Raw genomic sequence first — 55,684 nt, forward strand, 5'->3', positions numbered from 1 at the left:
GAGACTTACGCCTCAATATCCAGACTTACAAGATCTCTTAAAAACCCCGTAAATCCTTCTGTTTTTGTGCCTCCAGAACCGCGCCTCAGTGGCCCGCCCCGGTGGCGTGAAGCGGGTTATAGGGATATGAGCTGGCCCTGTCAACGAGCCTTGAGAGAAAACTTCAAAATTTTCACAGGACTGGGGAAACTATTTCAATAATCACAAACCCTGTATTTATATGGTGCTTAAAATCGTGGTTTGCCAGCCAAATTCATAATTTTCTCGCCAAATCCATTTTTCTATAATTTTTCATAGTATCAGCGACAAATTCCAGCCGTATTTGTCTTTCATCAGTTGTTCCCATCTTCAGCATTGTCTATCAATCGTAAACACGTAATGCAGAACTCTGCTGCAGATGGCATCTCTGCCGATTTGGGGAAAGATAAGTAGCTCGATGAATTCTGGTAGGTTCCATACTAATGGAAGGCCTTCCGTCAATCTTGGCAATGAACCTGCTTTGATGGTGGACAGCCTTGCAAGTTCGTCTGACCAGCCTGCACGGCTTAATGGCCGTTGGTTGATCGGAACGATCCTGACCGGCATGACCTCCATCGTATTAATGGGTGGTGCGTTGATGGCTGCGCTTGATGGCCAGTACACCTATAAGACAGCGAAAGCCCCCGTGAGCAATTCAGCAGACCTGACACCACATCGTAATTCCAGCGGAAAAGGCGACCGCCTGAGCTCCGCAACTGATGGCTTCTCCAATAGGCAGATCATTGAAGTAAATACAGTGACCCGCAGCGATGGCCGTGACCACGTAAAAGCCAAACCATATGCGCTCGTCAGCGCAAGCCTTGAGAACATCAAGAAACAGGAAACAGCTGCAGACATTCCGCCATTCGACCCGATCACCATGTATCAGGGAGAACAAGTTGCTCCGTTACAGGTCGCCAGTGATGCGATCTACGGTGCCGACATCGAAGGCGAAGTCTCCATTTCTCAGCGCGACTTCCCACTGGAAGCTATGAGTATGGTCGCTCTTCCGAATCAAAAAGAAGAAGCCGTTCAGGAGCAGGTCAAAAAAGCAGCGATGTTCATGCTGGACAATTCCACCGACATTGCGGCCACCCCGAGCCTCGAAGACTTCAATGCAGGCTTTGCTCCACTTTCAGAACAGTCATTTGAAAACATCGAAGTCCGCATCACAGAAGAAAACGTTTCCTTCCAGCCCAAGTCCCGTAAAATCACCCAGGCCAATCAGATCGAAGAACGCATTGTTCCGATCCTGACCCAGACTGACTTTATTGACATTCTGCTGGATGGGGAGGCTTCTGAGAAAGAAGCGGAAGGCTACATCAAAGCATTTACCGAAAACTTTGGCATCGACAAAATCAAAGCTGGCCAGATCTTCCGCCTGTCCCTCAACACGGACCAGATTGAAGAAGATGACGGAATCCTTGTCCGCGTCAGCATCTATGAAGATCAGCGTCATGTGGGAACCATCGCTCCAAACGATGAAGGCGAATTTGTTGTAGCACCAGAGCCATCCACGCAGATGGCCGCAGATGCATTCACATCGCAGCAACAGAATTCCGTTGGCCCTCGTGCCACCTATTATGATTCGATCTACCAGACTGGTCTTGATAACGACGTCCCAACATCTCTCATAAAAGAACTCGTTCGCATCTATTCTTATAGCGTTGACTTCAATGCCTCCGTAAAAAGCGCTGATGAGATGAGCATCTTCTATGGCCTTGATGCAGACCAGACCACTGGCGCTTCCGAAATTCTTTATACATCCATCACCGTGAATGGTCGCTCTCACCGTTTCTACCGTTTCCGCACACCAGACGATGGTGTCGTCGACTATTATGATGAGAACGGTCAGAGCGCAAAGCAGTTCTTGCTCCGTAAACCGATTGCAGCGGGCCGCTTTACTTCTGGCTTCGGCATGCGCCGCCATCCGGTTTTGAAAACCCGCCGTTTGCACACTGGCACGGATTGGGCCGCTCCTCGCGGCACCGCAATCTTTGCAGCTGGCGATGGTGTAATCCAAAAAGCAGCGTGGGCTGGCGGATACGGCAAACGCGTCGAAATCAAACACGCCAACGGCTATGTCACTACATATAACCACATGACCCGCTTTGGCTCTGGCATTCAAAAAGGCCAAAAAATCAGACAGGGCTCCGTTATTGGCTATGTGGGAACCACTGGTCTTTCAACGGGTAACCACCTCCATTACGAAGTGAAAGTGAATGGTCGCTTTGTGAACTCACTGAAGATCAAAGTACCGCAAGGACGCATCCTTGAAGCTAAGGTTCTTGAGAACTTCAAGCGCGAACGCGACCGAATAAATGCTCTAATGGAAACAGGCCGTCCAAGCCAACGCGTCGCTTCACTGCGGAACTGACCTCAGCTCCTCAAAAGGACCTCACAATCAAAGAGCAGGTAGCGTCAAACTACTTGCTTCTTTATGATGGCGCTTGCGCATCAGGATCACGAAAAACCAGAGATAGATACCAGTCTCCAACGCACGTTGCACGAGACCACTGAAAGCGGCTTCCATAGATAGACTGAAGAGCATCACCAGCAAGATTAGCCCAGGCACCACCCAATACGATCTTTCAGCTTTGGCATAAGACAACAAACACAATCCCACAACAGCGCAGAAATAGGCCAAAAAGCCAGCAGCCGTGTGTATGAGTTGGCTGCGTGTTGGATCATCCATGCTGCATTCAAAATCACACGGAAAGAACGCGGCAACAGCGATAAGCAGCGAGTAACCTGCAAAAACCATCAAGCCAACACGCTCTGCACGACTGCGCATCAGATAAGCAAAGCAGATCACGAGGCATGGCAGCAGCAGCAGCTCCACAACCGCAAAGCCCCAATAGCTCACGGCAGGCCCAAACGGGGCACCGGTCGCTCCAAGAGCGCTCATGAACTGTGAGATATGGTTGTAATCTGGATAAAACTGCCCGCCAATGACAACAGTTGCGGCAAGCCAGAGATAACTGACAACCACAAGGGATATTGCAATATCAACGTGTCTCATGCCCGATGCCCTGCCCCCTAACGAACACTCAAGTTTTGGTCTGCATGACTAGACACTAAAAGCACACCTTCGAACAGTCACTTTATGTTTCAGGGAATGTCCACAAAGCACAAAAAGGGCCGGAAAATCCGGCCCTCTTCTTCAACTCATGATCCAACCTGTCAGATCGTTTCAAAAAGAAGTCTGTCCGTTCCAGCAGAGACTCGGATGGCCTGACCGTCAGAGATCGATCCAGCCAGCAACATTTCAGCGAGTGGATCCTGTACCTGTTTCTGAATAACGCGCTTCAACGGTCGTGCACCATAAGCCGGGTCATACCCTTTTTCGGCAAGCCAACCCATAGCGCCATCATCAAGCTCAAGCTCCATCTTCCTGTCATCCAGCAGTTTTTGCAAACGAGCCAACTGAATTTCAACGATCCGAGACATCTGAGCTCTTTGCAAGCGATGGAACAGAATAATCTCATCCAGACGGTTCACAAACTCAGGACGGAAGTGCGCTTTTACCGCATCCATCACCGGCCCACGAACAGCATCAGCATCTTCACCTTCGCCCTGGGACGCCAAAAACTCTGAACCAAGGTTCGATGTCATGATGATTAGCGTATTGCGGAAGTCCACGGTACGACCCTGTCCATCCGTCAGACGGCCATCATCCAGCACCTGAAGCAGAACGTTGAACACATCGCCATGTGCTTTTTCAACTTCATCAAACAGCACCACCTGATAAGGCCGACGGCGCACTGCCTCTGTCAAAACGCCGCCTTCCTCATAACCAACATAACCCGGAGGGGCACCGATCAGACGAGCAACACTGTGCTTTTCCATGAATTCAGACATGTCCACGCGCACCATGGCTGTCTCATCATCAAAGAGATAGCTGGCAAGCGCTTTGGTCAACTCGGTTTTACCAACACCAGTTGGACCGAGGAACATGAAAGAGCCAATTGGCCTGTGCGGGTCCTGCAAACCGGCACGAGACCGGCGCACAGCCGTGGAAACAGCATGAACGGCTTCCTGCTGTCCAACAACACGTTTGGCCAGCTCATCTTCCATACGAAGCAGCTTCTCACGTTCGCCTTCCAGCATCTTATCGACGGGAATCCCAGTCCAGCGAGACACGATCTGGGCGATGCTTTCACTGCTTACGGTCTCGTTGAGCATGGTGTTATCGACATCTTCAGCTGTCTGGGCATTCAAAAGCTTCTTTTCCAGATCAGGAATAACGCCGTAAGCAAGCTCGCCCGCTTTAGCCAGATTGCCAACACGCTGCGCCTGCTCCAGCTCCGTGCGCGCTTCATCTAGCTGCTCTTTGATTTTCTGCTCACCGCTCAGCTTATCTTTTTCAGATTGCCAGCGTTGTGTCAGTGCATTGGATTCCTCTTCCAGATCAACCAGCTCTTTTTCAAGACGCTGAAGCCGATCCTTCGTGGCATTATCATCTTCTTTCTTGAGTGCTTCCCGCTCGATTTTCAGCTGAATGATCCGGCGATCCAACTCATCCAGTTCTTCCGGCTTGGAATCCACCTGCATGCGCAAGCGACTGGCAGCTTCGTCAACAAGGTCAATTGCCTTATCCGGCAGGAAGCGGTCCGTGATGTAACGGTTAGACAGCGTCGCCGCAGAAACAATCGCGCTATCTGAAATACGAACACCATGGTGAAGCTCATACTTCTCCTTGATGCCACGCAGAATAGAGATCGTATCTTCAACCGTTGGCTCACTTACAAACACAGGTTGGAAACGACGGGCCAGCGCTGCATCTTTCTCAACGTGCTTGCGGTATTCATCAAGCGTGGTCGCACCGACGCAGTGCAACTCACCGCGCGCAAGAGCAGGTTTGAGAAGATTGGAAGCGTCCATCGCTCCATCTGTCTTCCCCGCCCCAACCAGCGTGTGCATTTCATCAATAAAGAGGATCACGCCACCAGCAGCGGCTTGCACCTCATTCAAAACACCCTTCAGGCGTTCTTCAAATTCACCACGATATTTCGCGCCAGCGATCAGTGCGCCCATATCCAGCGCAAGCAGTTCCTTGTCTTTCAGGCTCTCCGGCACATCACCATTGACGATGCGCAGCGCAAGGCCCTCAGCAATTGCGGTTTTACCAACGCCTGGCTCACCAATCAGAACAGGGTTGTTCTTGGTACGGCGAGAGAGAACCTGAATGGCACGGCGAATTTCCTCATCACGACCAATCACAGGATCAAGCTTACCTTCACGGGCAGCTTCAGTCAGATCCTGAGCAAACTTCTTCAGAGCGTCATACTGGTTTTCAGCGGATGCGGAATCCGCAGTACGGCCCTTGCGCACTTCATTGATAGCTTCGTTCAGCGCGTTTGGCGTAACACCACCCTGTGCAAGTGCCTTACCTGCCTTGCTGTCTTTATCCATAGCAAGCGCAAGCAGCAGCCGCTCAACAGTGACATAACTGTCGCCTGCTTTCTCTGCAATTTTCTGGGCTTGTTCAAAAAGGCGAGCGGTTTCAGGCGCTAGGTACAGCTGTCCGTTACCACCAGTCACTTTAGGAAGCGCGGCCAGATCGGTCTCAATCTGTAGACGGACATCCTGTACACGTCCTCCGGCCCGTTCAATAAGGCCAGCAGACATCCCCTCGCTGTCATCCAGCAAGATCTTTAAAATATGTGCGGGAGTAAACTGTTGATGCCCTTGTCCCAGAGCATATGTTTGCGCAGACTGAATGAACCCACGCGCACGGTCGGTGTATTTCTCAAAGTCCATATATAACTCCTATGTGCCGTGTCACCCGAAGCATGACGAAGCATTTTGGGAGGATCCGAGCCTCATAAAGAGCACCCGAAGCAGGAGACATCCCCCTGCACTCTTCATATAGTAGTTCAAACTGCCGACAAAAGAGGGTCTTCGCAAGATCTTGCCACAATCCTTTGTTCCTCATAGTTTCGAATAGCTTAAACAACGGAATTTAATATGACTTTTTCGCCTGCGCATATCACCGCACTCGCAACACATCCAGTTAAAGGCTTAACGGCTCATCCACTTCAGACCACCACAGTAGAAGCCGGGACTGTCTTCCCGCTGGATCGTGCCTATGCGATTGAAAATGGTCCATGCGGTTTCGATCCAGCAGCTCCTCAGCACATCTCAAAAAGCAAATTTCTGGTGCTGGTTCGTTATGAAGACGTGGCGCAGGTCAAATGCACATACGATCTGGAAAACAAAAGCATCACTCTGTCCAAGCCTGAAGCCGATGACGTCACGCTCTCGCTGGAAACAGCTGAAGGTCAAGAAGCACTCGCAGCCTATTTCACTACACACATGGGAGAAAAAGCCATCGGCCCCCTCAAGGTCCGCCACGCAGACGACCATGCCTTCACTGATACGGCAGAAAACTTCGTGCATGTCGTGAATCTGGCCAGCGTGAAAGCTCTCTCCGAGACGATGGGCGTCGAAATCGATCCAAAACGCTTCCGCGCAAACATCTATGTTGAAGGCCTGCCAGCCTACGAGGAGTTCAATTGGGCCGACAAAAAGATCCGCTCCAGCTCAGGCGTAGAATTCAAGTTCGCAAAACGTACCCGCCGCTGCGCTGCCGTGGATGTAAATCCAGTCACAGCCGAGCGTGACACCAACATCAACAAGGCACTTCATGGCTCGTTGGGGCATATGGATGTCGGCATCTATCTGGAAGTGCTCAACAACGGCGCGCTCTCTGTCGGTGACACGCTCATCGTCGAGTAAGCCAGCGCCCACAACGAGCTATTCGTCCGTCAACAAAAAAAGAAAACCCCGCCTTTTGAGCGGGGTTTTTCATAGATCTCCGGCAAACCAGTGAACCAGCAAGCACATCGTCAAACGTGCTTAGCTTTCACCGTCTCCGGTTGTTTCCAAAGCCGCAGGTGCTGGTGCGTCCTCTGCAGGAACACGTGGTGCCCGAGTACGCTGTGAACGAGCTGCACGAGGAGTGCGAGCACGAGGTGTACGGCGTGGCTTAGAAGCTGCTTCGTCATCGCCACCTTCTGTTGCCTCAGCAGGTGCTGGTGCACTTGCAGAGGATGAAGATGGTGTACGACGAACACCGCGACCACGAGTACCACGAACACGACGACGTGCTTTGCCATCGTCTTCGTCAGCTGGTGCAGATGCATCTCCCGAAGCTTCTGCATTCTCGTCAGCCGCTGGAGCTGTTTCGATAAACGGCTGAGGCGTATCAAGACCGATTACAGGCTGAGGGGCTGCAACTGCAACCTCTTGTTCTTCGGTCGCTGCCACAGCGGTTGGAGTTTCGACAACAGCAGGTGCAGCTTCATCTTCTGTACGCGCAGAAGGAGCAGCAGTCTGTGTGCTTTGGGGTTGAGCAGCAGCGACGATGCGCTGGTAGTGCTCTGCATGCTGATAGTAGTTCTCGGAGGTTACACGGTCCCCGGAGGCCTGAGCATCACGCGCAAGTTGCTGGTACTTTTCAGCAACATGCAATGCGGTACCTCGGATCTTAACGTCCGGTCCATTTGACTCAAAAGTACGTGTCAATGGATTTGGAGCTTTACGCCCCCGTCCACGCATGCGCTTGTTATTCTGATTTCCTGGTCTCATTCTGCCGTTAACTTTCCGGAATAGCAATCGAACCTAACTGTGAGGTTCATGGGAGTAAGATCTCCCGGATTCCAAATGCCGTTAATAAGCCTGCGTGTTGATGAGCACAAAGGCTATCAACATCGAAATGCAATCGCATTCGATCGTATAACTGCTTCAATGCGATATCCGACATCTGATCGCAGCAATACAAATGCATTGCTCTCTCAGTTCAACGATACGAGGGGTTGCTCAACTATCTGCTTTGAAACTATCAACCGACGTCTCTGCCAGGCTCGTCTCACGGTCAGTGAGTGCCCATCCCCATCGTTTTCAGCTTTTAGCTGGTATCGCTTGTCGGCGAGATGAAACTATCTCGTTCCGACGTATTTTCCAAGGGCTTTTTTCCAGATAATTGAATTCTTCGCCAATCATGGAAAAACTACAACAATCACCCTTGGTTGACCGGCCAGATCATGTTCACAACAAGCCTCCAATCCTACGAGTTCCCTCGCAAGAGTTGAAAGTTCATCGGCTTGATCAAACCCGATCTCCATAAGAAGTCCACTATTTCTCTTAAGAACTCGTTTAGCGTTGCCTATCAATTCTTTATAGGCAGTAAGACCATCCACTCCACCATCAAGCGCCAACATAGGATCGTGCAGCTTAACTTCATGGCTCAGTCCTTCAATAACAGAGCTGCGAATGTACGGTGGGTTACTCACAATAAAATCAAAAGATCCGCTCAGTGTATCCAGATATGAACCGCGAACAGGGATAAATCGGTCAAGAACCTTGTTGTTTGCTGCGTTTTGTCGCGCAGTCTCCAAAGCCTCTTCACTGATATCAACAGCAAGACAAATTGCATTGGGCAATTCAGTCAGGAGCGCAATCGCAACCGCTCCTGTGCCAGTTCCAATATCTGCAAAAACCCATTCTTTTTCCAAGCCGCCATGGGCCTGACAAAACGCAATCGCAGTTTCAACCAGCGTTTCCGTGTCCGGCCGCGGCTCCAATGTTGCCGAAGACAACGAAAACTCCAGCCCCCAAAACTCCCGCTTTCCCAGAACGCGACCTACGGGCTTTCCGGCAAGACGTTCTTCCACATATCGGGAAACAACCGCCAGTGTCTCTGGCTTGGTCACCTTATCATATTCAAGGATCAAGTTTCTCGGTTCAATTTCAAGGGCTTCTGCAACAAGGACACGTGCATCCAAATCTGCCTCAGCCAGGTCTGCATCACGAAACAGGCTCCGCACCGCTAGGTACAAAGCCTGCACATTTTTGAGGTCAAAATTATCGAAGAGACCGGACATTAAAGTCCTTCATCGGCGAGCAAGTTCGCTTGATGGTCCATAATCAGAGCATCAATCACTTCACCCGTAGCTTCGCCTGCAATCATCTGGTCAAGCTTATACAACGTCAAACCAATACGGTGATCAGTCACACGGCCCTGAGGGAAGTTGTAGGTACGGATACGCTCAGAACGATCACCGGAACCAACCTGAACACGGCGGGCCTCGGTGCGCTCATTCGCAGCACGCTCACGCTCCACATCGTAGATCTTCGCCCGCAGCAACTTCATCGCGCGGTCTTTGTTCTTATGCTGAGAACGCTCATCCTGCACAGCAACCACAATCCCGGTCGGATTGTGCACAATACGAACAGCGGAATCAGTCGTGTTCACGTGCTGACCACCTGCACCTGATGCACGGTATGTATCGATGCGCAAATCAGCAGGATTGATCTCAACGTCCACTTCTTCAGCCTGCGGAAGAACAGCAACGGTCGCCGCAGACGTGTGAATACGGCCACCAGACTCAGTCTCAGGCACACGCTGTACACGGTGAACACCGGACTCAAACTTCAGCTTACCAAACACTTCCTGACCAGTCACAGCAGCAACGATTTCTTTGAAACCGCCCATGTCCCCCTCAGAAGAAGACATCACTTCAACTTTCCAGCCATTATTGTCTGCAAAGCGCTGATACATACGGAAAAGATCACCAGCAAACAGCGCAGCCTCGTCACCACCTGTACCGGCACGCACTTCAAGAATAACATCGTGAGTGTCAGCTTTGTCTTTTGGCAAAAGCCCAATGCGAACTTGTTGGGTCAGCTCTTCGACTACACCGGTCAACTCATCACGCTCAAGCTGCGCAAGTTCGTTCATCTCCGCATCGCTTTCAGGGTCTGCCAACAGTGCTTCCGCACCTTCCAGATCACCCTCGGCTTTGCGAAGTTCACGAATGGATTTCACAATTGGATCGAGTTCCGCATAATCCCTTGAAAGCTTGATATATACATCCGGCGCAGGACCAGATGCCATCTCGGCCTCAATACCTTCAAAGCGTGCTAGCAGTGTGTCTAGTTTTTCTGGTGCCAGCATTTCGCGGCAACTCCTCAAGCGTTAGGCAGCTAATCTAAAAGCGCGACAGCCTCTCGGGTCTGCGGCAATCGAAATATACGCTGCTTATACCGGAATATTATTTTCGGATGCAAAGTTCGCCAGGAACTCGCGAATGTCGTCCGTCCCTTTACCCGCTTCCAATTGTTTCAGCAACTCTTCTGAAAGTGCTGATAGATCCAAAGAGCGTAACATCGCCTTAACAGGACCAATAGAAGCCGGAGACATAGAGAGATTTCTATATCCGATCGCCAGCAAAGCCATTGCAGCAAGGGGTTGGCCGCCAAGCTCACCACAAAGGGTAACCGGCGTATCCATCTTATCACCAATAACAACGATCTTACGCAGTGCTCGTAGGAAGCTAGGAGACAGAGCATCAAATCGCTCCGCAACCAACGTGTTGCCTCGATCAACCGCATAAAAGAACTGGAACAGATCGTTGGAGCCAACAGAGACGAAATCCACTTCCTTGTAGATCTCTTCAAGCTGGTAAAGCAGCGCCGGAACTTCCAGCATGACACCAAGTTTCAGCTCTTTAGGTGTATCATGACCGTGCTGGCGCAGATGCTTTAGTTCGCGCTCAACATAATCCTTCGCCTGCTGAAATTCAGAAACATCTGCCACCATCGGGAACATGATGCGCAAGGAGCGCCCTGCCCCTGCATGCAACATTGCTCTGATCTGAGTACGCAGCAAACCCGGACGATCCAAGCCAAAGCGAATTGCACGCCAGCCCATGGCTGGGTTCTCTTCTTGTGCCAAACGCAAGTAAGGCAGAACTTTATCACCGCCAATATCCAGAGAGCGGAAGGTAACTGGCTTGTCACCAGCTGCATCCAGCACCTTGGAATACAGTGTGTGCTGTTCCTGCATTCTTGGGAAAGCAGAAGCCACCATAAATTGCAGTTCAGTACGGAAAAGCCCAACACCATCAGCGCCAGCATCTTCCATACTTGGCAAATCAACCAGCAGACCAGCATTCAGCTGAAGCTTAACATCCACACCGTCTTTAGTAACGGTCGGCTCATCACGAAGTTGGCGATAAATTTCCTGACGCTTGGAACGTAGACGAACCTTGTCTGCAAAAGCTTGTTCAACATCATTCGCTGGACGAAGGAAGATCTGACCGATCTCGCCATCCACAATGATGGCATCAGTCGCTTCCACCAGGGAAACAATGTCTTCAACCTGACCAACTGTCGGAATGCCAAGCGCACGTGCAACAATGGTCACGTGACTGGTTGGGCCGCTTTCTTCCAGAACGAGGCCGCGAATACGATCCCGGTCATAATCCAGCAGTTCAGCGGCGCCCATGTTACGCGCAATGATGATGGCGTCTTTCGGCAGATCATCTTCGCCGCTGTGGTTCTTGCCCATCAGCTCGCGAATGAGGCGGTGCGCCAGATCATCAAGATCATGCAGGCGCTCACGCAAATACGGATCTGTCTGCCGGAGCATCTGAGCACGTGTATCGCTTTGAACTTTCTCAACAGCAGCTTCAGCCGTCAAACCATTGCGGATCGCTTCATCAATCTTCCGGATCCATCCGCGATCATAGGCAAACATCCGGTAAGCTTCCAGAACTTCACGGTGTTCGCCGTGCTGGGAAAACTCACCGCTTGCCAGCATATGATCAAGCGACTGACGCAAGCGCGTGACAGATTCTTCGAGGCGCTTCTTTTCAGTGTCCGCATCCTCGGCAATCAGATTGGTGATAACCACACGCGGTTCATGCAGAACAACGTGGCCAAGACCAATACCATCAGCAAGGGCGACACCCTTCAGATGCATCGGACGGATCACATCAATCGTTGTGCCTTGCTGCGCAATTGCTTCCAGCTCACCAGCCGCGACCATCTCCGCGATAACCATCGCGGTGGTCTGCAGGGCTTCTACTTCGTCTTCAAAGTAGGTCCGGTGGTCTTTGTTCTGAACAACAAGCACGCCAAGCGTACGTCCCGCACGCAGGATCGGCACGCCAAGGAAGGAGTTGTAATTCTCTTCGCCCGTCTCAGGACGATAGGCAAACGCCGGGTGCGCCTGCGCATTTGGTAGGTTGAGCGGTCTGGCATCAGAGGAAATCAAGCCAACAAGACCCTCACCAACCTTCAGAGAAGTATGGTGAACCGCGTCCTTATGAAGGCCCTCTGTTGCATACAGCTCAAGAACCCCATCCGCGCGCAAAATGTACACGGAACACACTTCCGCAACCACGTTTGCCGCGATCAGACGTACAATCTTGTCGAGCCGTTCCTGCGCATTAATCGGCTCCGCCATCACTTCACGAAGCTTACGGAGGAGTACGCGCGGTCCGGCCAAGCTGCTGCGCATGCTCCGCCCTACCTATAATTCTGCTGGCCTTTTTAACAGGCCACGTTGTGCCTTGGAAGTTGACCAAGACACAACAATATTCTCGACAGTAGGAAACCTAGCCGTCAAGTCCGTATAGCGAATGGAGAGTACGAACCGCAAGTTCCGTATACGCGGAATCGATCAGAACAGAGATTTTAATCTCAGATGTCGTAATCGCGCGGATGTTAATCCCCTTCTCAGCCAGGCCTTCAAAACACTGGGCTGCAACACCGGCATGCGAACGCATACCCATGCCGATTACGGAAACTTTTACAACATCAGTAGCGCCTTCGATATTCTCGAAGCCAATTTCCTCGACGTTCTCCTCAATTACCTTGCGCGCACGCTCGTAATCGCTCTCTGGAACGGTAAAGGTGATGTCAGTCGTCTTCCCATCTGGTGAGATGTTCTGGACGATCATGTCTACGTTGATGTTGCCTTCAGCCAACGGGCCAAACACTCTGGACGCAATGCCAGGTTTGTCAGCAACGTTGCGGATAGAAATCTGTGCTTCGTCTTTTGAGTAAGCGATGCCAGTGACGACTTGTTGTTCCAAAATCTCGTCCTCGTCGCAAATAAGTGTACCTACAGGTGTTCCGTCAGCGCTAATCTGCGGGGCATCCGGATCATCAAAGCTGGAACGTACAAACGTACGAACGCCGTGAACCATCGCCATCTCAACAGAACGGACCTGCAAAACCTTTGCACCAAGAGAAGCCATTTCCAGCATCTCTTCAAACGCAACACGTTCCAAACGGGTTGCCTTGGCCACCACACGCGGGTCAGTGGTATAAACACCGTCCACATCCGTGTAGATATCACAGCGGTCTGCCTGAATTGCAGCTGCAATTGCCACTGCACTGGTATCAGATCCACCACGTCCAAGCGTCGCAAGCCTGTTGTCCGGGGCAACGCCCTGAAAACCTGCACACACAGCAACCTGTCCACGCTCCAGGCGTTCAATGAGAGTTTGACCTTCAATACTCTCAATACGCGCTGCGCCATGGGCTTCATTTGTACGGATAGGAATCTGCCATCCTTGCCAGGACCGCGCTTCCACACCCATATCTTGCAGCACAATCGCCAACAAGCCAGAAGTTACCTGCTCACCAGAGGCAACAACCGCATCATATTCACGCGCATCATGCAGCGCTGCAGCATCTCTTGTATAACCGACCAAGGTATTCGTCACGCCAGCCATAGCGGACACGACAACAGCAACCTGGTTGCCTGCTTCCACTTCACGCTTTACATGCCGAGCAACATTTCTAATACGCTCTAGGTCGGCAACGGAGGTGCCGCCAAACTTCATAACCAAACGGGCCATCGCTTCCCAAATTCCTCCGAGGGCCTTTGTGATGAACCGATCATCACTACAAACGGCGCTAATCCATACAACTAGCGCCCTTCTATCGCAACCAGCGGCTTGACAAAAACCGCGATTAGACCCACCAGTACCGGGATGAAAGTGGAGAGTTGAGCTATGAGCACCGCGCAAAAACCAAGCAACGCCGCCAAAAACCCGGCACAAACCACAATCGACCCGGCGGAAGTTGCGCATTTCTCATCAATTGCATCGGAATGGTGGGATCCCACTGGAAAGTTTCGCCCTCTCCACAAATTCAGCCCAGTTCGCATCTCCTATATCAAAGAGTACGCCTGTGACCACTTTGGTCGAGACGAAACATCCCCTAAGGCACTAGAAGGACTACGGATTTTGGACATCGGCTGCGGCGGTGGCCTACTCGCTGAGCCCATGGCTCGCATGGGTGCAACCGTTGTCGGAGCAGATGCATCTGAAACCAACATCAAAGTCGCCACACTTCATGCACAGCAATCTGGCCTCAACATCGACTATCGCGCACAAACCGCTGAATCTCTAGTTGAGGCAGGCGAACAATTCGACATCGTGCTCAACATGGAAGTCGTGGAGCATGTTGCAGACGTTCCACTGTTCATGAACTCCTGTGCAGATCTTGTGCGTCCCGGTGGAATGATGTTCGTTGCAACTATCAACAGAACTCTGAAAGCCTATGCCCTCGCGATTGTCGCGGCTGAACGCGTTCTCCGCTGGTTGCCAAAAGGCACCCACCAATATGAGAAGCTGGTTCGCCCGGAAGAGCTGGAAGCACCCCTCAATGAATCCGGCATGAACATTTACGAGCGCTGCGGAGTGAGCTTCAATCCGCTGACAGACAGCTGGTCCAGAACAACCGATCTGGATGTAAACTACATGGTAATAGCTCGGAAGCCAGAGTAACAGCTGGCATCCAATGACTAAGGAGAATGAAAATGCCAGAAACAGCACCTGCAGAAACTGTCGTTTTCATTCCCGGCCTTACCAGCACCGGCACTTTGTTCGGCCCTCAGATCAACTCTCTGAAAGAGCGCCCAATCATCATTGCCGAAACCTGCGCCATGGACTCCATAGGGGCCATGGCACAAAGGCTGCTGGATCACGCCCCAGAAAAATTCGCTCTCCTCGGCATGTCCATGGGTGGTTACGTCGCTCTGGAGGTGATTCGACTGGCGCCTGAACGTATCAGCCGTCTTGCGCTCATAAACACCAACGCCAGAGGCGACACCCCCGCCCAGACGCAACTTCGCCATACACAGATCGAGATTGCGAGGAAGGGAGGCTTCCACAAAATCGCCTCCATGCAATACCCTCAACTTGTCCACCCTGCCCGCCACGACGACACAGCGCTTCGGCAAGTGGTTTTCGATATGGCTGCTGATATTGGCGCTGATAACTTCCTGAAGCAGCAAAACGCAATCATCAACCGCCGAGACCAAAGACCGGACCTTCCGGCAATCCAGTGCCCGGCGATTATCGTTGCAGGCGAAGAAGACAGTTTGCTTCCGCTGGATAGATGCCGCGAAATGCATGACGCAATACCAAACAGCAAGCTACACATCATCCCGGATTGCGGTCATCTGTCTACACTGGAACACCCAGTCCATACCAGCGAACTCATTCAAGACTGGTTGGATGCGTAGCTACGCCTGCAAATTTAACTAGTTCTTCAGAAAAAAGCCGCTGAAATCCCTTAGAATCCAGAATATCATTTTGCCAATATTAGCGCCTATAAACAGGAGGGTGTACGCGGCGTAAGTTACCGGCAAACGAGCTTCTTCCAACTTCCCTGATCGCTCGAAAGATATTGTCTCAAGACCTAGATCGCCGCCCGAGAACTTGATCAAAGTCCGGAGGAGACACGATGTTAAACATCGACAAAGAAATGAAGGAAGCAATGGAGCGCTGGACCGTTGCGACAGATGGACTGCCTTGGCAAGGCTGGTTCTGGGCGCAGGGTGGAGACCAACTTTCCAACACAGCGTTGGAGCACGCAATTTCCAACAACAAGTCCATGCTTGAGAACTATCAGGCAATCATGCATGCAAACATGTCTTTCTTTAACAAGCGCATGAAAGCCAACACAGATTTCGTTCAGGAAATCTGGGATTGCCCAACTGGCATTGAGTTCTCAAAACTTGCCAGCGACTTCATGCAGGAAGCTTTTGAAGATTGTCGGCAGGAAGGTGCCCGCCAGATGAACCAGATGTCCTCCACAATGAAGGGCACGGTTTCCAAAACGCAGAAGGCAACATCAGAAGCTTTGACAAGCATTGATGATCTGAAAGCAATGGCACAGGCCGCTCCAACAAAAGTACCGGCTAAACCTCGCCGCAGAGTGCCTCGCAAATCAACAAGCACACGCAGCCGGACAAAGAGCGCGGATAAACCGTCCTCCCCCCGAGCCCCGGGTAGAAAAGACGTGTCAGCCTGATTGAGTGACAGAACAAAAAAGGCGCCCTGCTAAACGAGGCGCCTTTCGTTTTACCATCATAACAACATAAGAAATCAGTTGCGGTCTTCTGGCAGCACTGGCAGCGGCATCAGTTCAATACCCTCTTCCAAAAGCTCCTGAGCATCATCGGGAGTAGTTTCTCCATAGATACCGCGCTCTTCGGTTTCGCCGTAGTGGATCTTGCGTGCTTCCTCGGCAAACTTATCGCCAACATATTCTGAGTTGGTCACAACCTGCTTGCGAAACTCTCGCAGTGCCTCCACCAGTTCCTTGGCTTTCTCAGGAACTTTTTGCAGATCAACAGCTGGGGTTGCCGTAGCAATAGGCTGCTCAGAACTCGCTGGGACAGTTCCACCACCTACCTTCTGTTCACTCGCAGCCTTTTCTGTAGCTTTAGCCTGCGCGGCAGCAACGGCTTTTGAAACCTGATGTTCGACCTGCGCCTTCTTCCGACTTCTCGAAGTAGAAACATTCGGCGCCATCAAGCGTTTATGGATCGATGCACTATCACAAAACGGGCACGTGACCAGCCCCAATTCTTTTTGCTTATCGTAGTCGCCAGAATTCCGGAACCATCCGTCAAATTCATGCCCGTCGTCGCAGGCAAGTGAGTAGTTAATCAACTAACCATCTCCCCATTGAGGGAAACAGTCACAACGGAAAACTCACGTGCATTTTCGATGGCAGGAATACGTCGACGTGCTTCATCCACTTTTGCCATTTCAAGTTCACCCAGCAAAACGCCCGGTTCATCATGATCAAGCTCTGCAATCACTTTGCCCCAAGGGTCAACCATCAAGCTATGACCATAGGTCTGGCGATCATCTTCATGTGTTCCACCTTGTGCAGCTGTCACAACAAAGGCACCGTTTTCAATCGCCCGCGCGCGTTGCAATACATGCCAATGCGCTTCACCAGTTTGCTTGGTGAAAGCAGCCGGACCAGTCAAAACCTGCGCGCCAGCCTTGGATTGCTCGCGGAACAGCGCTGGCTGACGGATATCGTAGCAAATCGCCATGCCAAGCTTGGCCACACCAAGATCAATAACAGGAGACACATTGCCTGCGCTGTAGCTTTCAGACTCGCGCCAGCTTTCTCCGTTTGGCAGATCCACATCGAACATATGGATTTTGTCATAACGAGCGGAGATCTGCCCTTGAGGAGAAATCATAAAACCGCGGTTGGCCAGCTTGTCATCTTCAAGCCGGATTGCCAGAGATCCGATATGGACCCAGATATTCAACTCACCAGCAAGCAAACCCAGTTGCTTCAAAAATGGATCATCACTTTCAAAACTGGAGGCAGCAAGTTGCGCTTTGCGGCTACGTTCCAGCACATTAGTCATCTCAGGCGTTTGCACATAAACCGCGCCTTCAGCAGCAGCTTCTCTTATCAACGCCTCACAGACATCAAGATTTTCGAGCGGGTTTCGTCCCGTTCTCATCTGGACACATGCAGCCACAAAACTTGTCATCAATTCTCACTTTCAAAGCGTAGTTCGCAATACGCTTCCTAAGCTTCTTTAAAGACCAACGCTCAGCAGACCATCGAGGTGCCCGCGGCGCTCCAATGCAAACAGGTCATCACAACCACCAATATGCTCAGTTCCGATAAAGATCTGCGGGAATGTGTTTGCACCATTTGCTTTGGCAATCATTTCCTTACGGATCGTTGGATCTTCGCTGTAGTTAAATTCTTTATAATCAACACCCTTCTCATCAAGAAGTCTTTTTGCGCGAGCACAGAAACCGCACATATCACGGGTGTAGATAGTAACTTGAGCCATATTCTTGTCCTTTGGATACACAGCGAAGGCCAATAGAAATTCAGCCATCAAAACTGAAGTCTATATGGCCCACGACCAAGTAAACCGCAAGACCACCTCAACTCAAGTTGATCACTTCGTTATATCGCATAGGCTGAAACAGCCTTTCAACAACACTCAATCACTATCATCAGACATATTTTCAGGATCGACCAGAGCAAAAACAAGTACATCAACCTGTTGCGCACCTGCAGCTTTCAAAACCCGAGCACATTCTTCAACGGTTGCCCCAGTCGTCAATACATCATCAACCAGCACCACATGAGCACCAGATACCTTTGGCAGAAAATGATCGGCAATTGCAAAGGCACCTTTTACATTGGCTGTCCTTGCCCCTCGTTTGAGCCCAACTTGCTGGTTGGTGCGCCGTGTTCGAACTAAACCGTCAAGAAGCACCTGTCCCGACAAATGACGACCAACGTCCTTCACCAGCAAGGCAGATTGATTATAGGTACGCTCTCGCAATCGCGAACTATGGAGGGGAACCGGAACAAGAAAGCTCTCAGCTTCGACAAGTTCTGCTGCTACATTGAGCATGCATCTGGCAAGAAACTTCGATAACCGTATCTCTCCATAAAATTTGAACTGCTTCACCAATTCTCGTGCAGGCCCATTGTAAAGGGCTGCTGCCCGGGCTCGATCATAATCAGGCGGATTAACAAGAGCAGTGGCACTCCAGGCGTTCGGTCCCAACTCATAATGCAACGGAACACCAAGCCGCTCACAATAAGGAGCCGAAATCAATTCCAGTGTCTGCCAACAAGACAGACACAAACCACCTTCACCCTGAACCAAATCGATACAAATCGGGCAGCTATGAGGAAACAGAGCATCCAGAACAAAGTTTAACCCCCGCCGTAAGTGAGAGGCCACCTTTATATTGCTTAAGCTGGGTTTGAGAGGTTGCTCAGCTCTATCCACTGCATCAGGCAACCACTCCAGAGAAGAAAACTTGTCGCTCATCTGTGCTCACCGTATATATCTGCAGCAGAAGTAAGCTAACAAAGCCTCCGTCGAACATCACTCCATGTTCAATGGGGTTATAATTTCCAATAGTGCACACGCAGCACAGTCTGGCCAAAGGCGCCCTCATGAGCGAACACACTCTCTTTGATCGTAAACTCATCGCACAACGTCGCATGACAGCATTGAAGAGAGCGCAAGAAGGCGCTGATTTCTTGATGAAGGCAGCTGCTGCAGATTTACAAGATCGTCTGGAGTTCATCAGCAGAGAGTTTGATTGCGGAGTTGATCTCGGCGGTCACACCGGACACATTTTTGAAGCACTGAAAGCATCAGGAAAAATCAAACACCTGCTACGAGCTGATCTGTTCGATGCAGACCCAAATCTGTCTGAGCCTGATTTGATTTTGGATGATGCAGTCCTGCCTTTCGCACCGGCAAGCCTGGACCTGATTGTGTCTTCACTTAACTTGCAGATGCTTGACGACCTTCCAGGAACACTCGTCCAAATTAAACGCGCCTTGAAACCAGATGGTCTTTTCCTCGGCCTGTTATTAGGAACTGACACGCTCGCTGAACTACGTGACTGTCTGATGCGCGCCGAAATGGAAGTCAGTGAAGGCGTATCGCCACGCGTCATCCCATTTGCAGATACAAGAGATCTCGGCGGCCTTCTCCAACGCGCAGGTTTCGCACTCCCAGTAACCGACATAGATCGGTTAACCGTCAGATACGACACCATGTTTGACTTGATCAGAGATCTGCGCGCAATGGGTGCAACGAACCCTTTGAAAGAACGCTTGAAGTCACCGACAAGCAAGAAGGTCTTCATGAAAGCGGCAGAGATCTATGCGCAGGATTACTCAGATGCAGATGGACGCATCCGTGCAACCTTTACTTTCGCATCTCTGTCCGGCTGGGCACCACATGAATCGCAGCAAAAACCTCTAAAGCCCGGCTCTGCAAAGCACAGCCTGGCTGAAGCTCTTGGAACAAAAGAAATAAAGTCCTGATTAGCCAGAAATTGCGGCAAGCAAAGTATCTGAGATGAACTGGAAGTTGTCCGAAATCGTGCTGCTAATTGCAGTCAGGCTGGCGGCAATGGCAAGAACAATCAAAGCGGCAAGAATGGCGTATTCAACTGCAGCGGCTCCGCGTTCGTCTTCGGTCATATGAGCAATCGTAAATCCACATTTCTGATTGTGATACGCTTTCTCATTCAACGCCATTACTGCCTCTTGTTCTCCGTGATCTCCCGCTAATAAGACACAAGGTCGATTAGATGCGGGATCAGCGGCTCATCTGCTGGTGGCATTTCATAATCACGTAAACGCACTGCCCGTACCCATTTCAGGTTTTGCCCCTCTGCCCCGTGAGGTGTGCCCGACCAGCGCCTACAAACGTAAAGTGGCATCAGCAGATGAAAATCTTCGTAAGTGTGGCTCGCGAAACTTAGGGGAGCAAGGCACTCTTTTTTAACTGTAATTCCCAGTTCCTCAGATAATTCACGGATCAAACAGTCCTCTGGTGTCTCACCAGCTTCGATCTTCCCACCCGGAAACTCCCAGAAACCTGCCATTGATTTACCCTCAGGGCGCTGAGCAAGCAGAATGCGGTTATCAGCATCAATCAAGGCACACGCCGCAACCATCACAATTTTCATTTATTTTCCCGTTTCACAAAGGACCACTCTGAAAACCTTTTGGAAACCATACCAAAGGTCCCGAGTGAAATTTTACTGATTTTCTTAAGGCTGGACATCGTTGCAGTAGTGATAAGCATAGGCTTCTCGATACCCGAGGGAATCGTAGAGCTCTACAGCAGCAGCATTATCTGCCACCACTTGCAGCCAAGCAGTTTCCGCCCCGCGCTTAGCCCCAAGACTCTGCACTTCGCACATCAAAGCGTAAGCCAACCCCTGACGACGAAACGCTTCAGCCGTCATCACACTAAAGATGCCGAGTAGATCGCCATCCACCACACCAAGCAGAACAGCTGCTGGAACACCATCTTCAGTTTCAAGCACCAGCGCGATCAGTTCGACAGTCACTCTTGAAAGCACATCATGAAGTGCCTGCTCTGTTTCACTCAGAGGCTCCCCACGCTTTGCACCGTCAACCTGCGCGTAACTAGAAATCCATTCATTCAGTGAGACTTCGGAGAGTTTGTACCCTTTAGGCACATCAGTATCGCCAAGCCCCCAGATGGATCGTGACAGCACCAGAGTCTCATCAACACGAGCATACTTCTGAGAGGTCAGCACCTGATCCACATCTGTTGGAACCAAAGGTGTCCAGCGAACATGGAACGCCATCTCAAGCCGTTTGAAGCGTGCTCGCGCGGAATCCAATCGTCTCTCAGCTTCATCACCGTCTTGGGCATCATAAAAATTCAGAGAGTTATTACGGCGCGCACTGCCACCTGGCGAGAGACGGGAAATCCAGCTCCCATCATGATGCGCCATGAGGCTGGGAAAGCAATTTAGATTTGCCTGCTCCAGCTTCAACACCGTTTCCAGATCGCAATTCGGTTGGCGAAGTTGAACCCGCTTAGCTTCTGTAGTCACCATTGATTGCCACATATTCCTTGGTGAGATCACAAGTCCAGACAGTAGCACCGCCACTTCCAATACCAAGATCAACCTTCAGGATGATCTCGTCTTCCTTCATGACAGCAGACGCTTCTTCCTCGCTATAGCCAGGATCACGCTCTCCCTCAACCGCAACACGGATGTCGCCAAACCAGATCGCAAGCTTATCACGGTCAGCAGGCTCACCCGCCTTGCCAACAGCCATCACGACACGGCCCCAGTTCGCATCTTCGCCAGCAAATGCAGTTTTCATCAAAGGAGAGTTTGCAATCGCCATAGCAATCCGCTTTGCAGAAGTATCGCTCTCAGCACCTTCCACTCGCACTTCAACAAACTTGGTCGCACCTTCCCCATCACGAACGATCATCTGAGCCAGCTCAAGCATCATGCTGGAGAGAGCTTTACAGAACTCCGCAAGACGCGGATCCGCAGCACCTTCAATCCAGTCCCCTCCGGCAGCCCCGGTGGCTGCCAGCAGCACAGTGTCAGAGGTAGAGGTATCACTATCAACCGTGATGGAATTAAAAGAGCCGCCCACGCACTCAGAAAGCAAGCTCTGCAAAGCAGGCGCTTTAATTGGAGCGTCAGTGAACAAGAAGCCAAGCATGGTCGCCATGTCAGGCGCAATCATACCGGCACCTTTGGCAATACCATTCAACGTAACCGTCGCATCACCCAACTTCACACGACGTGTGCTCATCTTAGGATAGGTATCCGTGGTCATAATCGCTTTGGCTGCGTCCATCCACTTGTCAGCGACTGCATCGGCCACCAGGCCATCAGCCACACCAGCAAATTTCTCAGCCGGTAGCGGCTCGCCGATCACCCCGGTAGACGCCAGATACAGCTCATCCGCAGCAAACCCGCTCGCCTTTGAGAGGATATCCGCAGAGAGCTGGACAGATGCGAGCCCCTTCTTGCCCGTAAACGCATTTGCATTCCCGGAATTGACCATGATCGCACGCGCAACACCTTTGGAAAGGTTCTGCTTGCACCAGTCAACCGGAGCACTCGTGCATTTAGATGTCGTGAACACACCAGCGATCTGAGCGGGCTCATCAAACACAGCAAGGAGAACATCAGTACGTCCTTCATACTTCAGACCAGCTGCAGCAGTTGCCATTCGAACGCCCTTAACTTCCGGAAGTTCTGGATAGGACTTGGGTGCGAGTGGAGAAATGGTCGCGAACATGAAAACCTCCCGAAGAAAACTGTGCCTTTGCAGCAAAAAAGTAGCCCCGGAAGGCCTAAGCCATCCGGGGCTACAAAAACAAGATGTTTTATTTCAATAATAAGCAGAGCTAATAAGCACAGGCCTATTATTTGCTTTCTTCAGCTTTTGGCTCATCAGCATCCGCACCAATGATTTCCACAGTGTTCTTGGCTTTCAGCTCTTCAAGCACCTCACGGAATTTCGCCAGAACCAGCTCCTGGCGGATCTGACCTTCAGCTGTTTCAAAGGCTGGAGCAGACTGTGTACGTGCTTCCTTGTTCAGAATAACGTGGTAACCGAACTGTGTTTGCACAGGCTCTTTTGTGAACTCACCCGCTTTCAAAGCAAAAGCAGCTGTTTCGAACTCAGGAACCATCTGGCCTTTTCCGAAGAAACCAAGATCACCACCGTTAGGGCCGGAAGGACCAGTGGACTTCTCCTTTGCAAGCTCAGCAAAGTCCGCACCACCTTCAAGCTGCTTGATGATGTCCTTTGCTTCATCTTCTTTTTCTACAAGGATGTGCGCTGCATTAATCTCTGGAGCACCCTGATAGTTGGCATACTCAGCCTCATAAGCGGCCTTAACTTCGTCTTCGGTAATAGCGCTCTGAATGTACTTCTGGAAATACGCATTGCGCAGTGCACGCGTGCGTTCAAATGCCATTAAGCGTTTAAAATCATCAGTTTCTGCAAGTTTTCCTTCTGCGCCAGCTTCTGCGAGCAGGTTCATCTCAACCAGCACATCGGTCAAAACCTTGCGCCATTCGGTTGGTGGAACACGCTGCAATTGCTGCGCGTAATCCTGAGCTGCATAAGCAAGATCTGCTTCTGTAATAACGCTGCTTCCGACCTTGGCAACTGGCTTGTCCAGATCTGGAGCCGCATCAGCATCCTGTGCCTGCGCTGCACTCAGCCCAATAACCAGAGCAGCAACAGCAGCTGAACTACCTAGGATCCCTGTAAATTTACGAAGCATAAGATCACTTTCTTTCCTGTTTATGGAGAGTTTAAAAAGAGTTGCAAAACAACAAAGCACTATATTGCGACGGCAACTGCCGTTGACAACCTTTCGGCCCACTCTTATCTCTCTGTCGCCTGCTTTTTTACTCGCAGGTGTTTAATATGCTGTGACCCAGATCAGACTCACAGAGTTTTGACTGGTTAGATCACGAATGTGAAGATTTTTAGGGCCCGACCGCGACGTGAAAAAACCGGCGCGCCCAAAGTAGGAAGGACCGCCACATGGTGGGGCTCGGCGCACTCGCTCGTAAGATATTTGGTTCAGCAAATGACCGTCGGATTAAGACACTCAAGCCCACAGTAGACGCTATTTCTGCTTTGGAGCCGGAAATGGAAGCTCTGACAGATGAACAGCTGAGAGCCAAAACTGACGAGTTCCGCGAGCAACTGGCAAACGGCGCTAAGCTGGACGACCTCTTGGTCCCGGCATTTGCAGTCGTGCGGGAAGCTTCCCGCCGCGTCCTTGGTCTTCGTCACTACGACGTGCAGCTCATCGGTGGTATGGTTCTCCATGCTGGAGAAATCACCGAAATGCGCACCGGTGAAGGTAAGACCCTTGTTGCGACTGCTCCAGTATACCTTAACGCATTGACAAGTAAGGGCGTTCACGTTGTGACTGTGAACGATTACCTGGCAACGCGTGATATCGAATGGATGGGTCAGGTTTACCGGTTCCTCGGTCTGACAACTGGTTTGATCGTCCACGGCATCTCTGATGAAGAGCGCAAAGCCGCTTATGCAGCAGACGTCACATACGGCACCAACAACGAATTCGGCTTCGATTATCTTCGTGACAACATGAAGTATGATCGCGAGTCCATGTGCCAGCGCCCGCATCATTATGCAATCGTGGATGAAGTTGACTCCATTCTCGTGGATGAAGCTCGTACCCCTCTGATTATTTCCGGCCCGCTGGAAGATCGCACAGACTTCTACAATCTCATCGATACATTTATTCCTCAATTGACTGAGGAGGACTTTGAACTCGACGAGAAAGCTCGCTCCGCAACCTTCACCGAAGCAGGTAACGAGAAGCTTGAGCAACTCTTGACAGAAGCAGATCTTTTAAAAGGCGAATCGCTTTATGACGTGGAGAACGTGACAGCTGTTCACCATCTTCAGCAGGGTCTGAAAGCGCATAAGCTCTTCCAACGCGATAAAGATTACATCGTCCGCAACGACGAAGTCGTTATTATTGACGAGTTCACTGGCCGTATGATGCCGGGCCGCCGTTTCTCTGAGGGCCTCCATCAGGCTTTGGAAGCAAAAGAAAAAGCTGCTATCCAGCCAGAGAACCAGACACTCGCGTCCATCACATTCCAGAACTACTTCCGCATGTACAACAAGCTGGCTGGTATGACCGGTACAGCAATGACGGAAGCTGAAGAGTTCATGGACATCTACAGCCTAGACGTGGTGGATATTCCAACCAACGTTGCTGTTCAGCGTGTCGATGACGACGATGAAGTATACCGTACAGTTGCCGAAAAATACGACGCCATTCAGGTTCTCGTAGATGACTGTCATGAACGCGGTCAGCCTGTTCTTGTAGGCACGACATCCATTGAGAAATCAGAGATGCTCGCCGACCTGCTCATCAAGAACGGCTACACTCAGATCGACGTGTCAGATCCGCTCGGCTTTGCAAGCATGTACACTGGTAAGGATGCAGGCAAAAAGAAAGTCTTTGCCGTTCTAAACGCTCGCTACCATGAACAAGAAGCAACCATCATCGCACAGGCTGGCGTGCCCGGCGCTGTAACCATCGCAACCAACATGGCTGGCCGTGGTACTGATATTCAGCTTGGTGGTAACGTTGAAATGCGTATCTCCACCGAACTCGGCGATATGGAAGCTGGCCCAGAGCGCACAGCGAAAGAAGTGGAAATCAAAGCTGAGATCGAGCAACTGAAGCAAAAAGCTCTTCAGGCTGGTGGCCTTTACGTTGTTGCGACTGAGCGTCACGAAAGCCGTCGCATTGATAACCAGCTGCGTGGTCGTTCTGGTCGTCAGGGTGACCCTGGACACTCCAAATTCTTCCTGTCCTTGCAGGATGATCTGATGCGCATCTTCGGTTCTGAGCGTATGGACTCCATGCTTCAGAAGCTTGGTCTGCAGGACGGCGAGGCAATCGTTCACCCTTGGATCAACAAGGCGCTGGAAAAAGCACAGCAGAAAGTGGAAGCTCGCAACTTCGACATTCGTAAAAACTTGCTGAAATTCGATGACGTGATGAACGACCAACGTAAAGTGGTCTTTGATCAGCGCCTCGAAATGATGGACCCTGAAGTTACTCAGGAAGCTGTTGCAGAAATGCGCGAAGAGTTCGTAGAAGATCTCGTCGCAGCACACATTCCAGAACGCGCTTACCCTGAGCAGTGGGACACACAAGGCCTTCAGGAAGAAGCACGCACAAAGCTGAACCTCGATCTGCCAATCATTGAATGGGCAAACGAGGAAGGCATTGCGGACGAAGAAGTCACTGCGCGCCTGAAGAAAGAAGCCAATCAGGTTATGGCAAGCAAGGCTGCAAACTACGGCCCTGACGTCATGCGTCAGATCGAACGTGCAGTCCTCCTGCAAACCATCGACAACCTGTGGCGTGAGCATCTGGCAAATCTTGATCACCTGCGTTCTGCAGTTGGTCTGCGTGGCTACGCACAGCGTGATCCACTTCAGGAATACAAAACAGAGTCCTTCACTCTCTTTGAAAACATGTTGAGCACTCTGCGCCAGACAACCACATCACAGCTGATGATGGTTGAGTTGGTTCAGCAGCAGGCTCCAGAAACACCACAGATGCCTTCCCATATGGAAGCTCATCACACCAATCCTTTGACTGGTGAAGACGAGATGATGGAAGCGGACCGCCAACTGGCTGAAGCACGTGCAGCATCTGCACCAGACGGTCGTGAATCCGATGACCCTGAAACATGGGGCCGTGTAGGTCGTAATGAGCCTTGTCCGTGTGGATCTGGCAAAAAGTACAAGCATTGCCACGGCGCACTTGTCTGATCCGACATTAATCAAGTTCAAGAAAGGGCTGCTTCGGCGGCCCTTTTTTATTACAGACTACCTCCCGCTTCACACCAAGGAAATCTGCACCAGAAAGGAGGGAGTATTCCCAAAACCTGAGAATGTTAATCTACGCTTCTTTCAGCTCTAATTTGTAAGAAGCGGCAAAACATGAACACTTCAAGCACGCTCGATTTTAACAAGGTCCTCCGACAGCTCACCCCAAAAACCAAACTGGAAAGAACACGAGCATCCGTTGAAGAGCATCTCGGACAGCGTATTGAAGCATTCTACGCACCTGCAAAAAACAGCTATCTGGCTCAACTCTGCGATGTGTACGGCAGCGACAAAGGCACCAATTGCCCGGAAACCACCCAGTTCAACTGGGAGCCTCACACCTACACCGATTTCTACAGCATGATTTTCGATCATTGTCGCGACAAGATCGCAAACGTGCTCGAATGCGGCATCGGTACGAATGACACCAGCTGCCTTTCAAACATGGGCAAAGAAGGTAAACCTGGCGCTTCCCTTCGCGTCTGGAGAGACTATTTCCCCAATGCTGAGATCACCGGCCTCGACATCGACGAAAAATGCTTGTTCTCTGATACCCGCATTCAGACTTATCAGGTGGATCAGACCAGCCAGGAAAGCATCTCAGGTTTTAAAAGCAACGCAAAGCCAGAGCTCTACGACCTGATCATCGATGATGGCCTCCACCATTATGAGGCGGGGATTGTCTTCTTCGAGAACGTTAAAGACCTGCTTGCAGACCATGGCGTCTACATGATCGAGGATGTGAACCGCCACGACATTCATCGCTATGCGGAGTACTTCCAAAAGCGTGAAAGCAAATTTAACTGTCGCTGCCTACTACTCTACCGGCAACATGTGAGCCTGCGCGACAACATGCTGGTTATGGTAACACGCAAGCATTAGCCTCACTCCGCACATAGCCCTCTGAAAAGCCAGATATTGACGACTCAACACTGTTATTCTAGTACTAGAATATATTCTTATTCTAAAGCTAGAATAGCATGTCTGAGAGCCTCACTGACAGCGAACTCCTCGTCCTCGGCCTTGTCTCCGAGATGCCCCGCCATGGCTATGAGCTGGAACAGGTCATCGAGCAGCGCGGGATGCGCGAGTGGACGCAAATCGGCTTCTCTTCCATTTACTTCGTATTGGGTAAGCTTGAGAAGAAGGGCCTCGTCACCTCAGAGAAGCCCACTGGTGCCAAAGCTAAGAAGAGCTTCCTCATGACCGAGGCTGGTCAAGAAGCACTCGTCACACAGACGCTCTCAGCCATCACCACAGTTCGCCCAACATATTCATCGTTACTCATGGGCATGATCCACTGGCCAGCACTGCAACGAGAACAGGCCCTAGATGCCTTAAGCCAGCGTAGCAAAGCAATCCAAATAGAACTCATCCGAATTGAAGGCATCCAATTAGACCAGCAGCCTTTACCTGATCACGTAGAAGCCCTCTTTGACTACTCCATCGCTCAACTCAAATCAGAGGCAGGTTGGCTGCAGAAAACTCTGGATTACATGACCTGCAAACCATGGAACACATGAGGACACAACGATGACCACGACCGATTTCAGAGACAGACTGTATGACCTATACCGCCCGCCAAGCGACCATTTCTCGTTTGTCGATGTTCCTGACATGCAATTCGCTGTGATCGATGGCAGCGGAAATCCTGAAGGGGCATCCTTCGCTCAAGCGATCAAATGGCTTTTCACCGTGATCTATCCCATCAAACGTGATGCGAAGAAGCGGATGGGAAAACGCTTTGCGGAACCACCTCTGGAATGCCTGTGGTGGGCCGACGATATGGCCGATCTCATCGCCGGCAACAAAGACAAGTTGAAGTGGCGTTTGATGATTGTCCTGCCTCACTGGACCGATGGCACTCTCTTCGCTCAAGGCGTAGAAGCCGTAATAGAGCGGTTCGGAGAAAAACCTGCGACATTGCAAAGAGGCATCCTGACAGAAGGCCGCTCAGTCCAAATCCTTCACAAGGGTCCTTATGAGGATCTCCGCAATGTCACCACAAAACTTCATCAGGAGTTTCTCCCAGAACATGCTCTAAAACCTAACGGACATCATCACGAAATCTACCTTAACGATCCAATCCGAACAGCACCGGAAAAGAGAAAAACGGTCATCCGGCAACCTGTGATCTGAGTGCTGTTTCAAGCCTCCATCTCGGACTCGACAAAGAATTGCAAGCATCTTCAAACCAAAAGACGTGAAACAACAGTATCTTACAACTTAATAATTCCTAGGCGATACTCCGCTACTATCCTGAAAAAACAAAACGAGCGGCAGCGGAGTTGTCAGCATCCGCGTCTCAGGAGCAAAAGATGGTCTCAGTTTTCTCGGGGAATGCATTTCATAAGTTTCTAACATTGATGTTAGTGAGCAGCATTTCAATGGGAATGCTGACACGGCTAGCCACGGCACAATCAGAAACCCCACCTTCTTCGCAAAAGGATAAGGCACCAGTCTCAGGCACGGCCTCTGAGCAACCAGTCACTCCCCAGGCACTCAAAGTGCCCCCCGGCTATTACAGTCAAGTAGACCAAAGCCTCGGCGTCCTGCTCTCCATCTACGATGCACCATCAGACGATGCAGCTGTTATTGTTCAACTGCCGGGAGATACAATTCTCAACTCCGACGGTGAACAAAAGCAAGTTGACGATCTACGCTGGCAACATGTCAGCCTCGGAGAGATAGAAGGTTGGGTTGAAGCCCAAAAGCTGAAAACCGCTATACCCGTCCCATTCGCCGGGACAGATCTTCCGGTTCTGGGCGTCTGCGGAGGAACTGAGCCGTCTTGGAGCATTGAATGGAACTCCAGCGTCGTAACTTACTCGAACATCACCGGACTGCTCCATCGCGTCCCGTTTCAGTCAGTAAAGGATGAAACAGACAAGAACACCACATTACTTCAGGCAGGTAATGAAAGCATCGATCTAAAAATGACCATCTCCGAGAAGCAATGCACCTTCACCCCACTGGACTCTTTCGTTTGGGGAGAGGCGGTCGCCACCATCACACAGCCTGGGCAAAAACCAGTAACACTCAAAGGGTGCTGCAGACCAGTCTCAGATGGCTACCGCTGAACCGCATCCAACTGCCCAATAAAAAAACCCGGGTCGCCCCGGGTTTAATTCTCTTAGCCTGTCATTCGTGACTTAGTTCACGACAACCTTGGCACCAATATCGACATTGTCATAAAGATAGGAAACATCTTCGTTGAACATGCGGATACATCCGGATGAAACAGCACGACCGATGCTCCAGTCCTCAGTGGTACCGTGGATACGGTAGATGGTTGCACCCAGATACAGCGCACGCGCGCCCAATGGATTGTCTGGCCCACCCTTCATGTAACGTGGAAGAGTACGGCCTTTTTTCGCTTCACGACGGCGCATTTCTTCCGGCGGCGTCCAGCCCGGCCATTTTGCTTTGCGGGTGATACGCTCGGTACCATTCCACTCAAAACCTTCACGGCCAACACCAATGCCATAACGCATCGCTTTGCCGCTTTTTCGCACGTGATAGAGATAGCGCTCTTCGGTATCAATGATGATGGTACCTGGCTTCTCATTAGTACGGTACGTGATCAGCTTACGCTTGAACTTACGGCGAGCTGAGTTGGATGCCATAGCAGGAGAATCTGGGAAGATGTCCCATTGGCGTGTGTCTGGATTCCACAGCTTGCCCGCGCTTGCCGGTGCTACAAACACAAAGCTAACCAACGTACAAATGACAGCAAATATTCCCTTGCGAAGATGTCCTCGCATCGTCACCCCCTGAAATTGGCGATAGCCCCTGACCCTGCGGGACCTGTCGAATTTTAAAAATAAATCAGCGCCGAGAAAGAACAAACTCTACCAAAAAAAATTCTCGGACCTCTGAGTTTCCATATGTTTCAAATTGAGACTGATTATCAACATCTGATAATCGATATCCAAGCAAAACCTCACTTCCGCGGGTCATTTGTTTCACTTTTTTCAATTTTCCTCATGCCAAGCAAAATTTTCGCTCAATTCTATCGGTTCGTCCGCTGATAAAAAAATCCTGCCTTAGCCTAAGTCACAGGTAAACCTCTGAATGAAAGGGGCATATAATACGCCCAATGGGAGGCCCTATATGAATATCGATAGTATCCAAGATGTAACCTGCCTGCCTTTCACCGCCTTTGGCCCTGAAAGCGCAGAACCAATTATTTTCATCCATGGCTTTGGTGGCGACGCCAGCACATGGCGCAATATTCAAGTTCAGTTAGAAAACAAACGTCGCACAATCGCGTTTGACCTTCCTGCACACGGACGTGCATTGGCCGATTTTGAGCCATGCAACGCTGTGGGCTCAGCAAAAGCCGTCGTGAAGTCTCTCGATGCGCTGAAGCTCGATCGCGTCCACCTAGTGGGTCACAGCATGGGCGGTGCAATTGCAACACTGATCGCCATGCGCAGTCCAGAACGTATTGCAAGCCTCACTTTGCTTGCTCCGGGCGGGTTCGGTCCAGAGATCAATGCAAAGCTTCTGCGCCGTTATGCAGTTGGCCAAACCGAAGCAGAACAACAGGTCCTGCTGGAACAGTTTGTTGGTCTTGAATTCGAACTTCCAAGAAAACTGGCAGAGTATGTTGCCACACAGCGTTCCACTCCGGGCGCTGCTGAAGCACTCAAAGCTGTATCAGGACTTATTCTGGAAGGCGAAAGTCAGGGCGTACTTCCAACTAGTAAACTCGGCGAGCTGCCAATGCCAATCAAGGTGGTCTGGGGCACACAGGACAAGATCTTGCCAACCCGTCAATGCCATAAACTGCCAGGACCAATCGCCTGCCACGTTTTCGATCGTGTCGGCCACATGGTTCACATGGAAATCGCGCAGGAAGTAATCCGACTTATTCTGGAAAACACCCGCTAAAGCCAAAATCCAACCTTTGTGCTGAGGTTTGACTAAAAAAGCGTGCCGGAGCTCTCTCTGGCACGCCTCTAAGATCGTCAACTTAAGCTGGTGGAAGCAGACCGTCTTTCCACGCCTGCCCGATCACCCGGCGCGCCATCATGTGCGAGCGTGGATGATTGATGCTATCAACCGCAATCAGTTTGCCTTTTTCCAGATATGCGACATAGAAGCTGTCGGAACTTGTATCCCCAACAAGCACTGCCTCATCATATCCATTAGACAATCCGGCAATCTGCAGCTTGATATGATGTTGGTCAGACCAGAACCACGGCAGAGGATCGTAGTCGTGACTGTGGTCATGGTCGGGATCAGTCAACGCAACAGCGACTGCTTTTGCCTGATCAATCGCATTTTGAACGCTCTCCAGACGAATGCTACGTCCATAGCGCTCTGAAAAGAAGCGAACACAATCGCCGCAAGCATAAACATCCTCGTGAGAGGTCTGCCCTGCTCCATCAACCAGAATGCCATCATCCACGTCCAGACCAGCGGCCTCTGCAAGCTCCGCATTCGGCACAGCACCAACCGCAGAAAGTACCAGATCACACGGAATTTCACTGCCATCAGCAAGTTTCACGGAAGAAAGCTTGCCATCAGTCCCTTCAATGCTGGTCACACCGGTTCCGCAAAAGAGTTCCGCTCCATTGCCGGAATGCAAACCATGGAAGAACGATGAGATATCGGGCGAAACCACACGCTTCAGCAGACGCTCCTGCGCTTCCAGCACAACAACATCCAGCCCCATGCTCTTTGCAACAGCCGTCACTTCCAGACCGATATAACCGCCACCGATAACAACAAGTTTCTTGCCAGGCACAAAGAGTTGCTTGATGAGCTCAACATCACCAATGGAGCGAAGCGTCACAACGCCTTCCAGCTCCGCACCCGGCAATGGCAAATCGCGAGCGCGAGTTCCGGTTGCAAGCAGCAACTTGTCCCAACTCACCTCTTCACCGCTTGCCAGCCTGACACTCTTCTTCTCCAGATCAATGCTATCAACATGCGCATTGACCTTCAGATCGATATTGTTGGTTTCATAAAACGCTTCTGGACGAATAAACAGCGCATCCGGCTCCACATCTCCACTCAGAAACTTCTTGGAGAGCGGCGGGCGTTGATAAGGCGGCTGAGGCTCGTTTCCAAGCATCACAAGCTCGCCTTCATATCTCTTTTGTCGAAGAGTTTGCGCGGCCTGCACACCTGCTTGTCCAGCACCCACCACAACAATCTTATTAATCATTCTCAAAACCCGTATTAGTCGCAGTCAAACAACACAGCAGATCCGTGTTGTCTGCTTTGCTCAACAAACCCGTACCGCAAAAGCAATGTGACGCTTAGCCCTAGCAAAAACCAGAGCAAGCGCCACATTTAAAATGAAAATTTGTGAAGATCTTAAGGTCGTATCTCTGAAAAGTGCCTTGCGGTTTTCAGAAAAAGATACGCCGGGCAAATCCCCAAAGCAGTTTGAAGCTGTCGAAACGAAAGCAAACTGCTTTAGGCTGCACGTACTTTTTCAAGGAATGCACCAACAGTATTGTTGATGTGATCTGCCTGACGAGAAAGCGCGTCGGCAAGATCAGACACTGTACCGCCAGTGCTACGTGCATTGCTGGATGCATTTTCAACCATCTGCATTGCACTCGCCCCTTCCTGAGAGCTTTGCGTCGCATTCGCCACATTCTCGGTAATCGACTGAATAGCTGCGTTCTGCTGCTCAACAGATGCAGCAACAGCAGCCGCGATCTGGCTCATTTCGTGAATAACATCACTCACGTCACCAATAGCGCCAACCGCTTCTGCTGAGGCTTCTTGAATGGAACCAACCTGCTGTGCAATTTCCTCGGTTGCTTGAGAAGTCTGATTTGCCAGCATCTTCACTTCAGATGCCACCACAGCAAAGCCTTTGCCATGCTCACCTGCACGGGCAGCTTCAATGGTCGCGTTCAGAGCAAGCAGGTTCGTCTGGTTCGCAATATCACGAATAAGCCCAACAGCTTCACCAATACGATTTGCTGCATCACTCAACAGATTCATGGTCTCAGCAGTCGCTTTTGAACCTTCAACCGCTCGGTCTGCAACGCTCGTTGATTGCTCAGCCTGTCCCGCAATCTCGTTGATAGACATGGCTAGCTCTTCCGTCGCAGCAGATGCGCTGGAAACATTCTCAGCGGCACTCTCAACAGCACGTCCTGCAGACACAGCTTCTTTCGACACGTTGTCTGCAGCAGATCCCACATCATTAGAGGCTTCACCAAGCCCATCCGCAGCACTGTGCAGACTACTCAGCGCTTCAGCAACGGTTTGCTCGAAACCAACAATGAGATTATCAACTTGCTCAGCACGGGCCTGTTTCTCAGCGTTTTCATGATCTTGCTGATCCTGCAGCATCCGGCGCTCCTCAATATTGTCGCGGAACACTTGCAGCGTCTGCGCCATGGCGGAGATTTCCCTACCGCCTTTATTGAGAGGAATAACGGCTGACAAATCATTCTTCGCCAGCAATGCCATAGCATTACGCAACGCATTCAGGTTACGCAAAATACCGAAGATCAAGAGAGAGCCAAGAATGAACAGCGTTAGCGCGATACCACCAACTGCAATGCCCAGATAAAGGTTTGTCTGCTGTGTGGTCTCTGTCAGACGCGCCTGCGCATCATTCGCACCCTGCACCGCAGAGTTTTTCAACTCATCAAGCCGTGGCGGAAGAAGGTCAAACAGATTCGCCAGCAGCTCAGAACTCGTCGCCCGCTTATCAAAGGCCTTAGAGTAAGCCTCGAACGCCTTCTTGTAGGCCAGCATGTTGGTTTTGACCTTCTCAGCAACAGCCGGGTCAATTTGTGCTCGCGGCACGGTGCGCTCATAACGGGAGAATGCAACTTCAAACGCACCCAGAGAATTTTGGCTACCCGTAAGCGCATAATCCAACTGCGCACGCGCTAGATCACTAAACGTATGCATCAGCTTCAGCGTATTGGGGTCTTTGCTGCGTCTGTGCTTTTGTTTAACGGCGGATTCTGCCTGAGAAAGCGCGGCGGACAGCTCTTTCTGCAAGCCACGGTCCGCATCATATCCAAGCGTGGACTGGTAGCCATGCAACATCTCAAAGGCACCACTGATTGCATCAATCGTGTCTCGTGCATCAGAGATCTCAAGAAAATAATCCATGGCAACCGGGAGCGCATTTAACTCCTGCAATTCAGTCTGCGCTTCACCAACCAACGTGTCGAATCGACTTTTCAGACTGTCACTCGGCACATTTTCATAATCTTTTTGTGTCGATTGCAACACACCTGCGGTAATTGCAATCGTCTGGCTCAGCTCAGCAAGTTCGGTGTATTCTTTCGACTGCAGAAAGGCAGCCTCCGTTTGCTGTTGGCTCCAAAGATAAACAAAGCCAACACCACCAAATCCGATAAGTGTCAGAATACCAAGAGCAATTGCCCGAAACCGAATACTTACATTCCGAGTTAACGAGAAAACTTTATTTCCCGTAGAAGAAATAGCCCGCGTCCAATTTACTCGCATCGGAGACCCCTAGACCAATAAAATTACTAATAGTATTTTTAATTATTCCTCATAGGTATAGGCTCAAATCGTTTAAAGATTACAAATAATGCATCGCACAAATGATTTTGTTGCTCACCCCACCCAGCGTCATGTGCTAAGGACGCATAAAAATAAGACACACCATTGCCCTCGCTTACCAAATTAGTTCCCATTATCTTCGTTTTGCTCTGGTCCACCGGTTTCATCGGTGCCCGCCTCGGAGCACCCTACTCAGAGCCTTTTGCCTTTTTGAGCCTCCGCTTCCTGCTCGTCCTACCGCTGATGGGCATGATTGTCTGGTTATCTGGCAGAAGCTTTGCCTTAACGCGCCAGCAGGTCCTCCATGCCGTCATTACAGGCATGCTGGTGCATGGCATCTATCTCTCAGGGGTCTTCTGGGCCATCGACAACGGAATGCCAGCAGGCGTAACCGCTCTCATCACTGGTCTGCAACCTTTCATCACCGGCACACTCGCATATTTCCTGCTGAAAGAAGATGTGACGCCGCGCCAATGGATCGGCTTAGCCGCGGGGTTTGTCGGTATCGTGCTGGTGATCCTGCCTAAGATGGGAAGCGGCGTTGCGCAGATCCCTCTTTGGACTGTAGCAGCCGCCTTTGTGGCAACCCTTGGCATCGCCATCGGCACCACATGGCAAAAGCGTCAGCCAACGAATACGGATCTGGTCACAGGCATCTTCTACCAGTATTTCGGCGCCCTGCTCATAACGCTGCCGCTGTCCATGACAGAAAGCTGGGTCATCACCTGGTCAGGAGATCTGATCTTCGCACTGGCATGGCTGGTCATTGTGTTGTCAGTGGGCGCAGTCCTGCTGCTCATGTACCTGCTCCAGCACGGAGCCGCATCAACAACAGCAACGCTGTTCTACCTGACACCCGTCGCAGCAGCCATCGAAAGCTACTTCCTTTTCGGAGAGACGCTCAACCTCATTCAGCTGATAGGCATGGCCATCGTTGTGGTAGCAATCGCAGTTTGTCGGCCAAAACAGAAAGCTTAAGTTCAGCCTTCCGCATCAGAGCAAGGGCCAGCCTCAACACGCTGGTTCACACGGCGAACACGCATAAGCGCCGCATTAAACTCACCACCCAGAATAAAGATGACGGCTGTCAGATACATAAAGATGATGGCCGTCATGATACCAGCAAGACCAGCATACAAAGACACATAGTTCGCCCACCGCGCCAGATAAGCACCAAAGGCCGTACCAGCGATGATCCACAAGATCATGGTCAACACAATGCCGGGCAGCACTTCAAAGAAGCTCCGGCGACCAGCCGGCAGATACATATGAGCTGTCAAAAGAGCACACATCAGCAACAAAGATGTGATGCCATAACGGACGATATTCGCCTTGTAGCTGAACTGCTCCATAACCGGCGCCAGATGAACAGCCCATTCCCAAGCCAGCGGACCAAACACGATCAGGAACGTTGAAACCATCAAAACAGCGGTACCAATCAGAACGGCCAGAATGGACTGTGTCCGGCAGAAGAACCAGCTTCGAGTATCTCGAACCCGATAAGCACGGTTCAACCCGACTCGCATGGCTTCAACGCCATTGGAGGAGAACCAAAGCGTGACAACCACACCGAAGGTCAACAAATCACCACGCGGTTGTGTCAGAACAGCTTTAATCTCACCGGAAACCGGACCAGCCACCCGTTCAGGCCAGACGTCAAAAATCAACTCCGTCGCACTTTGCGCAACCGAGTTCAGACCGAGAAAACCAGAGAACGCCGCCACAAAAATCAGAAATGGAAACAGAGCCATCAATGATGACAAAGCCACATGGCTCGCCACGGCATAGCCATCATCAGAGTTGAAATGCCCGAGAGCATCTGCAAGCACCTGATACAATTTTCCCCAAAGGCCACGTTTCTTCATAAAACTGATCTGGTCTGTCTCTATGTAAGTTTCAAGTTAGATAATAGACGGGACTTCAAGAAATATTCATGAAGAAAGCTCCCACCTTTAGGGCATTGCACAAATACACATCCTATTTAAGTTTGCAGTGCACAATGACCGAGTGGATTGAGGGAGGCAAGCCGTGTCGGAAACGGTGAATACAATAGAACAAGCAGTCGCACCATCGAAAGAAACACGTGCTCAGGCGCTAAAATCTCTTGAAGCTCTGCTTAGCATCGCGCGCAAAAACGTAAAACTGCGCGTATTGAAAGATGGCCGCATCGCCTCCGCTCTCATGGAGCAAGAACAGCGCGCCACCCACGGTCTTGCCTGGCTTGCAACTTATGTGGAAGCCCTCAAGCAGCTGAACGCATATGGCGAACGGCTGGAAACCGAAGGCGCTTTCGGCGAAGTGGAAAGCCTGATCCTGCGCATAGGCCTTGCAGAATACACCGCACAAGTCTTTGGTGGCCTGCCAATGAGTCAGGGCGAAATCCTTCGCCTCTCCGACTTAGGTATCAGCCGCAATGAAGCAAACAGCCATCACACCGAAGCTGTTGAAGCAGTCATTGCGGACGGCACCCAACCAGCCCTGCGCACGCGTCTTGCAGAACTCATGCAGCACGCAGAAGGCCAATCCACCATCGGAGCAACTGGACTGGACGAGACCTACGAGCAAATTCGCGAGGAGATGCGCAAGTTTGCGGAAGCAAAGGTCACCCCGTTTGCTCACGAATGGCACCTGAAAAACGAATACATCCCTCTTGAGATCATCAATGAGATGGCAGAGATGGGCGTATTCGGCCTGACGATTCCGGAAGAATTCGGCGGCATGGGCCTTGGTAAAGAATCCATGTGTGTGGTCTCAGAGGAACTCTCCCGCGCCTATATCGGCGTTGGCTCCCTCGGCACCCGCTCCGAAATCGCGGCAGAACTTATTCTCGGCGGCGGTACGGAAGAACAGAAAGCCAAGTGGCTCCCACGCATCGCCTCTGGTGAAACTCTGCCAACTGCAGTCTTCACCGAACCAAACACCGGCTCAGATCTCGCGTCGTTGAAAACACGCGCAGTTAAAGACGGCGACACATGGAAGGTCTCCGGCAACAAAACATGGATCACCCACCCGGTCCGTGCCGACATCATGACCTTGCTCACCCGCACCAAGCCGGAAGAGCCTGGATACAAAGGCCTGTCCATGTTCATCGCGGAAAAGCCTCGTGGAACAGATGAAGAGCCATTCCCGGCTGAAGGCATGTCAGGTGGTGAGATTGAAGTTCTCGGTTATCGCGGCATGAAGGAATACGAAATCGCGTTTGACGGTTTTGAAGTCAAAGACGAGAACCTGCTGGGTCAGGTGGAAGGTCAAGGCTTCAAACAGCTTATGCAAACCTTCGAGTCCGCCCGCATTCAAACTGCCGCCCGTGCAATCGGTGTCGCTCAATGCGCTCTGGACCTTGGCCTGCGTTATGCGCAAGAGCGTGTCCAGTTTGGCAAATCACTCATCAACTTCCCGCGCGTGTCAGACAAACTCGCCATCATCGCCTGCGAAACCATGATCGCCCGCCAGCTCACCTACTTCTCCGCATGGGAGAAAGACAGTGGCAGACGATGTGATCTGGAAGCAGGTATGGCGAAACTACTCGGCGCACGTGTGGCCTGGGCTGCAGCAGACAACGCATTGCAGATCCACGGCGGCAACGGCTTCGCACAAGAGTACCCGATCTCTCGAGTACTCTGCGATGCACGTATTCTCTCAATCTTTGAGGGAGCAGCAGAAATTCAGGCGCAGGTAATCGCACGCCGTCTGCTGGATGAAACCGAGCTGTAGAACGTTTTCCAGATAAGAATAGGAAGCGCGATTACTTCCGTCGCGCTTCTTCATAAACTGAGAGTTCAAGGCGCTTATCCATAAGCGTCTTTCTTATTTCAAATCGCTCGTCAGTCTTGGTCGCAGCTTTAAGCTGATCTTCCAATGTGGAGATCTCGCGGCGCAGTTTCAGTTCTCCCTGAATGCTACCACCAGCTCCATTCACCACACTCATTTGTGCACTTTGAGCGAAATTTGTCCCGGACCTTCTGGGAATAGGTTTTCCCGCACCTTCAAGGCGATCCATAGAACCATTCATCTGTGATCGGCGAATTTGTTGCTCGATTAGTCGATCCATTCCCATAAACAGACCTCTATCCTTTGTTTTTCTTAGATCAATTTCTCTGATGACTGTGGCTGCAACATGTTCATATGCAATTTTTCTAAATTTATTCGCTGAATACAATTAACTTACAATCGGACAAAATTATCGATTTTAACTTTACGGCAATAAACTCACCATCTCCGGTTGCATTATGCAATTTACACGGTACACTTTAGTTAAATTTTTATTTAATTTACATTGAAATGGAGAGCGCGATGTTGCGGCCTCTTATTTTTGCAAGTCTTATCGCGGGCTCAGCACTGGTATTAGCTGGCAGCACTTGGGCATTGACACAGACCCGTGCCGTTGGTCCTGGTCTCACCCAAATCAGCGCACCTTCTAACAATGCATTGAAACCAATTTCCGCCGATAGCAAACTCATCCGCTATCCAGCAAAGTCCGCTCTGAAACAGCTAAAAGCAAAATCAAGGCTTGTACGGCTTGAACCCAAATCAAAGCTGATCCGATATCGAGTAAAAACAGCCGATGCTACAGTCGCAACTAAGCCAGCCTCATTGACTTACGCGCATGTAACCGGAGTCCTCAGCTATGTCCCCCGTCAGGAACTGGACGACTTGCTCGCCTTCCTAAACAAGGACATCTATCAACTGACAGGAACCCACTCAGCAGCAGGCTTAGTACACAAAACCTCATGGCGGTTACAGCAACAGAGCAGTCAGATTCTAGAGAACGTATCCTCCTACCTGCCCTGAGCGAAGCTATTTATAGAGACGCGTACCAACAGTACGCCTCTCCCTTCCTCAATCCACCATATCAGGCAGCCAGAGGGTAGCTTTCTTCCACCAGATACGGCCCTCCACCAACTGCCGCTTTTGCTGAGAAGAGCACGAACCGCCCAGCGGTGAATGCAGGTGCTGAGAATTCACCCCGCATCTCAAGCCAATGTGCCAGCTCTGCAGGGGATGTCCCTCTCAACCGAGCCAATGTCACATGCGGCATATACTTGCGCCGAGCTGCCTGTAGGCCCAGCCGCTGCAAGATGCGCTCCTGCTCAGATTGAAGCTCCGCCAGCTCTTGAGTGGGTTCAACGCGTGCCCAAAGCGCATTTGGTTTGGCTCCCCCAAACGATCCCAGCCCGGTCAGCTTGATCGTCAACGGAGCGCGATTCACCCGTGCCAGCTCATAGGCAACTTCATCGGCAATGCGATCATCGATGTCTCCTATAAACCGTAATGTGATGTGGTAATTTTCTGGGTCGATCCATCGAGCGCCGCGCAGTCCTCCGCGCATAACGCTCAACATCATCCCGGTACCCGAAGGCAGCTCTAGGCCAGTGAAAAGGCGAGGCATATCAGGACCCTCCACTAATGTAGATAATAAATTAGCTCACGTTTAGCGCCAGAGTACAAGCAGAAAATCACAGCTCTACGAACATCCGGGGATTTTCTTTCCACTCTTTCAAAACGAAAAATGCCGAAGCCCACACAAGGCTCCGGCACATTTTTCTTAAAACAGGTTGATGCAATCTACCTGGCGATTACGGGCAAGGATTGGTGTACTGCAGGTGGATATCGTTAATCCGCGCCACGATCTCTTCAGTCATCTCAAAGTCAATCGCACGAATATCTGTCGCCAACTGCTCCATGTTCGTCGCACCAATGATCACGGAGGTCACGAATGAACGAGAATGAGCAAACGCAAGCGCCATAATGGCCGGATCAACGCCCAGCTCAGCAGCTAAATCGCAGTAAGCATCAATCGCCTGCTGACCAAATGGATTTTCGTAACGACCAAGGCGCTTGAACAGCGTCTTACGCGCACCAGCTGGCAGCGCGCCATTACGGTACTTGCCGGTCAGATAACCTTGCGCCAGAGAGGAGTATGCCAGAAGGCCAACATTCTCGCGATGAGCAATCTCAGCGCCACCCACTTCAAACAGACGGTTCACCAGAGAGTACGCATTCTGGATAGACTGAATTCGCGGCAAACCACGCTCTTCAGATTCCTGCACAAACTTCATGGTGCCCCATGGGCTTTCGTTGGAAAGACCTACATGGCGGATTTTACCCGCCTTCACGAGCTCCTGCATAACCTCAAGGGTCTCGTGGATCGCATTTTCGTCTTCAGCCGGGTCCACCGCCTGCCAAATATTGCTAACAGAACCGAAACCGGACACATTGCGGTCTGGCCAATGCAGCTGATACAGATCGATGTAATCTGTCTGCAAACGCTTCAGGCTGGCATCCACTGCTTCCATGATCTGCGCGCGGGAAAGCTGGCTCGTAGAACCATCTTCACGGTGCCAGTCCTGAACAGAACGACCAACAACCTTGGTTGCCAGAACAACCTTGTCGCGATTGCCGGTTTTCTTGAACCATGTTCCGATAATTTCTTCGGTCCGGCCTTTGGTTTCCGGCTTCGGCGGTACGGCGTAAAGCTCTGCAGTATCAAAGAAATTAATGCCCTGCTCCAAGGAATAATCCATTTGAGCGTGGCCTTCAGCTTCGGTGTTTTGTTCACCCCATGTCATCGTACCAAGACAGATGCTGGAGACGTCGAGGTCTGTACGCCCCAATTTACGAAATTCCATGTATTCCCCGTTTGCAGCCCCAAGCTGCTTTTCTTTTTCATGCCCCCTACCGGGCACAAAGGACAATGATCCAGCCTCGTCCAAAGACAACGGATCCTGCCCTGAATTCTGTTTTGCTAAATCTGCCTCATGGATGGAGGTCGGCAGAGGAAGTGGCATAGCAAGCATCGCTAAGCGCATCTTCGAAAAGTAGAAGGTGTTTTTCCGACAGGAAGGCATAGCAAGTCAATACTTTAAAGCAGACTCAGCGTTCCAGCCTGAAAAGGAAGATCATCAGCCTTTAAGATTTTGCCTGTTCGATGAGCAGTTCAACGGAAGGCAGAATTTTTTCGACAATGATCGAAACACCTTCACCTGTTGGATGCATGCCGTCACCAAGGTTCAACTCAGGTTCCGCTGCCACACCATCCAGAAAGAACGGATAAAGCAATGCATCATGCTTCTCGGCAAGATCACCATAAATGGAGTTAAACTCCTGACCGTATTGGTCACCCAGATTAGGCGGCGCCATCATACCAGCAAGCAGCACCGGAATATCGCGCGACACCAGTTGAGCAAGCATCGCATCCAGATTTTTGCGCGTTATAGACGGGTCCAGCCCACGCAACGCATCATTTGCGCCCAGTTCAAGGATCACTCCGTCCACGTCGTCCCCTACAGACCAGTTCAACCGCGATAGACCGCCGGAACTGGTATCACCGGACACACCAGCGTTCACCACGGTGATGTTATAGCCCCGCTCTTGTAGGGCCTTCTCCAGCTTTACGGGAAAGGCGTCTTCAGGTGGCAACTGATAACCAGCCGTCAGGCTATCGCCAAAGGCAACCAGCTTCACTGGCTCGGCTCCATCCTGCGCCAGTCCGGTGGAAGCACCTGCAAACGCAAGGCCCAGCGCAATGACAGCACCACTGAAAAAACGCAGCACACCAGATTTAGCTTCAACTTTTCGTGATCCAGACATTCAAATACCTTAGATTTTTTCAAACCGAGCTGGACGATGCAATCCACCCTACCCATATGCTTCCCAAGTGCGGCTGCGACAAGAGCCGCCAACGAATTTATTATAAGATGTAATTCAGGGATTTGCATCGCCTGCACATCAAGGTGGAAGAATGACAGGTAATCCGGCATTAGACTTAAACGGCGTTCACCTCAGCCTGGGCCACGGCGCAGGCCGCACCCATATTCTCAAAGGCATTGATCTTTCTATCAGCACCGGCGAAAGCGTCGGGCTTGTTGGGCCATCCGGCTCAGGCAAATCAACCCTGCTCATGGTAATGGCTGGTCTGGAACGCGCAGACAAAGGCACCGTCAAAGCCGCAGGGCAAGAACTCGGCACAATGAGCGAGGATGAACTCGCCCGTTTCCGTGGTCAAAATGTCGGCATCATCTTCCAGTCCTTCCACCTGGTCCCGAATATGACCGCACTGGAAAATGTCGCCGTCCCCCTTGAGCTTTCCGGTGATCCCAAAGCATTTGACCGTGCAAAAGAAGAGTTAGAAGCCGTCGGCCTTGGCCACCGCCTCAACCACTACCCAACTCAGCTTTCTGGCGGTGAGCAGCAGCGCGTTGCCGTAGCCCGTGCCCTCGTCACCAATCCTGAAATTCTGATCGCAGATGAGCCAACGGGCAATCTGGATGAAACCACGGGTGAACAAATCATTGAGCTGATGTTCAACGCGCAGGAACGCAAGAACACCACACTCGTCCTCGTCACACACGACCCATCTCTGGCAGACCGCTGTCAGCGCAAAATCCGGGTGCATTCCGGCACGGTTGAGGAAGAAGGCCCTGCAGTGCGTGAGGTACGCGCCCGATGAGCCAAACCAACTCAAACGGCTTCCAGCCCGGCTTTGGCCTTGCAGCCCGTTTTGCCCTGCGCGAAATGCGGGGCGGCCTCAAAGGGTTTTACGTTTTCATCGCCTGTATCGCACTGGGCGTGGCCGCCATTGCTGGCGTTGCCTCCTTTTCCCGTGCGCTGACAGAAGGCATTTCAGCAGAAGGTCAGGCCATCCTTGGCGGCGACCTCGCATTCTCTCTTATTCACCGAGAAGCAACACCAGATCAGCTCGCCCACCTGCAAAGTATGGGCGACATCTCCAGAATCTCCAGCCTGCGCGCGATGGCCCGTACCGACACCGCAGGTAACCAGACACTGGTTGAGCTAAAGGCAGTTGATAATCCCTACCCGTTGATTGGTGAGTTCGACCTCTCCTCTGGCAAGGACCTGCAAGCGACCATCAACGGCAGAACAGAAGGCCTGCGTAATGCTGTGGCTGAAGTTGCCCTACTGGCACGCCTTGGTCTGGAAGTGGGTGACCAGATTGCCGTCGGCAAAACCGAGTTCCGCATCGCCGATACAATTGAGCTGGAACCGGACAAACTCTCGTCTGGCATGACAGTCGGTCCTCGCCTCCTCATCTCTCAGGAAGCATTGCAAGACACTGGCCTGATCCGCCCCGGCTCATTGGTCAACTACACGTATCGCGTCCGCATGGGCGACAACGTGCCGGAAGATCAGCTCCAGCAAGCCATTGACCGGACAAACAGTCAGTTCCCTGATGCTGGTTGGCGTATCCGCTCCAAATTGGAAGCAGCCCCAAGCCTGCAACGGAACATTCAGCGCTTCGCCCAGTTCCTCACGCTCATCGGCATCACGTCCCTCGTGGTGGGCGGTGTTGGCGTGGCAAACGCTGTGCGCAGTTACATGGATACCCGCCGGGAAGTCATTGCCAGCTTCAAATGCCTCGGCGCATCAGGTGGCTTTGTCTTCAAGGTCTATCTCATTCAGATGATGGTCCTCGCCACAATTGGCATTTTCATCGGCATGGCACTGGGTGCTCTGATCCCGCTTGTGGCTATGGCAGCGCTGCAATCCATCTTGCCAATCAACGCTGTACAAGCAGTCTATCCGCTTCAGTTGCTGCTCGGCATGGCATACGGCTATCTCACCGCCCTCGCCTTTGCTCTTTGGCCACTTGGCAGAGCCCACGACATCGCACCAACCGTGCTGTTTCGTGATGAAGTCAGCACTCGCAGCCGCTATCCAAAGCCGCTGTATATCGCTGGCGCTGCAGTAACCTTGGTTCTGCTGGCAGGCCTCGCACTTGTTATGGCCTACGACAAAACCATCGCGATCATCTTCATTGGCGCGTGCACTGGCACATATCTGCTGTTGCTTGTCGTAGCCCGCCTCATCATGGCAGCGGCGCGTAAGGTGCCAACAGTCCGCTCCACAGAGCTGCGTCTGGCAATCACAAACATTTATCGCCCCGGCGCACTAACACCATCCGTCGTGCTATCACTCGGCCTGGGCCTGTCACTGCTGGTCGCTTTGGCTCTGATTGATGGCAATCTACGCCGTGAACTCAATCAGGCAGCTCAGGAACAGGCTCCAAGCTTCTTCTTCGTCGATATTCAAAACCACGAAAAAGACGCCTTCGAAGCTCTCGTCACTGAAAAAGCAGCAGGCACAGAGTTCAACGCGGTTCCAATGCTGCGCGGAAACATCGTCGAGCTGAAAGGCATCCCTGCATCAGACTATCCCGCTCCACCAGAAGCGGAATGGATCCTGCGCGGTGACCGCGGCATCACATATTCCGAAACTCTGCCTGAAAACTCCATTGTCACAGCAGGCGAATGGTGGCCGAAGGATTACACTGGCGAGCCGCTCGTCTCCTTCTCTGACGACAACGCCCGCGAGCTGGGCTTGAGTATTGGCGATAAGATCACCGTCAACGTGCTTGGACGCCAGATCTCTGCGAAAATTGCAAACTTCCGTACGGTGGACTGGGAAAGTATGTCCATCAATTTCGTGATGATCTTCTCACCAAACACCTTCGCAGGCGCACCTCATACCCATCTGGCAACCGTAGGCTGGCCGGGCGAAGCAACTCTGCAGCAAGAACTTGATCTGCTGAAGGAAGTTACACTAGCCTTCCCAACGATCACGTCAATCAGAGTGAAAGATGCGATCGCACAGGTGAATGACCTTGTCGGTCAGCTCGCATGGGCCATACGTGGCGCCTCCTCCATCACACTCCTCGCAAGTGTACTGGTTTTGGCTGGCGCATTGGCAGCAGGCCATCAAAGCCGCATTTATGATGCAGTTATTTTGAAAACACTCGGCGCCACACGGGGCCGTCTCATCAAGGCATACATTCTGGAATACCTGATCCTTGGTGGCACCACTGCAATCTTTGCCCTGTTTACAGGCTCGCTGGCGGCTTATTTCATCATCACAGGTGTGATGGAAGGCAGCTTCACCCTTCTGCCCGTAACGGCCATCACCGCCATCATCGGCGCTCTTATTTTCACAGTAGGCTTCGGTTTACTGGGCACTTGGAGAGTGTTGGGAGAAAAACCTGCACCCGTTTTACGAAATCTGTAAAACTCCGTGGACTGCATCAAGTAAAAAAACGTTGATCGACGCAGATGCAGTCCACATCTCTCAGAAGTATGAGTTAACAGACCAACTCTTCTATTTTCCGGCTAAGGTCTTGCACCGCCAGCAACATTACAACTGGTTAATAATAGGGTCCGGTTTTACCAAGTTTATACCAAAAGATCTTGCTTTAAGGGGCGATTTTACAAAAATCGGCAGGGTGCACTCTTGTCTTACGCCCTTTTTCCCACCATATTTGCTGATATGTAACTCGGGTCAGTCACCCGTGCTGTTTGGTATGACCAACAGCAAACACGTGTTTAACAAGAGAGAGGATCCACATGGCGACCTTCGACCGCAATAATTCTACGCGGTATGGAATGGCTGGCTCTCATGCCAATGCAGCCGCATTTGACGCTGGTCTGCGCGCCTACATGCTTCGCGTTTACAACTACATGGCAGTCGGTGTTGCAATCACCGGTGTGCTCGCACTGCTCACCTCAATGATGGCGACGACGACTGATCCATCTATGGCAGCAGCTCAGATGGGTAATACTTTGCTCACCAGCCTTGGTGTTGCACTGTATGGTAGCCCGCTGAAGTGGGTTGTTATGCTTGCTCCACTTGGTTTCGTGTTCTTCCTGAGCGCACGGATCAATAAGATGAGCGCATCCGCTGCACAAATGACCTTCTGGGCATTTGCAGCTTTGATGGGTGTTTCTCTCTCATCAATCTTCATCGTTTACACCGGCAACTCCATTGCTCGTGTATTCTTCATCTCTGCAGCTTCCTTTGGCGCGCTGAGCCTGTTCGGCTACACCACCAAGAAAGACCTCTCCGCTTGGGGTTCCTTCTTGTTCATGGGCCTGATCGGCATCATCATCGCGTCTGTGGTCAACCTCTTCCTTGCGTCTTCTGCTCTGCAGTTCGCAATCTCCGTGGTTGGCGTTCTGGTATTCGCAGGCCTCACCGCCTACGACACCCAGCAGATCAAGGAAATGTATGCAGCTGTTGATGACAGCGAAGTAGCAGGCAAGAAAGCCATTATGGGCGCGCTGCGCCTGTACCTGGACTTCATCAACCTGTTCATGATGCTTCTGTCCCTGTTCGGCAACCGCGAGTAATCGCAGCAGCCATCAGGCGTACAAATCAGAAAAAGCCCGAGGCATCCGCCCCGGGCTTTTTTCTTGGCCAAATGACAGCGTAGATATAGGCTTCAAGCTGGCATCAGAAACATAGTCACACTGCAGGACACCAAATGTACGGACCGCTCTCACTGTTCCATTGGTATGAACGCAAGGTTTTCCAGTTCAGGGACTTTCACAAAGCCCACGCAACCATGGCTGAGCGCTACCATATGATCGCAAGCATAGTGGCTGTCATCGCCACTATCGCCGCTGCCATCTACCTGCCAGTTCTGCTGATACCTGCAGGAATTGCCTATGTTTTGCAGTCCCCACTTAGCTACATAATCAATCGGGCCAAAGAGAAACGAAACAACGTTTACAACTCCGCATTCCCGAGTAAGCGATGGTACGCCGACTCAAATCACTGGAAACATCACCAGCTACAATTCGCAGTCGTAAAAGCTGTATTCCCTGATTTATAGCCAGTTAAATGCATCCAACACGCACAGATAACCACAACGTAACCGCTTAGTTTTCAGGGGTACAACCAAATTTCACTAGCCAAGATCAATAAGAGGTTTTATTTTCTTAACGTTGCGTACCATATGTTTTTCTAAGCAATTTTCTGCTTGTTCCAACAGCATTTGTAGGGGCAAAAAATGCCAAGACACTCGCCTTGTGCCATCGCCAATGAATTTCTGAGACGCCGAGGCAGCTCTGAATACCCATCTCAGATGTACATTCAAAAACTCGTTGCCATCGCCAACGGCTGGAACCTCGCAATCAACGGTGAGCCATTGGTGAACTCAGCTCCCCAAGCTTGGAAGAATGGCCCAGTATTTCGGCAGATATGGGATTTCATAAAGGAGGGCGGGCACAAAGGCCCCAATTGTGAAATTGCAGATCCCGTCACCGGCCAGATCGTCACTGGTCGCATCAATGGTAGTGAGCAAGACATCATTGATCACGTCTGGAAGAAGTACCGTAACTACACACCGCAGCAACTGTCAGATCTCACCCATCAAGCGAATTCTCCATGGGCCCATGCCTACTTCGAGAAGGGGAGAAACGCAGAAATCGATACAGAACGCACCCGACAATATTACATCAAACTCGCCTTAGCGGGCCGCTCTCACGCAGAAGAAGAGCAGTCCATACAAACAGCGGGTCGGATCAATGCCGCCTAACGATACATTCGAGGACACACTCGAAAAGCCACTCACTGTGGATGACATTGACGCAGCCGTCTCCAAGCTCCCTATTGAGGTGGACCCACCCGCCAAGATCGGGTTCGAGCAGCTGCTGAAAGACCGTCAGGCCCTGTCTGATGACAACACCCTGCTTCAGAACGAGCTGATGGAGCTTAAGTCACGGCTCGCGACCAAGCAGGAGCTGGACGCCCTCATCAAACCCTACGCAGGCAAAGCCTACTGGTTCATGTGCGTGTATTGCGGCACAGTTGCCCTCATCCTCGTGCTGGCAGGCTTCAAAAATGTCTATGGCAACTCGTTCAATCTGGCCGACAGCGTACTGGAGTTCCTCGTAGGCAGCACTGCAACCACCGTCATCGGCCTGGTCGGCATGGTGCTCACCGGCATCTTTGTGGGCGCTCGAAAATAGCGCCCCACACGCTCTACAGCGTATCTCCGAAAAGTGGAAACCGGTTTTCGGATAAAGATTCGCAAAAACAAAGGCTAAAGCAGTTCAGGTGTTTCAGCTTAAATGCGAACTGCTTTAATGACCGGATAACACCAACACCTTGACTGGAAAGGCCAACGCCTGGAACCGCAAGATCAGCGCGTGCATGATCGAGGTCGCATCCACCATGTGATAGTAAAGGCCGCCCCAGAACCCAAACTCACCCGCTGCAATCTGCTCACCATAATTGCTGTAGGCATTGGCAATGCACTTGCTGCCGGGAGGAATACCATTCGTATCACCGGGATAAAGCGGCTCCATGATCACCAGCAAGGTTCCCGGACGCGCAACATCCTGCGCATCCACCAGCTGATCCGTCGGGCGGAACTGACCTGAGGAGATAAAGTCCTGTGTGTCCACCACGACCATCGGAATAACCTCAAACGGTCGCGACGCACAGGTAATCTCTGCCGCCATGCCAACCTTGATCACAGTAGCAGTAATCTGCCCAAAGCCCGCCTGAAATCGCCCATACCCCGTCGTAGAAGGTACGAGAATACCAGCAGGACGTAGGATCGGGCTTACAATATCACCCGGCTGAAGAATGAACTGCGTGATCACACCATCAACGCCAGCATAAACAAACTTCTTGTGATAGGCGGACTCCGCCTGATGCAGCCGCGCAATCGCGCTGGTCCGCTGTGCAGGCAGGCTCACGGTAATCTTCGTCTGCACGATATCCCGGTTAGCAACAGCCGCATCCAGCTGTCCTTTGCGCACAACCACCTGATTTTCGCGTGTATCAATTTCTTTTTGTGTCACAACATCAGAGTTGCGCCGTTGTAGGTCCAGCGTCCGCTCCAACTCACTGACAGATTGATTATAGGCACCCTGCGCCTGAGAGATCATAGCTTCCGCACTGATCAGCTCAGAGTTCGCAAGCTGGATCTCAGCATCAATCTCATCCACTTCACTCTGCGCCGTATCCACCTGAGCTTTCTCAGTAGAAGAATCCAGCGTAAACAGCAGTTGCCCGGCCTTCACATGCTGGTTGTTCTCCACCACCACCAGATCAACCCGCCCCGCCGTTTCCGGCAGGATGGAAACGGTGCGATATAACGACAGCACGTTGGACGTGGTTGGGTGATAGAAGAAAACCAGCGTGATCAGCGCAATGGTCAGCATCAGCGCCCCGGTAATCCCCCAGCGCAGTTCATACCACACCGTAAAAAACGTAATCTCGTGCCCGATCCGCTTACCCTGCTTGTAGCGACGAAACAGATAGTCCGGCAGGATCGTCACAAGCGAGCAAAGAAGAAACTCAATCATTCTGTTTCTTCCCCTTTATCGTCTTGCGCAAGGAGTTGGCGATGGTGTTAAGCGGTGTCTCGTAATCCGGCAGGTTAATCGCAGCCAGCAACAGCGCTGCAATCCAGAAGTAGTTGTTGTGCGTGAACAACGCCAACACCGCCAGTAGGGCCACGATCTGCATATGCGACCGCCCATACTTGTGCGCCATCTTCTCTGGCAGGGCATGTAGGGAAAAGTAAAAGACACCCGCCAGCAACACCGCACCAATGGCGATGAAGATGGTGACCACCATCAAAACATCTGTACTGCCCGGTGCAGTGATGAAGATAGGAAGATGCCCAGCGAATTGCTCATGTTCGCCACCAGAAGCCATAGCCTGTACCGCTCGTCTCTCAGGGGTTGCATGGTGCCAGCGCAGAACGCGGACGGAATGGAGCATCTTTCATGCCCCATTCATGGTTACCCTGAGAGAAACAAATCGGGAGAAACTCGGCGAAAATGGAAGGTTTCGGGCCTTAAGGTAAAGGCCCACTAAGCGAAAACAGATGAATTGAAATCAAACGGCAGCCAGCTCTTCCCGCGCCTTCAAAAAGAGTGGCGCCAGCGCCTGCGACAACGCAAAGCTCTTCTCCGCATCTGCTTCCGTGTAGGCATGGTCTGCATCCAGCAGGTTCACCGTGCCAATTACCTCGCCTGACACCACCACTGGCAAATTCAGAGTTGCACCCAGCCCCATGGCAGCAATCTTCTCATGGTCAGGAAAGTAGTTTTTCACATCTTCAATGGTGTACCCAAGAAACGGCTTCTGCTGCACAAGCACGCGCTCATACCAGCCACCTTCTTTTTCAATCGGCTTGGTGCCAGAGGTACCATAAGAACCTTCCGCGCTGGAAAACAACCGCACCACATGGCTCCCGTCAGGATGCGTCACGGTAAGCGTAAACAGCTTGTATCCGGGAAATTTTGAGAACAACACGCCCGCTTTCTGTGCGGCCTCCTGCAAGCTGGAACTCTCCGTTACAGCCTGCACAAACTCAATCTGATCAACCACTTCAAATACCTGCAATTGTGAAATGCAGATACTGTAACTCCTCCGTGCTGACCATCAAGTCAGAGAAACTCAACTATGCCTCTTTCAAAGATCAGCCACGCTTCAGCTCTTTAAGGCCATCGTCATCCGTATAGAACTTGTCGTCGATACAGCACTCAGCTCGCAAAAACTGCAGAACTTCATCCAACTGCTCAAACTGAGCCACACAGTAAAGCACCCGCCCCTCACGCCGCTGTTTGATCAAGCCTGCAGAGGCCAAACCAGACAGATGATGCGACAGTGTTGAGCCCGGAATCTCCAGTTCTTCCTGCAATGTACCCACGGCAAGGCCTTTATAGCCAGCTTTTACAAGCCGCTTATAAATTGCAAGACGCGTTACATGTCCAAGCTCTTTCAAGGCCTTAGCAGTTTTTTCGATATCCATCTCATTCACCAGAATTTTCTATATTTCGACATTACTAGAAATATCTTGACATGAAAACCTATTATTCTATTATTTCGACAAATCCGGAAATGTCGTAATAAGGATCATACCCAATGTCACTGTCCTCTGAAATGCTCATAAGCAGCCTGGAAATGTTCGCAGTGCTTGCTGTGGAACTGACGATCCTCTTTCTGGCGATCAGTTACTTCGTCGGCATCTTGCAGGAATACATTCCGCCAAGCCGCGTGCAGAAGATCCTCAGCAGTCAAAACGGCAAAGGCTATGTCACAGCAGCAGCGCTTGGCGTCATCACCCCATTCTGCTCCTGCTCCACCATCCCGTTCCTGAAAGGCCTGCTCCGTGCCCGCGCTGGCTTTGGCACCATGATGGTGTTCCTATTCGCCAGCCCACTGCTTAACCCGATTATCATCGGCCTGTTCGCGGTGACTTTCGGTCTGGGTGTCACAGTGTTCTACTTCACCATCGCATTAGCGGTTTCCATCATCGCAGGTTACACGCTTGAAAAGCTTGGCTTCGAGAGGTTTGTGAAACCAGAAGCCTACGCTGCCCCATCCACCTCTTCATGCGGCAGCAGCTGCAGCGGAAGTGCGCCAGTTCAAAGCAAATGGGCAAGGGTATGGAACTCAACATGGGCAGACTTCAAAAAAGTCCTGCCATACCTCATCGGCGGCATCGCCATCGGCTCAATGATCTATGGCTTCATGCCAACAGATCTGGTGTCCTCTTGGGCGGGTGAAAACAATCCACTCGCAATCCCTGTGGCCGCTATCATCGGCATCCCGCTCTACATCAGAGCAGAAGCCGTGATCCCCCTCACCGCAGCACTTGCAGGCAAAGGCATGGGCCTCGGCGCAATCATGGCTCTCATCATCGGCAGCGCAGGTGCCAGCCTGACAGAGGTAATCTTGCTCAAGTCCCTCTTCAAAAACCAGATGATCGCCGCCTTCCTGGTCGTGATCCTAGGAATGGCCGTCAGCGCAGGTGTACTCTATTCGCTGATCTTTTGACCCTAGTAACCCCAGAAACCCAGCGTCTCACGCAAATCAGACCCTGCTAACATGCAAGTTAGCGGGGTTTGATTTTTCTAATCACGAATGATCTCCAGGAAGTCTGGACCAAACCGTTCCAGTTTGGACTCGCCAACACCAGAAATTTCCAGCATCTCTTCCAGCCGCTGCGGACGTTCTACCGCCATCTCGATCAAGGTCTTATCATTGAAGATCACATAAGGCGGAACATTCCGCTCCCGAGCTAATTCCATCCGCCGTGCCCGAAGTTTCTCGAACAGCTCCTGATCCGCAATGTCTTCAATCTGAGCCTTTGCCGGTGCTTTCGCCCGCCGCTCCATCTTGGCTGAGTTGGCAAACTGATCCACTTTCAGCTCAATGGTCCGGCGTTCCTTCAAGAACTCCATGCCCAGAGCTGTCATCTTCAAAGCCCCATGAGCATCATGATCAGCATAGATCAGACCAGCAGCCAGCAGTTGCCGGGCAATCGCGTTCCACTTGATCTTGTCAAACTCACCGCCGATGTTAAACGTCGACAGCTGGTCATGCCCACGTGAGATGATCCGCTCACTCGCATTGCCAAGCAGAACATCAATCACATAGTTCGCACCAAAGCTCTGCCCCGTGCGCAAAATGCAGGACAACAGCTTCTGCGCCGCAATGGTGCCATCCATCGTCTTTGGTGGGCTCAAACAGGTATCGCAGTTGCCACAAGGCTCACACTCATCACCAAAGTAGCGCAGCAGAACAGAGCGCCGGCAGGTCGCCGTCTCACAGTATCCCAGGAAAGACCGCAGCTTCTGCCGTTCAATCTGCTTCTGGCTCTCTGGCGCTTCACTGCGGTCGATCATCTGGTTCAGGAACACAACGTCCTGCATGCCATAGACCAGCCATGCCTCAGACGGCAGGCCATCACGCCCAGCGCGGCCTGTCTCCTGATAATAAGCCTCAATGTTCTTGGGAAGATCCAGATGCGCCACAAACCGCACGTTGGGCTTATCAATGCCCATACCAAACGCGACCGTGGCAACCATGATCATGCCTTCTTCTTTGATGAAGCGATCCTGATTGGCCTCGCGCACAGAACTATCAAAGCCCGCATGATAAGGCAGCGCATCAAAGCCCTCATCAACCAGCCAAGCAGCCGTCTCCTCCACCTTCTTGCGCGACAGGCAATAGATGATGCCACTCTCACCAGCTGGCCGATCCTTCAGGAAACGTCGCAACTGCTGCTTCGGATTACTCTTGATGCCAACGGTGTAGGTGATGTTAGGCCGATCAAACCCAGAGGAAATCAGGCGCGGCAGGTTAAGACGCTCTTGAATGTCCTTCCGCGTCGGCTCATCCGCCGTTGCCGTCACAGCCAGACAAGGCACGCCCTCAAGCTTTCCCCGCACGTTGGTCAGCTCTCGGTACTCAGGGCGGAAGTCATGGCCCCACTGGCTGATACAGTGCGCTTCATCAATCGCCAGTAGCGCAAGCAACCCACGCTGGTTCAGCTCTTCCAGCAAACCAACAAACTCAGGCCGCACCAATCGCTCTGGTGCCACATAAAGCAGATCCAGCTCCCCAGCCCGTAAATCCCGATAAGCGGCTTGAACCTCCTCACGAGAAAGCGCTGAGTTGATGGACGTCGCCCGCACGCCAAGCTCTCGCAATGTCGCAATCTGATCCTGCATCAATGCAATCAGCGGAGAAACAACAATGCCAACCCCACGACGACACAAAGCAGGCACCTGATAACACAGCGACTTACCCGCGCCTGTCGGCATCAACACACAGCAGCTCTCACCAGCCATCACGCTATCAATCACAACCTGCTGATTGCCGCGAAACGCGTCGTAGCCGAATACTTTTTTCAGAACATCATTCGGCGAGGCAACAATATCTTGCGTGAGTGTCATGAGCAGCAGCACTTACCTAAAAGGATTTGAAGGGCGTTTCCTAACGTCTACCCGTCTGCCCCAAGTGCGCAAGGTTTATCTGCCACTCGGGCACATAAACTTCGAGCAGCCGATCACCGATACTTCGCTGCCGAGATGAACTCACCAAAGGTTTCGCACCACACCAGCACCGTGTTGTAGGTCTCAATGTCAACGCCCTCCGGCACATCCAGTAGGAAGCCATCGAAGGTTTTGACGTCACCGATCAGAACGGAGTTGTCTTTGATTGGCAGGAACTCATCTTCATGCTCAACGAACTCAGGGACCAGATAAACCTTGTAATCCGGCCCCGGAGCAAGACGGCCCTGATGAACGATCATCTCTGGAGAGATACTCACCTTGCCCTCACCCCAATGCAGGAAGTCACTGCCACGCTGGTCGCGGCTGAACTCCGCAGTGTACTGCGCATTCTGAGCTTTCTGCTCCAATACGGCAGTCTCAGGAGAGTCCGGCGCTGTCAGGATAGGCAGAAAGTAGATCCCAAGCGCAAAGCCAACAACAAGCACTATGGTGTGCGAAACGAGCAATGCAACAAAACGGATCATAGGTGTTCTCTCGGTTTACAAGGTCAAAATCATTATGATCATAAAAGCGATCACATCAAATTGATCAGCCCCACTTGAGTGGTCCGGTTTGAAAGTTAGTGCATGACTGGCCTTTGGTCTACTGGAATGATTACTTCAGGAGCCGGTGGGCGGAAGTTCAGCGCACTATGGGGGCGTTTGGTATTGTAGTGTATCCTCCACCTTTCGATGATTATTTGGGCTTCACGCAACGAGTAA

At 51.5% G+C, this 55,684-nt stretch carries 53 protein-coding genes; 22 read left to right on the forward strand and 31 right to left on the reverse strand.

Going from position 1 to position 55,684, the window contains the following annotated elements:
- Nucleotides 1–436: 436 nt before the first annotated feature.
- Nucleotides 437–2,395, forward strand: coding sequence for a M23 family metallopeptidase (locus PsAD37_RS00005; RefSeq protein ID WP_063294413.1), 1,959 nt, complete (start codon nucleotides 437–439; stop codon nucleotides 2,393–2,395).
- A gap of 27 nt (nucleotides 2,396–2,422) precedes the next feature.
- Here PsAD37_RS00005 and PsAD37_RS00010 read toward each other — a convergent pair whose 3' ends face one another.
- A complete protein-coding gene (locus tag PsAD37_RS00010; RefSeq protein ID WP_063294414.1) occupies nucleotides 2,423–3,040 on the reverse strand; it encodes a DUF998 domain-containing protein in 618 nt (205 codons plus the stop codon).
- A gap of 161 nt (nucleotides 3,041–3,201) precedes the next feature.
- Entirely contained in the window at nucleotides 3,202–5,781 is a 2,580-nt protein-coding gene (clpB, locus tag PsAD37_RS00015; RefSeq protein WP_063294415.1) for an ATP-dependent chaperone ClpB, read from the reverse strand.
- A 207-nt stretch (nucleotides 5,782–5,988) separates the two neighbouring features.
- On the opposite strand from clpB, the gene PsAD37_RS00020 reads away from it, so the two are divergent.
- Nucleotides 5,989–6,759 carry an MOSC domain-containing protein gene (locus PsAD37_RS00020; protein WP_063294416.1) on the forward strand — a complete coding sequence of 257 codons (771 nt, stop codon included), beginning with the start codon at nucleotides 5,989–5,991 and terminating at the stop codon, nucleotides 6,757–6,759.
- Between the two features lie 120 nt (nucleotides 6,760–6,879).
- Here the strand turns inward: PsAD37_RS00020 and PsAD37_RS00025 are convergent, their stop codons facing one another.
- The 5 genes from PsAD37_RS00025 to PsAD37_RS00045 form a co-directional block, all read right to left on the reverse strand.
- On the reverse strand, nucleotides 6,880–7,611 hold the full coding sequence (locus PsAD37_RS00025) for a DUF4167 domain-containing protein (protein WP_082827103.1): 732 nt from the start codon (nucleotides 7,609–7,611) through the stop codon (nucleotides 6,880–6,882).
- Between the two features lie 410 nt (nucleotides 7,612–8,021).
- Nucleotides 8,022–8,906, reverse strand: coding sequence for a peptide chain release factor N(5)-glutamine methyltransferase (gene prmC, locus PsAD37_RS00030; protein ID WP_063294417.1), 885 nt, complete (start codon nucleotides 8,904–8,906; stop codon nucleotides 8,022–8,024).
- The gene (gene prfA / locus PsAD37_RS00035) at nucleotides 8,906–9,979 is read right to left on the reverse strand and encodes a peptide chain release factor 1 (protein WP_063294418.1); all 1,074 of its coding nucleotides are present in this window, start codon (nucleotides 9,977–9,979) and stop codon (nucleotides 8,906–8,908) included. The genes prmC and prfA overlap by 1 nt, the downstream gene beginning before the upstream one ends.
- An 84-nt stretch (nucleotides 9,980–10,063) precedes the next feature.
- Nucleotides 10,064–12,328, reverse strand: coding sequence for a phosphoenolpyruvate--protein phosphotransferase (gene ptsP, locus PsAD37_RS00040; RefSeq protein ID WP_063294419.1), 2,265 nt, complete (start codon nucleotides 12,326–12,328; stop codon nucleotides 10,064–10,066).
- A gap of 97 nt (nucleotides 12,329–12,425) precedes the next feature.
- Entirely contained in the window at nucleotides 12,426–13,676 is a 1,251-nt protein-coding gene (locus PsAD37_RS00045; protein WP_057463461.1) for an aspartate kinase, read from the reverse strand.
- Between the two features lie 156 nt (nucleotides 13,677–13,832).
- Between PsAD37_RS00045 and ubiG the strand changes: the two genes are divergently transcribed.
- From ubiG to PsAD37_RS00065, 3 genes are all read left to right on the forward strand, one after another.
- Complete coding sequence (ubiG, locus tag PsAD37_RS00050; RefSeq protein WP_057463462.1) at nucleotides 13,833–14,609, forward strand: bifunctional 2-polyprenyl-6-hydroxyphenol methylase/3-demethylubiquinol 3-O-methyltransferase UbiG; 777 nt, start codon at nucleotides 13,833–13,835, stop codon at nucleotides 14,607–14,609.
- Nucleotides 14,610–14,641: 32 nt separating this feature from the next.
- Nucleotides 14,642–15,349 (forward strand): alpha/beta fold hydrolase, encoded by a 708-nt coding sequence (locus PsAD37_RS00055; protein WP_208991590.1) that lies wholly within the window; start codon nucleotides 14,642–14,644, stop codon nucleotides 15,347–15,349.
- Nucleotides 15,350–15,570: 221 nt separating this feature from the next.
- Nucleotides 15,571–16,140: a phasin family protein gene (locus tag PsAD37_RS00065; RefSeq protein WP_063294422.1), complete on the forward strand. Its 570-nt coding sequence runs from the start codon at nucleotides 15,571–15,573 to the stop codon at nucleotides 16,138–16,140.
- A 74-nt stretch (nucleotides 16,141–16,214) separates the two neighbouring features.
- Here the strand turns inward: PsAD37_RS00065 and PsAD37_RS00070 are convergent, their stop codons facing one another.
- The 4 genes from PsAD37_RS00070 to PsAD37_RS00085 all read right to left on the reverse strand — a co-directional run bounded on the left by PsAD37_RS00070 (nucleotide 16,215) and on the right by PsAD37_RS00085 (nucleotide 18,949).
- Entirely contained in the window at nucleotides 16,215–16,784 is a 570-nt protein-coding gene (locus tag PsAD37_RS00070) for a DUF1178 family protein (RefSeq protein WP_063294423.1), read from the reverse strand.
- Entirely contained in the window at nucleotides 16,781–17,635 is an 855-nt protein-coding gene (locus PsAD37_RS00075; RefSeq protein ID WP_063294424.1) for a carbon-nitrogen hydrolase family protein, read from the reverse strand. The genes PsAD37_RS00070 and PsAD37_RS00075 overlap by 4 nt, the downstream gene beginning before the upstream one ends.
- A 48-nt stretch (nucleotides 17,636–17,683) precedes the next feature.
- A complete protein-coding gene (grxC, locus tag PsAD37_RS00080) occupies nucleotides 17,684–17,947 on the reverse strand; it encodes a glutaredoxin 3 (protein ID WP_063294450.1) in 264 nt (87 codons plus the stop codon).
- Nucleotides 17,948–18,103: 156 nt separating this feature from the next.
- Nucleotides 18,104–18,949 carry a ComF family protein gene (locus PsAD37_RS00085; RefSeq protein WP_063294425.1) on the reverse strand — a complete coding sequence of 282 codons (846 nt, stop codon included), beginning with the start codon at nucleotides 18,947–18,949 and terminating at the stop codon, nucleotides 18,104–18,106.
- 128 nt (nucleotides 18,950–19,077) lie between these two features.
- Here PsAD37_RS00085 and PsAD37_RS00090 point away from each other — a divergent pair, with 128 nt between their 5' ends.
- Nucleotides 19,078–19,962, forward strand: coding sequence for a methyltransferase domain-containing protein (locus PsAD37_RS00090; RefSeq protein WP_063294451.1), 885 nt, complete (start codon nucleotides 19,078–19,080; stop codon nucleotides 19,960–19,962).
- Here PsAD37_RS00090 and PsAD37_RS00095 read toward each other — a convergent pair whose 3' ends face one another.
- The 5 genes from PsAD37_RS00095 to PsAD37_RS00115 all read right to left on the reverse strand — a co-directional run bounded on the left by PsAD37_RS00095 (nucleotide 19,963) and on the right by PsAD37_RS00115 (nucleotide 23,728).
- Entirely contained in the window at nucleotides 19,963–20,178 is a 216-nt protein-coding gene (locus PsAD37_RS00095; RefSeq protein WP_057463468.1) for a Flp family type IVb pilin, read from the reverse strand.
- 29 nt (nucleotides 20,179–20,207) lie between these two features.
- A complete protein-coding gene (mutT, locus tag PsAD37_RS00100; RefSeq protein ID WP_063286043.1) occupies nucleotides 20,208–20,612 on the reverse strand; it encodes an 8-oxo-dGTP diphosphatase MutT in 405 nt (134 codons plus the stop codon).
- Nucleotides 20,613–20,696: 84 nt separating this feature from the next.
- The gene (locus PsAD37_RS00105) at nucleotides 20,697–21,518 is read right to left on the reverse strand and encodes an N-acetyltransferase (RefSeq protein ID WP_063294426.1); all 822 of its coding nucleotides are present in this window, start codon (nucleotides 21,516–21,518) and stop codon (nucleotides 20,697–20,699) included.
- Nucleotides 21,499–22,731 (reverse strand): bifunctional glutamate N-acetyltransferase/amino-acid acetyltransferase ArgJ, encoded by a 1,233-nt coding sequence (argJ, locus tag PsAD37_RS00110; protein WP_063294427.1) that lies wholly within the window; start codon nucleotides 22,729–22,731, stop codon nucleotides 21,499–21,501. The genes PsAD37_RS00105 and argJ overlap by 20 nt, the downstream gene beginning before the upstream one ends.
- A 127-nt stretch (nucleotides 22,732–22,858) precedes the next feature.
- On the reverse strand, nucleotides 22,859–23,728 hold the full coding sequence (locus PsAD37_RS00115) for a peptidylprolyl isomerase (protein WP_063294428.1): 870 nt from the start codon (nucleotides 23,726–23,728) through the stop codon (nucleotides 22,859–22,861).
- Between the two features lie 266 nt (nucleotides 23,729–23,994).
- Between PsAD37_RS00115 and secA the strand changes: the two genes are divergently transcribed.
- The 5 genes from secA (at nucleotide 23,995) to PsAD37_RS00140 (ending at nucleotide 29,924) form a co-directional block, all read left to right on the forward strand.
- Entirely contained in the window at nucleotides 23,995–26,787 is a 2,793-nt protein-coding gene (secA, locus tag PsAD37_RS00120) for a preprotein translocase subunit SecA (protein WP_063294429.1), read from the forward strand.
- A gap of 171 nt (nucleotides 26,788–26,958) precedes the next feature.
- Complete coding sequence (locus PsAD37_RS00125) at nucleotides 26,959–27,726, forward strand: hypothetical protein (protein ID WP_208991591.1); 768 nt, start codon at nucleotides 26,959–26,961, stop codon at nucleotides 27,724–27,726.
- A 98-nt stretch (nucleotides 27,727–27,824) separates the two neighbouring features.
- Nucleotides 27,825–28,367, forward strand: a complete 543-nt coding sequence (locus tag PsAD37_RS00130; RefSeq protein ID WP_063294430.1) for a PadR family transcriptional regulator — start codon at nucleotides 27,825–27,827, stop codon at nucleotides 28,365–28,367.
- Nucleotides 28,368–28,377: 10 nt separating this feature from the next.
- Nucleotides 28,378–28,983 carry a GyrI-like domain-containing protein gene (locus PsAD37_RS00135; RefSeq protein WP_063294431.1) on the forward strand — a complete coding sequence of 202 codons (606 nt, stop codon included), beginning with the start codon at nucleotides 28,378–28,380 and terminating at the stop codon, nucleotides 28,981–28,983.
- 254 nt (nucleotides 28,984–29,237) lie between these two features.
- Nucleotides 29,238–29,924: a hypothetical protein gene (locus tag PsAD37_RS00140; protein ID WP_208991592.1), complete on the forward strand. Its 687-nt coding sequence runs from the start codon at nucleotides 29,238–29,240 to the stop codon at nucleotides 29,922–29,924.
- A gap of 72 nt (nucleotides 29,925–29,996) precedes the next feature.
- Here the strand turns inward: PsAD37_RS00140 and PsAD37_RS00145 are convergent, their stop codons facing one another.
- The gene (locus PsAD37_RS00145) at nucleotides 29,997–30,608 is read right to left on the reverse strand and encodes a L,D-transpeptidase (RefSeq protein ID WP_063294433.1); all 612 of its coding nucleotides are present in this window, start codon (nucleotides 30,606–30,608) and stop codon (nucleotides 29,997–29,999) included.
- A gap of 349 nt (nucleotides 30,609–30,957) precedes the next feature.
- Between PsAD37_RS00145 and PsAD37_RS00150 the strand changes: the two genes are divergently transcribed.
- On the forward strand, nucleotides 30,958–31,740 hold the full coding sequence (locus PsAD37_RS00150) for an alpha/beta fold hydrolase (protein ID WP_063294434.1): 783 nt from the start codon (nucleotides 30,958–30,960) through the stop codon (nucleotides 31,738–31,740).
- An 82-nt stretch (nucleotides 31,741–31,822) separates the two neighbouring features.
- Here PsAD37_RS00150 and PsAD37_RS00155 read toward each other — a convergent pair whose 3' ends face one another.
- Nucleotides 31,823–33,022 (reverse strand): NAD(P)/FAD-dependent oxidoreductase, encoded by a 1,200-nt coding sequence (locus PsAD37_RS00155; RefSeq protein WP_063294435.1) that lies wholly within the window; start codon nucleotides 33,020–33,022, stop codon nucleotides 31,823–31,825.
- Between the two features lie 254 nt (nucleotides 33,023–33,276).
- The gene (locus PsAD37_RS00160; RefSeq protein WP_063294436.1) at nucleotides 33,277–35,307 is read right to left on the reverse strand and encodes a methyl-accepting chemotaxis protein; all 2,031 of its coding nucleotides are present in this window, start codon (nucleotides 35,305–35,307) and stop codon (nucleotides 33,277–33,279) included.
- A gap of 165 nt (nucleotides 35,308–35,472) precedes the next feature.
- Between PsAD37_RS00160 and PsAD37_RS00165 the strand changes: the two genes are divergently transcribed.
- Nucleotides 35,473–36,345, forward strand: a complete 873-nt coding sequence (locus PsAD37_RS00165) for a DMT family transporter (protein ID WP_208991593.1) — start codon at nucleotides 35,473–35,475, stop codon at nucleotides 36,343–36,345.
- 2 nt (nucleotides 36,346–36,347) lie between these two features.
- On the opposite strand, the gene PsAD37_RS00170 is transcribed toward PsAD37_RS00165, so the two are convergent.
- Complete coding sequence (locus tag PsAD37_RS00170) at nucleotides 36,348–37,232, reverse strand: YihY/virulence factor BrkB family protein (RefSeq protein WP_063294437.1); 885 nt, start codon at nucleotides 37,230–37,232, stop codon at nucleotides 36,348–36,350.
- Nucleotides 37,233–37,407: 175 nt separating this feature from the next.
- On the opposite strand from PsAD37_RS00170, the gene PsAD37_RS00175 reads away from it, so the two are divergent.
- Entirely contained in the window at nucleotides 37,408–39,081 is a 1,674-nt protein-coding gene (locus PsAD37_RS00175) for an acyl-CoA dehydrogenase family protein (RefSeq protein ID WP_063294453.1), read from the forward strand.
- Between the two features lie 31 nt (nucleotides 39,082–39,112).
- On the opposite strand, the gene PsAD37_RS27345 is transcribed toward PsAD37_RS00175, so the two are convergent.
- The gene (locus tag PsAD37_RS27345; protein ID WP_208985429.1) at nucleotides 39,113–39,424 is read right to left on the reverse strand and encodes a DnaJ family domain-containing protein; all 312 of its coding nucleotides are present in this window, start codon (nucleotides 39,422–39,424) and stop codon (nucleotides 39,113–39,115) included.
- A 236-nt stretch (nucleotides 39,425–39,660) separates the two neighbouring features.
- Between PsAD37_RS27345 and PsAD37_RS00185 the strand changes: the two genes are divergently transcribed.
- A complete protein-coding gene (locus tag PsAD37_RS00185) occupies nucleotides 39,661–40,158 on the forward strand; it encodes a hypothetical protein (protein ID WP_208991594.1) in 498 nt (165 codons plus the stop codon).
- 61 nt (nucleotides 40,159–40,219) lie between these two features.
- Here PsAD37_RS00185 and thpR read toward each other — a convergent pair whose 3' ends face one another.
- The 3 genes from thpR to PsAD37_RS00200 form a co-directional block, all read right to left on the reverse strand.
- Complete coding sequence (gene thpR / locus PsAD37_RS00190; protein WP_063294440.1) at nucleotides 40,220–40,756, reverse strand: RNA 2',3'-cyclic phosphodiesterase; 537 nt, start codon at nucleotides 40,754–40,756, stop codon at nucleotides 40,220–40,222.
- Between the two features lie 187 nt (nucleotides 40,757–40,943).
- A complete protein-coding gene (locus tag PsAD37_RS00195) occupies nucleotides 40,944–41,996 on the reverse strand; it encodes an aldo/keto reductase (RefSeq protein ID WP_063294454.1) in 1,053 nt (350 codons plus the stop codon).
- A gap of 280 nt (nucleotides 41,997–42,276) precedes the next feature.
- Nucleotides 42,277–42,957 carry an arylesterase gene (locus tag PsAD37_RS00200; RefSeq protein ID WP_063294441.1) on the reverse strand — a complete coding sequence of 227 codons (681 nt, stop codon included), beginning with the start codon at nucleotides 42,955–42,957 and terminating at the stop codon, nucleotides 42,277–42,279.
- Nucleotides 42,958–43,108: 151 nt separating this feature from the next.
- On the opposite strand from PsAD37_RS00200, the gene PsAD37_RS00205 reads away from it, so the two are divergent.
- The 6 genes from PsAD37_RS00205 (at nucleotide 43,109) to PsAD37_RS00230 (ending at nucleotide 49,127) form a co-directional block, all read left to right on the forward strand.
- Nucleotides 43,109–43,816, forward strand: a complete 708-nt coding sequence (locus tag PsAD37_RS00205; RefSeq protein ID WP_063294442.1) for an ABC transporter ATP-binding protein — start codon at nucleotides 43,109–43,111, stop codon at nucleotides 43,814–43,816.
- Nucleotides 43,813–46,386 carry an ABC transporter permease gene (locus tag PsAD37_RS00210; RefSeq protein ID WP_063294443.1) on the forward strand — a complete coding sequence of 858 codons (2,574 nt, stop codon included), beginning with the start codon at nucleotides 43,813–43,815 and terminating at the stop codon, nucleotides 46,384–46,386. The genes PsAD37_RS00205 and PsAD37_RS00210 overlap by 4 nt, the downstream gene beginning before the upstream one ends.
- Before the next feature lie 335 nt (nucleotides 46,387–46,721).
- A complete protein-coding gene (locus PsAD37_RS00215) occupies nucleotides 46,722–47,504 on the forward strand; it encodes a Bax inhibitor-1/YccA family protein (protein WP_057463488.1) in 783 nt (260 codons plus the stop codon).
- A gap of 134 nt (nucleotides 47,505–47,638) precedes the next feature.
- Nucleotides 47,639–47,989 carry a hypothetical protein gene (locus tag PsAD37_RS00220; protein WP_063294444.1) on the forward strand — a complete coding sequence of 117 codons (351 nt, stop codon included), beginning with the start codon at nucleotides 47,639–47,641 and terminating at the stop codon, nucleotides 47,987–47,989.
- 177 nt (nucleotides 47,990–48,166) lie between these two features.
- The gene (locus tag PsAD37_RS00225; protein WP_208980967.1) at nucleotides 48,167–48,694 is read left to right on the forward strand and encodes a Panacea domain-containing protein; all 528 of its coding nucleotides are present in this window, start codon (nucleotides 48,167–48,169) and stop codon (nucleotides 48,692–48,694) included.
- Complete coding sequence (locus PsAD37_RS00230; protein ID WP_057463491.1) at nucleotides 48,684–49,127, forward strand: hypothetical protein; 444 nt, start codon at nucleotides 48,684–48,686, stop codon at nucleotides 49,125–49,127. The genes PsAD37_RS00225 and PsAD37_RS00230 overlap by 11 nt, the downstream gene beginning before the upstream one ends.
- A gap of 114 nt (nucleotides 49,128–49,241) precedes the next feature.
- On the opposite strand, the gene PsAD37_RS00235 is transcribed toward PsAD37_RS00230, so the two are convergent.
- The 4 genes from PsAD37_RS00235 to PsAD37_RS00250 all read right to left on the reverse strand — a co-directional run bounded on the left by PsAD37_RS00235 (nucleotide 49,242) and on the right by PsAD37_RS00250 (nucleotide 51,931).
- On the reverse strand, nucleotides 49,242–50,474 hold the full coding sequence (locus tag PsAD37_RS00235; protein WP_063286059.1) for an HlyD family secretion protein: 1,233 nt from the start codon (nucleotides 50,472–50,474) through the stop codon (nucleotides 49,242–49,244).
- Complete coding sequence (locus PsAD37_RS00240; protein ID WP_208980968.1) at nucleotides 50,467–50,895, reverse strand: hypothetical protein; 429 nt, start codon at nucleotides 50,893–50,895, stop codon at nucleotides 50,467–50,469. The genes PsAD37_RS00235 and PsAD37_RS00240 overlap by 8 nt, the downstream gene beginning before the upstream one ends.
- A 117-nt stretch (nucleotides 50,896–51,012) precedes the next feature.
- Nucleotides 51,013–51,507, reverse strand: coding sequence for a GAF domain-containing protein (locus PsAD37_RS00245; RefSeq protein WP_208991595.1), 495 nt, complete (start codon nucleotides 51,505–51,507; stop codon nucleotides 51,013–51,015).
- 91 nt (nucleotides 51,508–51,598) lie between these two features.
- Nucleotides 51,599–51,931, reverse strand: a complete 333-nt coding sequence (locus tag PsAD37_RS00250; RefSeq protein ID WP_063286436.1) for a helix-turn-helix transcriptional regulator — start codon at nucleotides 51,929–51,931, stop codon at nucleotides 51,599–51,601.
- Nucleotides 51,932–52,044: 113 nt separating this feature from the next.
- Here PsAD37_RS00250 and PsAD37_RS00255 point away from each other — a divergent pair, with 113 nt between their 5' ends.
- Nucleotides 52,045–52,959, forward strand: coding sequence for a permease (locus tag PsAD37_RS00255; protein ID WP_063294446.1), 915 nt, complete (start codon nucleotides 52,045–52,047; stop codon nucleotides 52,957–52,959).
- A 77-nt stretch (nucleotides 52,960–53,036) separates the two neighbouring features.
- On the opposite strand, the gene recQ is transcribed toward PsAD37_RS00255, so the two are convergent.
- The 3 genes from recQ to PsAD37_RS27350 form a co-directional block, all read right to left on the reverse strand.
- Nucleotides 53,037–54,863: a DNA helicase RecQ gene (gene recQ / locus PsAD37_RS00260; protein WP_208991596.1), complete on the reverse strand. Its 1,827-nt coding sequence runs from the start codon at nucleotides 54,861–54,863 to the stop codon at nucleotides 53,037–53,039.
- Nucleotides 54,864–54,976: 113 nt separating this feature from the next.
- Entirely contained in the window at nucleotides 54,977–55,447 is a 471-nt protein-coding gene (locus PsAD37_RS00265) for a DM13 domain-containing protein (protein WP_063294448.1), read from the reverse strand.
- Between the two features lie 95 nt (nucleotides 55,448–55,542).
- Nucleotides 55,543–55,684: integrase core domain-containing protein (locus tag PsAD37_RS27350; RefSeq protein ID WP_153039653.1), on the reverse strand; the 142-nt coding region annotated here is incomplete at its 5' end.

The sequence above is a fragment of the Pseudovibrio sp. Ad37 genome (assembly GCF_001623075.1).
Classification (GTDB): domain Bacteria; phylum Pseudomonadota; class Alphaproteobacteria; order Rhizobiales; family Stappiaceae; genus Pseudovibrio.

What these genes read in the sequence shown, in the direction of transcription:
- PsAD37_RS00005 (WP_063294413.1), top strand. Translation starts at nt 437, where the DNA reads ATGAATTCTGGTAGGTTCCATACTAATGGAAGGCCTTCCGTCAATCTT.
- PsAD37_RS00010 (WP_063294414.1), bottom strand. Translation starts at nt 3,040, where the DNA reads ATGAGACACGTTGATATTGCAATATCCCTTGTGGTTGTCAGTTATCTC.
- clpB (WP_063294415.1), bottom strand. Translation starts at nt 5,781, where the DNA reads ATGGACTTTGAGAAATACACCGACCGTGCGCGTGGGTTCATTCAGTCT.
- PsAD37_RS00020 (WP_063294416.1), top strand. Translation starts at nt 5,989, where the DNA reads ATGACTTTTTCGCCTGCGCATATCACCGCACTCGCAACACATCCAGTT.
- PsAD37_RS00025 (WP_082827103.1), bottom strand. Translation starts at nt 7,611, where the DNA reads ATGAGACCAGGAAATCAGAATAACAAGCGCATGCGTGGACGGGGGCGT.
- prmC (WP_063294417.1), bottom strand. Translation starts at nt 8,906, where the DNA reads ATGTCCGGTCTCTTCGATAATTTTGACCTCAAAAATGTGCAGGCTTTG.
- prfA (WP_063294418.1), bottom strand. Translation starts at nt 9,979, where the DNA reads ATGCTGGCACCAGAAAAACTAGACACACTGCTAGCACGCTTTGAAGGT.
- ptsP (WP_063294419.1), bottom strand. Translation starts at nt 12,328, where the DNA reads ATGCGCAGCAGCTTGGCCGGACCGCGCGTACTCCTCCGTAAGCTTCGT.
- PsAD37_RS00045 (WP_057463461.1), bottom strand. Translation starts at nt 13,676, where the DNA reads ATGGCCCGTTTGGTTATGAAGTTTGGCGGCACCTCCGTTGCCGACCTA.
- ubiG (WP_057463462.1), top strand. Translation starts at nt 13,833, where the DNA reads ATGAGCACCGCGCAAAAACCAAGCAACGCCGCCAAAAACCCGGCACAA.
- PsAD37_RS00055 (WP_208991590.1), top strand. Translation starts at nt 14,642, where the DNA reads ATGCCAGAAACAGCACCTGCAGAAACTGTCGTTTTCATTCCCGGCCTT.
- PsAD37_RS00065 (WP_063294422.1), top strand. Translation starts at nt 15,571, where the DNA reads ATGTTAAACATCGACAAAGAAATGAAGGAAGCAATGGAGCGCTGGACC.
- PsAD37_RS00075 (WP_063294424.1), bottom strand. Translation starts at nt 17,635, where the DNA reads ATGACAAGTTTTGTGGCTGCATGTGTCCAGATGAGAACGGGACGAAAC.
- grxC (WP_063294450.1), bottom strand. Translation starts at nt 17,947, where the DNA reads ATGGCTCAAGTTACTATCTACACCCGTGATATGTGCGGTTTCTGTGCT.
- PsAD37_RS00085 (WP_063294425.1), bottom strand. Translation starts at nt 18,949, where the DNA reads ATGAGCGACAAGTTTTCTTCTCTGGAGTGGTTGCCTGATGCAGTGGAT.
- PsAD37_RS00090 (WP_063294451.1), top strand. Translation starts at nt 19,078, where the DNA reads ATGAGCGAACACACTCTCTTTGATCGTAAACTCATCGCACAACGTCGC.
- PsAD37_RS00095 (WP_057463468.1), bottom strand. Translation starts at nt 20,178, where the DNA reads ATGGCGTTGAATGAGAAAGCGTATCACAATCAGAAATGTGGATTTACG.
- mutT (WP_063286043.1), bottom strand. Translation starts at nt 20,612, where the DNA reads ATGAAAATTGTGATGGTTGCGGCGTGTGCCTTGATTGATGCTGATAAC.
- PsAD37_RS00105 (WP_063294426.1), bottom strand. Translation starts at nt 21,518, where the DNA reads ATGGTGACTACAGAAGCTAAGCGGGTTCAACTTCGCCAACCGAATTGC.
- argJ (WP_063294427.1), bottom strand. Translation starts at nt 22,731, where the DNA reads ATGTTCGCGACCATTTCTCCACTCGCACCCAAGTCCTATCCAGAACTT.
- PsAD37_RS00115 (WP_063294428.1), bottom strand. Translation starts at nt 23,728, where the DNA reads ATGCTTCGTAAATTTACAGGGATCCTAGGTAGTTCAGCTGCTGTTGCT.
- secA (WP_063294429.1), top strand. Translation starts at nt 23,995, where the DNA reads ATGGTGGGGCTCGGCGCACTCGCTCGTAAGATATTTGGTTCAGCAAAT.
- PsAD37_RS00125 (WP_208991591.1), top strand. Translation starts at nt 26,959, where the DNA reads ATGAACACTTCAAGCACGCTCGATTTTAACAAGGTCCTCCGACAGCTC.
- PsAD37_RS00130 (WP_063294430.1), top strand. Translation starts at nt 27,825, where the DNA reads ATGTCTGAGAGCCTCACTGACAGCGAACTCCTCGTCCTCGGCCTTGTC.
- PsAD37_RS00135 (WP_063294431.1), top strand. Translation starts at nt 28,378, where the DNA reads ATGACCACGACCGATTTCAGAGACAGACTGTATGACCTATACCGCCCG.
- PsAD37_RS00140 (WP_208991592.1), top strand. Translation starts at nt 29,238, where the DNA reads ATGCTGACACGGCTAGCCACGGCACAATCAGAAACCCCACCTTCTTCG.
- PsAD37_RS00145 (WP_063294433.1), bottom strand. Translation starts at nt 30,608, where the DNA reads ATGCGAGGACATCTTCGCAAGGGAATATTTGCTGTCATTTGTACGTTG.
- PsAD37_RS00150 (WP_063294434.1), top strand. Translation starts at nt 30,958, where the DNA reads ATGAATATCGATAGTATCCAAGATGTAACCTGCCTGCCTTTCACCGCC.
- PsAD37_RS00155 (WP_063294435.1), bottom strand. Translation starts at nt 33,022, where the DNA reads ATGATTAATAAGATTGTTGTGGTGGGTGCTGGACAAGCAGGTGTGCAG.
- PsAD37_RS00160 (WP_063294436.1), bottom strand. Translation starts at nt 35,307, where the DNA reads ATGCGAGTAAATTGGACGCGGGCTATTTCTTCTACGGGAAATAAAGTT.
- PsAD37_RS00170 (WP_063294437.1), bottom strand. Translation starts at nt 37,232, where the DNA reads ATGAAGAAACGTGGCCTTTGGGGAAAATTGTATCAGGTGCTTGCAGAT.
- PsAD37_RS27345 (WP_208985429.1), bottom strand. Translation starts at nt 39,424, where the DNA reads ATGGGAATGGATCGACTAATCGAGCAACAAATTCGCCGATCACAGATG.
- PsAD37_RS00185 (WP_208991594.1), top strand. Translation starts at nt 39,661, where the DNA reads ATGTTGCGGCCTCTTATTTTTGCAAGTCTTATCGCGGGCTCAGCACTG.
- thpR (WP_063294440.1), bottom strand. Translation starts at nt 40,756, where the DNA reads ATGCCTCGCCTTTTCACTGGCCTAGAGCTGCCTTCGGGTACCGGGATG.
- PsAD37_RS00195 (WP_063294454.1), bottom strand. Translation starts at nt 41,996, where the DNA reads ATGGAATTTCGTAAATTGGGGCGTACAGACCTCGACGTCTCCAGCATC.
- PsAD37_RS00200 (WP_063294441.1), bottom strand. Translation starts at nt 42,957, where the DNA reads ATGTCTGGATCACGAAAAGTTGAAGCTAAATCTGGTGTGCTGCGTTTT.
- PsAD37_RS00205 (WP_063294442.1), top strand. Translation starts at nt 43,109, where the DNA reads ATGACAGGTAATCCGGCATTAGACTTAAACGGCGTTCACCTCAGCCTG.
- PsAD37_RS00210 (WP_063294443.1), top strand. Translation starts at nt 43,813, where the DNA reads ATGAGCCAAACCAACTCAAACGGCTTCCAGCCCGGCTTTGGCCTTGCA.
- PsAD37_RS00215 (WP_057463488.1), top strand. Translation starts at nt 46,722, where the DNA reads ATGGCGACCTTCGACCGCAATAATTCTACGCGGTATGGAATGGCTGGC.
- PsAD37_RS00220 (WP_063294444.1), top strand. Translation starts at nt 47,639, where the DNA reads ATGTACGGACCGCTCTCACTGTTCCATTGGTATGAACGCAAGGTTTTC.
- PsAD37_RS00225 (WP_208980967.1), top strand. Translation starts at nt 48,167, where the DNA reads ATGCCAAGACACTCGCCTTGTGCCATCGCCAATGAATTTCTGAGACGC.
- PsAD37_RS00230 (WP_057463491.1), top strand. Translation starts at nt 48,684, where the DNA reads ATGCCGCCTAACGATACATTCGAGGACACACTCGAAAAGCCACTCACT.
- PsAD37_RS00235 (WP_063286059.1), bottom strand. Translation starts at nt 50,474, where the DNA reads ATGATTGAGTTTCTTCTTTGCTCGCTTGTGACGATCCTGCCGGACTAT.
- PsAD37_RS00240 (WP_208980968.1), bottom strand. Translation starts at nt 50,895, where the DNA reads ATGCTCCATTCCGTCCGCGTTCTGCGCTGGCACCATGCAACCCCTGAG.
- PsAD37_RS00250 (WP_063286436.1), bottom strand. Translation starts at nt 51,931, where the DNA reads ATGGATATCGAAAAAACTGCTAAGGCCTTGAAAGAGCTTGGACATGTA.
- PsAD37_RS00255 (WP_063294446.1), top strand. Translation starts at nt 52,045, where the DNA reads ATGTCACTGTCCTCTGAAATGCTCATAAGCAGCCTGGAAATGTTCGCA.
- recQ (WP_208991596.1), bottom strand. Translation starts at nt 54,863, where the DNA reads ATGACACTCACGCAAGATATTGTTGCCTCGCCGAATGATGTTCTGAAA.
- PsAD37_RS00265 (WP_063294448.1), bottom strand. Translation starts at nt 55,447, where the DNA reads ATGATCCGTTTTGTTGCATTGCTCGTTTCGCACACCATAGTGCTTGTT.